We start from the raw sequence: 57,671 nt of genomic DNA on the forward strand, positions 1-57,671 counted from the left end.
TGGATCCTCCGTTTTCCTAAACATAACGGCGGACCACTTCAAAGGGGGAGGATCACTGGCAATGCAGCTGGCGCCCACGGCGACGACCGACCTCGCAATTTCAACCTTGAAAATGGCGATGTCCGACAAGGATGATTTCGCCAAAGCTGCCGGTTGCGAAACACCTTGGGACATGGCAGGTCGCATCCAGACGGTAAGGGTGGACAACGGACCGGCTTATACCGCCGGTGCATTTAGCACTGCCGCAATCGATGCCGGAATTGCCGTCGACTACACCGTCGCCGGTGCACCGTATCTGCGTGGATCCATCGAGCGCGTGTTCAGCACCATCCATACCAAACTGATCTCAGGATTTGACGGACGCACGTTCAGCAACGTTGTCGAGAAAGGTGACTACGACGCAGGTGCGCGCGCATCTCTTACGATCGAAGAACTCGCCCAGGCGCTCGTCCGCTGGGTGGTTGATGTCTACCACAACACGCCGCACGAAGGTTTGGGTGGACAAACGCCAAGAAATTGCTGGCTTTCTCTGCGGAAAAGGGTCGGGGTTCCGCTCGCTCCCAATGAAGATGCCTTGCGCGCATGCTTCGGGATTACCGTTGAACGCCGCCTTCGGAGTGAAGGGATCCAGCTTTACTCCAACAAGTACCAGTCCACCGAGCTTCAGAGCATCCGTCGGGAATATCGAACCGGACAACTGAGAGTACGCTTCGATCCGGACGATATCGGGCACATCTCCGTGGATACGCCTAAGGGTTGGCTCAAGGTTCCTTGCACGACGAAGGAGATGCACGGAACGTCCCTCGAAGCGCATGTCGCCAGTCGGCAACGCCTGTTGGCACAGTATGGAGAAGAGGCTGCCCAGTCAGAAGCGCTCGTCAAGAAGGCACTCGCGGATCTTCGCCGTCTCTCGGACGAGAGCCGCAAGAACCGGAGCATTGCCTCCCCAGTCTTCACGGCTGACAACCTCGCCAAACTTGACGCCCATTTTTCAGACGACCGTCTGAGGGTCGATGAAGACTTTGAGGGCGACATTCTTGGGCTCGATGAACCCAATGAAACTGCCCAGACCAAACACGATCCAGACAGCCCAATTACCCACATCCAAGACGCTCCGCCGTTCCTGGGCGACGACGATGACGATGACTACATTTTGGAGGACTAACATGACAACTTCGAATTACCATACCCCCGCCGCTGAAGCACAATCGCCTGGCCCGAATGCGCCTGGCCGACGGCAGAGATCGGCTGAGATCACGAAGCTTGAGGCAGAACTTCAGCACACCTATTTCCCTCAGAAAAGTGACGAAGACCTTCTCGACAGGCTGAACGACCTTCTCGACACCTTTGAAAATTACACCGACGCTGTCGAAACAATGGGATTGAGCCATGTGGGGAGATTGAAAGAAGGCCGCACGCTCGCCATCGTAGGCGCATCCGGTGTCGGCAAATCAAGATCCCTTGAACGCGCCTTTGAATCTCTCGGAATGAATGATCGCAAAAGCCCGTTTCGGATTATTTCGATCAAAGCGCCATCCCCGTGCACCCTGAAGCAACTGGGTACCTCTGTCCTTCAAGCGCTAGGCTATCCGGTCCAACGTGATCTGCGGGAAAATGTTGTTTGGCGCAAGGTGCGAGACCAGCTCAAGCTCCACGGCATTCGCTTCCTGCATCTTGATGAGTTGCAACACCTCACCCAGCTTGAGAACCCCAACGATTCCATCAAAGTCTGTGACACCTTGAAGGGGCTCATGCAAGACGAAGATTGGCCGGTTTGGTTGGTTTTGTCCGGAATGCCCAACCTGGCGGCCGTGATTGAAAGCAACTTTCAATTGCGCCGTCGCTGCACATTTGTCCGCCTTGATCTGATGACACCGTGCGCAAATGATCTCCAGACAGTCCAACGGATCATCAAAAACTATTGCAAGAAGGCGAAACTTGAACACCAGAATCTTCCGATGAACTAACTTTGCAGTCGCCTCATGCACGGCGCAGAGGGCAGAACCGGATATCTGATTGAAATCGTCCAGGACGCTCTTTGCAAGGCGTTGAAAGCTCGACGAAACATGCCCCTCATGGGCGACTTCGAGCTTACTTTTGAGGCCAGAACCGGCTGTCGCCCCGAACACAATGTTTTTGCCGAAGACGTCGAATGGCAGAATATTGACGTCCGAAACACTCTTTTCCCCGAAGACAAAGAAGAGGACGAAGTACCGCAGCCGAAAAAACGCCGTCTCAAGATCGTTCGGGGGGCCTGAGCATGGAACTGGACTCCGTCTACATTCCCTGTATCTATCCGGACGAAACCGTCACCAGCTACGTTTCACGCGTAGCAAGTAAGGCCGGCTACACTGCCCGGGACTTTTGTCTCGACATGGAGATGAATTTCCAGGCTCTTTGCGATGGCAAACCGGAAGCGCTCGCCCGTTTCTCTGAGCTTGTTGGCGTCGAAGGCGACCGGTTCCCGGCAGCAATCTTCAAACGCACCGGCGACTGTTGGTTCGAATTTAAGCAAGAACCGTTTTCCAGAAATTCGCTTCGTCGAGCGACAGTGAGGGTCTGTCCTCATTGCATTCAGGAAGACCTCGAGCGAGACGTTGACCATGAAAAGGTCAGGCCATACGGGCGTTGGTCTTGGAACATCGCCTCCATTCGGACCTGCTCGAAACACAAAACGCCCTTGGTCGTGGCTACGCACGAGGACCATCCGCAGAAGGTGCATGATTTTTCGCCGCTCCTCCAACCGTTCGTGGAGGACATCAACCGACACGTTCTAGCTGCACAGTTCCGTGAACCTTCAAGCCTCGAGATCTACCTGGAAAAACGGATCAGCGGAGATCAGCCCGAGAACTTGCTGTCATCCCTTCACCCTCACGCTTATGCCTCTGCCCGGGCCTGCGAAATCATCGGCGCGACAAAACTTTATGGCGCAAGAGTCGTCGCAGAGAGTTTGTCTGAAGACCAGTGGTACGCAGCAGGTCAGGTAGGCTTTGACATCGCCATTCAAGGGGTAGATGGAATTCGCGACTACCTCGATCATTTGCAACATAAGTTTGCAAGCAAAAACCAAAACTGGGGCCCAAGACAAATCTACGGCCGATTGTACGAATGGCTTGCTCACGAAACTGAAGACACGGCTTATGACGATCTCAGGAAGACAATCACCGGGCATGCATTTAAGACGTTGCCCATGGGACCAAACGACGAGATCTTCGGCCGGCGCCCGGCAAAACGTATTGTGCATTCCGTTCATTCCGCTCATCAGGAAACCGGTGCTCATCCAAAACGACTGAAAAAAATTCTCCATGCGGTCGGGCTCATCGACCAAAGCCAACTCGGACAGACCGACGAACGCATTCTTTTCAATGCTGACGACGCAAAGTTCTATCTCGACCGTGTCGAACAGAGCATGTCGATGAACCAGGTCAGGGACTACATTAACGCGCCGCGGCCCGTCGACAGGTTGCTATTCGAAGCAGGCATTCTGAAGCCATGGCTTACCGGCGGAACAGATATCTTCAAGCATCATGCTTTCGCGAAGTGCGACATGGATGAGTTCCTGTCGGATCTTACAACAGATACAAAACCAGTGACGAACGACGAGACTAACTTGGTTCCAATTCTCAAGGCGCAAAAACTGGCCAACTGCTCAACCTTGGAAGTGGTGCAACTGATCCTGGAACATCGCCTTCGTACGCTCCGTACTGATCCCAACGAAACGGGCTTTCTCTCCATTCTTGTCGATCCTGAGGAAGTGAAGTCGCTCGTCCGGGGCAAAGACCATGGTGGGTATTCTCTGCGGGAGGTTGAAAAGAAACTGAAAACCTCAACCAAAGTGGTCAAAGCACTCGTCCAACGAGGTTGCCTGGAAGCCGAAACGGCCATCAATCCGGTCAACCGGTGTCCGCAAACCATCGTGAAGCGCGAAATCCTGGACGCTTTCATGAACAAGTTTGAGACCGCAAGTTCGCTGTCACGACGATTGGGTATACACCTCCAGACGCTGATGAAGCATCTCCGGTGTTCGGGGGTCGAACCAGCGTTCGCCGTTGTGGACGTTCACGCGACAATCTACGATCGAGAAATCGCGTCAAAGAAAGCGCAGGAGCTTTCCAAACATGAGCAATAAGAAGAGACCTGACAAGCTCCAGAATGTCGACGTCAGTTCGACCCCAGCCCTTCGGAACAGGTCCTCTGCTGAGTCTTCCGGTGCCACGAACCTCTGGCTGGATGAATTCACTGAACGGATGACACATCCAGGGCCAGAAGAAGAAGAGTTCTTTGAGCGCCGCCGGCAGCTCAACTTGGGCGCAGGCATCGATGAGAACGGCAACTTAGTAACATCGAATTCAAAGCCCAAAGAATAAGCGGACCATACTGACGGAAACGCCCTACGGCAGCCGAAATTTGTATGCCTGGCAGGTTCGAACTTCAGTCGCCCTCAGCCTGATTTAGATACTCAGCGCTGCGGAAATTTCCGATCCTCATTCGCATCAACATCTGGTTGGAATGCGCCTCCCTTTCGGGAGGTATTTTTTTGCCTGACCTCAGCTTTCCAGGCGTTTCGACCGAAATTGAGCAACACTTTGCTTTCATTTGATTACTTCTTTGACAAAATTTCCGGATTGACTGAGCCAAATTGAGGAATAAACTTTTTTATTTTCAATGCCTTACATATTCCGTGCGCCATACTATGCTGGCAGGGACATGCGCCAAGGCCGGCAACCACCGGCCATAGCGCGGCTCCCGGCGCCCAGACAAGACCCGCCCATCGGAAACGATCGGGCGGGTTTTCGTTTTCAGATATGAACTGTAGAGTTTCGCCGAAAGCAGCTGCTTGAAGCCGATGTGACGAAGTTTGAATTGCCACTTGAGAGGCTCTGGCCGATGACGTGTCGCCACCAGTGCTCCTCAATTCAGCATTTGTGCGCCTGAAATGGCATGCCAAGACAGAATTATTCAGGTTCCCCAACGGGTAGAGGGCAAAAAATGGAAAAACGCAAATTAGGGAAAAACGGGCCGGAAATCGGGGCGATCGGTTACGGTGGAATGTCCTTTTCCGACATGTATGGTCCCACGAACGAGGCAGAGAGCCACGCAATTCTCGATACCTGCCGTGATCAGGGTGTCACGCACCTGGATACAGCCAATGTCTATGGCATGGGAAAATCGGAAAACGCTATCGGAACCTATCTGAAGGCCAATCCGGGTGCGCGTGAAGAGTTTGTGATCGCAACAAAGGCCACCATAACCCGCGACCCGGACGGCAATCGCTTTTATGACAATTCAGCAGAGCATCTTGAGTCCGAACTGGACAAGTCGTTGCAACGGCTCGGTCTGGACTGTGTGGACCTGTTTTACGCGCATCGCCGTGACCCACGCTTTACACCGGAAGAAACGGCGGCAAATCTTGGTCGTCTGGTTGAAAAGGGCAAGGCTCGCGCGATCGGGCTGTCCGAAATTGCGCCCTCGACCTTGCGCCGGGCGATGAACGCCTTTCCAGTCGCCGCCGTTCAGTCGGAATATTCACTCGCCACGCGATTTCCCGATCTTGGACTGGTTCAAACCTGCGCGGAACTTGGCGTCGCCATGGTTGCTTTCTCGCCAGTCGGTCGCTCGCTGCTGACGGACAACCCGATCTCGCGCGACCGGATAAGGGACCTGCCGTTCCTCGCCGGCAACCCGCGCTTCACCGAGCCGAACCTGTCTGAAAACCTGCGCATTTCAGAAGGCTTCCGAAAACTCGCGGCAGAGATGGGAACTTCGGCGGCGGGACTGGCGAATGCCTGGTTGCTGTCGCGCGGACCTCATGTGATCCCGATTCCCGGCACCCGGTCTGTAGAACACTTGCACGAATGCATCGCGGGGGCAGCGCTGAACCTCACGAAAACGGATCTGGACCGTATCGAGGCTGTGCTGCCCGTTGGCTGGGCCCACGGGGATCGTTATTCGGCAGAGCAATGGATCGGACCTGAACGATATTGTTGATGGAAATTCGACGACGAACAGTTGATCGCAAAATACCGCACACATGAATGACCGGCGCGAGATCGCAGCGTGCGATCGATCGCAGGTCGTTCAGATGTCAGCTCTGAATTTTCGGAAATCAAGTTTTCGGTGTCTCAAACACTTGTTATGCAGACAATCCAGTCCTGTTGTCCTGCAGAAAGTCGAGTTCGATGCGCCACCAGCCGAACCTGGCGATCAACACGAGGTCAGCTGGAGAGCATGCCTCGCTGCCAGCAGTACTGCCGTGTTCCGCCGGAACCTTTAGCGAAAAGCCGTTTGGCCTTTGTGATGGCCGTCCTTGAGCGCTACAACCAGTGTTGCCAGGACGATGCAGGCCGCAGCGGCATAAAACGCTGGCTTTGGCAGAATATCGAAAAACAGCACATCTGCGATCACAGCAAAAACGAGAGACAGGTATTCAAAGGCGGCCAACTTGGAGACTTCGCTATACTGGTAGCTCAGCGTCATCAGGATGTGCGCAATACCACCGGCAATTCCCGTGCATACCAACAAGCCAAGCTGATTCCAGTCGGGCAGCGTCCAGCCGAACGGCAGTGTGGCAAGGCCAGCAACTGTGCACGTGAGTGCAAAGTACAACGCAATGGCACCGGCATTTTCCGTCAGCGCCAGACTTCGGATTTGAACCTTTGCACCTGCGGTCAGAATTGCCATTGCCAACGCCAGACCGACACCAAGAAAATATGATGTGTCAACATTTGCCTCGGCGATCGTTGGAAGCACCAGAACGAGCACGCCGGCAAATCCGAAGAGGACGCCAAACCAGCGGGCGCCGTTGACGGTTTCGCCAAGCAGGATTGCCGCCAGAACAACAGCCAGAACCGGTGCCAGATAGCCGATGATGGAAGCATGAGACAACGGCAGGTACTTCAGGCTGGCAAAACTTGCAAACATGGCAAGGCAGCCCAGGACGCAACGGATCACATGACTTCCAGGCCGGTTCGTTTTGAGGCCGGAAGAAAAATCTCGTGTCCAAACCAGGAACAAAACCAGCGGAATCAGAGCAAAGGCGCTTCTGAAAAAGACTACTTGTCCAACAGGGACCGTGTCGGACAGCCATTTGATGAAAAGGACCATCAGCGTAAAGAATGCCGTTGCGCCGATCCGTAGACCGATTCCCTTGAGATCCATGATCGTTATTTGCCCGTCCCTACTGAATTTCCGCCCAGAAGGTCGCGCAACCGATCGCCCGCCAGATTGATGGCAAGAACGCACAAAAGAATGGCCGCGCCTGGGAAAATCATGAGATAAGGAGCCGTTTGCATATAGGCCTTGCCATCGAGCAGCATGGCACCCCATTCCGCATTCGGGGGCTGCACTCCGAACCCCAGAAAACTCAAGCCGGATATGGACAGAATGCTTCTGGACCAGGCGTTGGTCCATAGCACCAACAGGCTGGGTCCGATATTCGGTAGTATGTGACGCCACAGGATGAGCGTGGATGGCAAACCATTCAGGCGAGCCTGCACCACGAAATCACGATGCACCAGGTCAATGCTGAGGCTTCGAACAAGCCGCGCAAATTTCATCCAGCCGACCAGAATGAGGGCGAAGACCATATTGGCCGTGCTCGGACCCAAAACTCCTGCGATGGTCACCGCAGCGATCAATTCCGGAAAAGCAAAAAAGCTGTCCGTCATACGCATCAGCACAACGTCGGCCGCCCGTCCGAAATGGCCCGCCACAAGGCCGATCATTGTCCCCATGACGGCGCCAACAAACGTAATCAAAAATGCCAGCCCGAGGGACCAAATGCCTCCGTAAAGCAATCTTGTCGCAATATCGCGGCCAAGCTGGTCGGTGCCAAGCCAATGCGCCTCCGAGGGCGGAGAAAGTCGATTTAGAAAATCGGGCGAATTTGGAGCATAGGGCGATAACAGGAAGCCGGTGGTCGCGACTGCCAGCACGCAAAGAACCATCACCCCAAGCCGGAACAGGAACCGGTTCAGGTCCTTGCCGTGTTTGGTTTTTTGCAGATCGGTTTCTTCGGAAAACTCGGCCTGGATTTGGAATGTCATGACCGGGCCTCATATGATCGATCGTGTTTTGGTGGCTTGAGAAACGAAATCCTTGGATCCAGCGCATCCTGTAGCAGTTCAATCAGGGAATTGATGAAGACGTAGACAAGCGCAGAGAACATCACCAGAAAAAGGATCATGGGATAGTCCCGGGAGAGCACGGAGCCGGCCAAGAGCGAACCGATACCTCCACGTGCGAAAGTCAACTCGACGATGACGGTCCCTTCAAGAAGACTGGCAATGTCCAGACCAATCATGGTGAGCGCGGGAATGGCCGCATGACGAAGGATATGGCGCCAGAAAATTTCACTTTCGCTCACACCGCGCAATCTCAATGTTTCCACAAAAGGCGCCGACTTTGCTTCCAGAAAGAATGCACGCAAGAGCCTGGTCTGCGATGCGGTGATCCAGAACGCCAGTGTGATCGCAGGCAGCACCAGATGCTGGGGTGAACCCGTGCCATAGGCTGGAAGCCAGTTCAAATGAGCTGCGAACAAAAGGATCAGAAGCAGACCGAGCCAATAATTCGGCATGGCCGCACCAATTGACGCCAGGGCGACCGCGGCCCGGTCGAAATGGCTGCCCGGTCTCCAGACAGCAACTGAACTGAGTGCGAATGCGGCAAGCAGCCCAATAAGCAGCGCAGTCGTCGTGAGCGAGAGCGTCTCGGTGACATTGCCGACAAATATGTCCCAAACCGGCGTATTGGAGGCGAAGGAGTTGCCGAAGTCACCCTGGACGAAACGGAACAACCAACGGAAGAACTGAACGAAAAACGGCTCGTTCAACGAGAATTCCTCCCGAATTCCTTCCAGAATTTCTGGCGGAAAAGCCTGCACATCCGGGTAGCGGGCATGGGCAATTGCTTCGGCTTTGTCACCCGGTGCAAAGTAAGTCATTGCGAACGTAATGAGACTAACGCCGAACAGGACGCAGAAAAGGCTCAGAAGTCGGCGGAAGAGTGCAAAAAGGAAAGGTGCAACACGGAGGCTCGATGTCAACATGATCGAGCTTCCCCGGGTCCTTGTTTTGCTGGAACGACCTCTGGTAGTCCACCCAGCTCCCTGGCAGCCAGAATCAATTCTTCGCAATATCGGCTTTCCGGGGACCTGAAGAAATTTCCGGCGCTTTGGTTGGCCTCTATCTTGCCATTTCGCAAGACAAGCACATGATCGGCATAAGTCGCCGCAAATCCGAGATCATGGGTCACGATGATAAATGTTGTTCCATAACGCATTTGAATACGCCGCATCGTGGCCGCCACCTGCTTTTGAACGATTGCATCGAGTGCACTGAGCGGCTCGTCGAAAAAAATGAGGTCTGGCCGGGCAACCAGCGCACGGGCAAGACAGGCACGTTGCGCCTGCCCCATGGAGACTTCAGAAGGGCGACGGACTGCAAGCTCTGGAAGAAGTTCGACCTCGGAAAGTGCGTCTGAAACCGCATCATTCAGCTCTGTCGCAGAAAGATTCTTTGAAAAGACACTCTCTCCGATGGAAACTCCAAGCGGCAACTTCGGATTTAAAGCGGCAATCGGATCCTGCATGACCCACCGGCTACCTGGCAAACCGCGAACACCGCGCCATCGTCCTTCAAGTTCGGTCGGCTCGCTGGATTTGGGGTGAAATGCCAGGCTTCCAAATTCCGCCGGCAAAAGTCCGTTCAGAGCACGCAACAAGCTGCTTTTCCCCGAACCGCTCTCACCGGCGATGCAAAGAGTTTGTCCCTGTTGCACACAGAAGGAAATCGCGTCCAATATTGTCTCGCCGTGAATGCGGACACCAAGATTTTCAACACGCAACATGATATCAGGTCATTCCGCAGCCGCGGAAACGGTATCTCCATGACTCACGGCAACCTCCCAGTTGCGATGACTCACAAGCAATTTCCCATAAGCCGTGTTCGGCTCGTCCAGCAGTTTTGAAGTTTCGCCAAATTCCACGATTTGCCCGGCTGTCATAATCGCGGTTCGCGTCGCAAAGCGCGCTGCAAGAGCCAGGTCATGCGTTACGATCAGCAGTGCAATATCTTGCTCTTGAGCGTAAGTCATCACCGTGCGCAAGACCTGGGCTGCAATCAACGAGTCAAGCGCGGATGTGGGCTCATCAAGGATCAACAACCGCGGTTTACCAAGCAGTGCAATTCCCAACAACAGCCGTTGTTGCATGCCTCTGCTCCACTGGTGAGGAAAGCTGCTACCAAAGGAACGAAGGCCAAGGCTATCCATCAGGGCCTGTTGCGAAGCGTTGAACGCGGAACTTCCGGTGACGATTCGCGCAGCCTGGCGCCATTGCCAGTTCAGACGCTTGAGGGGATCAAATCCGTGGTCCGGATTTTGCGGGACAAAAGCAATACCTTCTGGCCTGGCGTGCTGCTTTTTCGATGTAAAACAACGTTCCGTGCCGCCGAACCACAAGGAACCGCGATAGGGGCTCGCCGGGCGCGTCAGACCCATCATGCATCTCAGGAGAGTTGATTTACCCGCTCCTGAACCACCAACAACCGCGACGCATTCACCCTGGTCGACTTCAAAACTCAGATTGTCGAGCACCACCTGCCGGTCGATACGCGCCGACAGGTTTTCTACTTTTAGCAGCGCTTTGTTGTCAGTCCGCAAGCGTCAGGTCCGGTGTTACAAGATAGGTTTCAGCCGGATGGATCCGGTAGCCGTCCACTTTGCCATTTCCGACAGAAACCTGAGTTTTGTGAAAAACCGGAATCAGCGGCAGATCCGTGTTTATGATTTCCTGGATGCGATCATAGTAATCCTTGCGCACTTCATCGTCGAAACTTTCACGGCCCTTCACCAGAAGGTCGTCAAGTTCAGGATTTGAGTAACCGGAAAAATTATACCCGACGCCCGATTCAACAAGTGTGCTCGGGAAATAGTTTGGGTCACCGAGTGGTGCCGTGCCCCAAGCCTGAAGGTGCATCTGGATTTCGCCAGCTTTCAACGCCTCGTTATTGGCATCATATTCGGCCATGGAAATCTCCGACCTGATACCGATCTGCTGCAACATCGCCTGGGTGATTTCCAGCGTGGGCCGCAGGGCCGCACGACCTTCGTATGAGCGAATCTTGAGTAAAACCTCGACACCTTCAAGCTCACGATTGCCATCGCCATTGGTATCCTTGATGCCGGCCTGATCCAAAACCGCTTTGGCTTGTTCGGGATCGTACTTCAGGGACAGACCGGAATTTACCCAGGATTCCATTGAGGTCGGGAAAATGCCATTGGCGACTTCTCCACCCACCCCATTCAAGGAAGCGGCAACAATGGTATCCCGATCCAGACCAAGGGATATCGCCGTGCGCAACGATTCATTGGCAAGCGGCCCATCGGCGGTCCGGACCTGAAAAAAGAAAAGCCTCGTGGTTGGATTGGAAAACAGTTGTCCTTCGCCCTTGTTTTTCAATTCCGCAAAATCCGGCTCGGGATAGTTGGTAACCAGATCGACGTCTCCGGCTTGCAATGCGAGAGCTGCAACGGATGAGTCTGAAAGTGCGTCCATGACGATGGCGTCAAGCTTTGGATCCCCACCCCAATAGTCTGCAAACTTTCGTGTCCGATAGGTCTTGTCGGTTTCGGCAGTGACAAAAACAAATGGACCGGTGCCAATAAGCGGCAGGTCGTCAGTGCCCTCTCTCATGACTGCGGCCGATGGTTCGGTCAACGACCATAGAAATGCGGAATTTGGGGTTTTTGTCTTGAACACCAGCGTGTGAGGGTCCTCAACTGTGATAGCGTCCAGTCCAAGCAATTTCGACAGGCGCGGATTGTGTGCCGGATGGCCCTCTTGATCCAGCTTTTCGAACGAGGCCCTCACATCCTCAGCCGTCATTATCGAGCCGTCGTGAAATTTGACATTAGGTCGAAGTGTCAGCTTCCACTCGGTCGGAGACACATTTGAAAAGCTCTCGGCAAGCCGAGGCTGCAATGCCATGTCATAACCAAGGCTGATCAACGTTTCGGAGACGCCGGCACGGTTGCTGAGCCACCCATTTTGCCTTGCTCGGGGATCAGGTACACTTGACTTGGGTCCGAATGGTACAGCAATACGCATTGTTTTATCAGCGGCTTGCGCACGGTTAACGGGAATGACAAACGCCATCGCCGCCAGAGCAACAAGGCTCAACGAAACGGTGAAGACAGATTTGATTTTCTTGTTTGGCAAGGCGGTCTCCAGAACACTTGAAAACATGAATAACTGGCACAGCAATGCCTAGACGTAATTTTATAACATTTCAAACACAATCTTCACCCGTCAACCAAATCCCTGGCCACCAACCGCCTCAAAATTCAAAAGAAAAGTCCGCCCCCCTGAGTAAATTCGTAAACCGACCGGTCGTTGGGTGACCATGCACGTTCTCAGGACAAATATTTGCCTGGTTTAGAGACCAATTTTCTCAATGCGAACCCTTGGAAGGTAAAGTGTCATATTTTTGAGCTGCGGCAAACCGGCTTGCAGGAACGTTTTTGATAATTAAAAATATATTATCTTACAGTAACTTAAGTTTACAAAATCGGAATTTTTCCGACGCCTCTCCACTTTTTGCATTCCAAGGAGTTGCAAAAATCTGAAAAGGAACAAATGATGTAACCAATTCAAATTGGTTCCATAAAAGATTCCGCCATGACTGAAGATCGTCCAACGCAGCGCAACTCCAGCCTGGCACTGGAACGTCTGCGTATTCTCGTCGATCAACTGGCATTGGACGGCGTGCGCCAGTTGCCGACGGAGCGGGACCTTTCCGAGCAAATTGGTGTCGGACGCCGGGCCGTTCGACGGGCGCTGGAAGTGCTTGAAACCGAAGGGTTCATCTGGCGACGGCAGGGTGCCGGCACGTTTATCGGCTCCAAACCGAGCGAAGGTGACCATCAACTCAGCAAACTGCCGGAAATGAGCAATATGCTCGAAGTCATGGAAGTGCGCCTTCGCCTGGAACCAGCCCTGGCGCAACTGGCCGCTATCCGCGCAACCTCGCAGGACATTGTCCAGATGCGTCACATCGCGGACAAGGTCGGTGAAGCGCACGACATGGACGGCCGAGAATTGTGGGACGGTGCCCTCCACCGGGCAATTGCAAAAGCCGCCGGCAACGCCCTGTTCCTGGCACTCTTCGACGTTGTCGACCGCATGCGGCAGAACGAAAGCTGGCGTCATGTGCGCGAAGCCTTGCGAACCCGCGAAACGGTCACGCAATACAAGGCACAGCATACCGATATTGTGGACGCCATCGAACGTCACGATCCGGTCTCTGCCGAACGCCTGATGCGTCAGCATCTCCTGACTCTCCAGGAACGGCTGCTTTTTCAGACATCGGAAACTGCCGACAATGGTTGAGAGCCTTGAAATGCAATCGGATGTCACCGCCGGATCGCGCCTGCTGACGGTCGAAAATCTTGCAATCCGCTTCAAGAACGCGACTGCAAACACGGTTGACGGCATTTCATTTGGTGTCGACCGCGGGGAGACACTGTGCATCGTTGGAGAGAGCGGATGCGGCAAATCCATCTCCGCGCTCGCACTGATGGGTCTCTTGCCGATGCCCCCGGCGGAGATCGCAAGCGGGCGCATCTCGTTCGATCAAAAGGACTTGCTGTCCTTGCCTGCAAAAACCCGCGCGGATTTGCGTGGTGATCGCATGGCGATGATTTTCCAGGAGCCCATGACGTCGCTGAACCCTTCCTTTCGTATCGGAGACCAGATCGCCGAAGGCGTGCTCCGTCACAGGGCGGTCAGTCCGGCAGATGCGCGCCGCCGAGCGCTGGAAATGCTGGAACGGGTGAAAATACCTGCCGCATCTGAAAGGCTCGACGACTATTCGCATCAGCTTTCAGGCGGAATGCGGCAGCGGGTGATGATCGCCATGGCACTTGCCAATGACCCTGACCTGCTGATCGCCGACGAACCGACAACCGCGCTCGACGTGACCATCCAGGCGCAGATTCTTGATCTTATGAGAACGCTTCAGCAGGAAACCGGAACCGCCCTGATCATGATCACGCATGACCTTGGCGTTGTTGCCGAAATCGCCGACCAGGTGGCGGTGATGTATGCCGGGAAAATTGTTGAGCAAGGACCGGTTCAGGCCATTTTTGATGACCCGCAGCATCCCTACACCATCGGCCTGATGAGCTCCCTTCCCTCCCTTGGCGAGCGGCAAAGCCGCCTGACAACAATCGCCGGGATGGTTCCGACAATAGACAGGATGCCCTCCGGTTGCCGCTTCGCACCCCGCTGCCCGTTCACGACAGTAACCTGTGAAGCGCAAGCTCCTGCACTGTCGGCAGTGTCGGACAGGCACCTGGCGGCCTGTCACCTCGCACCGCTCGAAAACCATTTGGCGGAAGCGTTATGAAGCACTTTGCTCAGGACACCATTTTGGAAGCGCGCGGGCTCGGACGCACGTTCACGCGAGGCGGCGGCCTGTTCCAGCAAAGAACATTTGTCAGAGCCGTCGATGGCGTAGACCTGGCTGTCAGACGCGGTGAAACGCTTGCAATCGTGGGTGAGAGCGGTTGCGGAAAATCCACGCTTGCCCGAACTCTTGTCCGTCTCCTTGAACCGACGAAAGGTCAGGTTCTATACGAAGGGAATGACATTGCGCATCTTCCAGCACGCGACATGCGCCGGCTGCGCAAGGATTTGCAATTTGTCTTTCAGGATCCGTTTTCGTCGCTCAATCCGAGAATGACGGTCGGTGCAATCGTTGAAGAACCGCTGACTGTCCACACGCAGGACAACAAGACCACACGGCGGCAGAAGGTTGCCGGCCTGCTGCAAAGGGTCGGCCTTCGTTCCAGCATGGCGGACCGATACCCGCACGAGTTTTCGGGCGGTCAGCGGCAGCGCATCGGCATCGCCCGCGCTCTGGCTAGCGATCCAAGTGTGATCGTTGCCGACGAGCCCGTCTCCGCACTCGATGTTTCCGTTCAGGCGCAGGTCATCAACCTGCTTGAGGACCTGAAGTCCGAATTCAACCTGACGCTGATCCTGATTGCTCATGACCTTGCCGTCATCCGTCACATGAGTGACCGGGTTGCGGTCATGTATCTCGGCGAAGTCGTCGAAATCGGCGACACGGAGACCGTCTATGGTGCTCCCCGGCATCCTTACACCCAGGCCCTGATGCGCGCGATTCCCGTGCCCGCCCCCGGCATGCGTTCGATGCATGCCGACCTTCCGGGAGATATCCCCTCGCCGTTGAACCCTCCGTCAGGATGCCGCTTCCACACGCGATGCAGACAAGCTGACGAACGGTGCGGAATTGACGGCCCCACGCTGGAAACCACCGACGGAACGCGACAGGTGGCCTGCCATCACTGGCGGAAGGTCACCGAAGACCAGACCCGACAAAAACAAGAGCCGCCCCGAAGTGTGGCCACTGCGAAACGATTTTCCCTTTACCGGGAGTGGAGCCGGAAAAAAATGTCAAATGGCCCATCCTCCTCCCCCGTTGTCACCACCACCCAGAGGAAAGACAAAAATGCGTAAATCTCTCCTAGCAGCACTGCTCCTCAGTGCCTCGACGGTAATCGCTCCTGCTATGGCAGCTGACCTTCGCATCGGCCTGCAGGAAGATCCCGACGTTCTTGATCCGGATCAGTCGCGGACATTTGTTGGCCGTATCGTTTATGCGTCCTTGTGCGACAAGTTGGTCGACATCACACCCGATCTCGAAATCGTTCCTCAACTGGCCACTGGCTGGTCATGGTCAGACGACGGCCTGACGCTGACGATGGATCTGCGCGAAGACGTCACGTTTCACGACGGCACGCCGTTTGATGCGGAAGCAGTCAAGGCCAATATCGACCGCTCCCAGAACCTGCCGGAAAGTCGGCGCAAGAGTGAAGTCAAAACCATCCAGTCCGTTGAAGTCACTGGTCCGCACCAGGTGCAGTTCAAGCTCAAAGGACCCGACGCGACCCTTCTGGCACAATTTGCCGACCGATCCGGCATGATGCTGTCGCCAACAGCCGCCGCCGCGGCCGGTGTGGATTTCGGTGCAAATCCCATATGCTCCGGTCCATTCAAATTCGCGGAAAGGATCGCGCAAGACAGGATCGTGCTCGAGAAGTTTGGCGACTATTGGAATGCGGACGCCATCAATTTCGACAAGGTCACCTTCCTGCCGATTCCGGACACGACCGTCCGCCTCGCAAATCTGCGCTCCGGCGATCTTGATATGCTCGAGCGTCTCGCGGCAACGGATGCGACTTCAGTGAAAGGTGATGATTCTCTGCAATACGAAGAGGCAGTCAGCCTCGGCTATCAGGGCATTACGGTAAATGTCGGCAATGGTGACCGCGCCAACAATCCCGTCGGTCAGGACGCAAGAATTCGGGAAGCATTCAGCCTCGCTCTTGACCGCGACGCAATCAACCAGGTCGTTTTTGAAGGTGCATTCGCACCTGGCAACCAGCCCTTCCCCCCGACAAGTCCGTGGTACGACAAGGACCATCCGGTTCCGTCCAGAGATGTCGAGAAGGCAAAGGCTCTCTTGAAAGAAGCCGGTCATGACAGCCTTGATGTTGAAGTGCAGGTCGCAAACAACCCGGTTCAAACACAGCTCATGCAGGTTGTTCAGGCGATGGCCGCGGAAGCCGGTTTCAATGTCAAACTGAAGTCGATGGAATTCGCCAGCCTTTTGTCGGACCAGTCTGCGGGCGATTACCAGGCAAGCCAGATCGGATGGTCGGGACGCGTAGACCCGGATGGCAACATCCATCAGTTCGTGACCTGCGAGGGCGGTATCAATGACAGCAAATATTGCAATCCGGAGATAGACGCCCTTCTGGACGCGGCCAGAACATCCACGGACCTGGAAATCCGCAAGGAGAAATATGACGCGGCGCGTGACATCCTGAATGCGGACATGCCGCTCATCTATCTCTACCACGTCACCTGGATCTGGGCGCTTTCGGACAAGCTGGAAGGCTTCACCCCCTATCCGGATGGCATGATCCGTCTGGAGAACGTGAAGTTCAAGTAAGACCAGAAAATCAAGGGACCCGGCATTTTCGCCGGGTCCCGGTCACCGGCGGAACTCCAAAATGCTGTCTTTCATCGCAAGACGACTGGCAATAGCCATTCCGACCATTGTCCTGGTCTCGGTGTTCGTCTTTTTCCTGCAGAAACTTCTTCCGGGAGATCCGGCACTGGTTCTGGCAGGAGAAGAGCGCGACCCGGAGACATTGGCGTTTATCCGGGAAAAGTATCATCTCAATGAGCCGATCCTGACGCAGTATTTTTATTGGATCAGCGCCATGTTGCAGGGAGACTTCGGAATTTCGCTGCGAACCAACCAACCTGTTCTGGAACTCATCGCAGACAAGTTGCCGGTGACAATCCAGTTGGCTGTAATGGCTATGTTCATCGCGATGATCATCGGCATACCCGCGGGCATTGTATCCGCAGTCAGGAAAGGTACCGCGGTCGACTATGCCGCGAACATCATTGCGCTTTCCGGCCTTTCGATACCGAACTTCTGGCTGGGCATCATGCTGATCATGCTTGTTTCCGTCAATCTCGGCTGGCTTCCGGCATCCGGTTATGAATCTCCTTTCGTCGATCCGGTCCGATCCCTTGAGACCATGATCATGCCGGCCTTTGTCCTCGGCACTGCGCTGGCTGCAACACTGATGCGCCACACGCGTTCGGCGATGCTCGGAATCCTGCGCGCGGACTATGTCCGCACGGCCAGGGCAAAAGGACTGCGGGAACGCGTCGTTGTCCTGAAACATGCCTTCCGTAACGCGCTGCTTCCCATCGTGACCCTGAGCGCCCTTTTGTTTGGCGAACTGCTCGCGGGTGCAGTCCTTACCGAGCAGATTTTCACCATTCCCGGCTTCGGAAAACTCATCGTCGACGCCGTCTTCACGCGGGATTACGCGGTGGTCCAGGGTGTCGTCATGTGCACTGCCGTCGGCTTCATCCTCATGAATCTTATCGCCGACGTCCTGTATTTCCTCCTGAATCCACGCATGAGGACCGCATTGTGAGCGTCGCTGGTGATATCCCTGCTGCCGGTTCCAAAGAGCAGCCACGGTCTGGAAACCGGGCCTGGAACAAACTCAAGGCCAACAAGAGTGCCTTTGTCGGCTTTCTGCTCGTCGTGTTTTTCATCTCGATTGCCGCTCTCGCTCCCCTGTTGCCGATTGCCGACCCTACAGCGACCAGCTGGGGTGCCATTCGCAATGCGCCCTCCGCAGCACACTGGCTTGGCACCGACGAACTCGGCCGCGACATACTCTCCAGGATGATCTGGGGCGCACAGGCGTCACTGCTTGCCGGTGTGGTTTCAGTTTTGATCGCCGTTTCGGTCGGTGTTCCGTTCGGATTGATATCAGGCTATTTCGGCGGCTGGATTGACCAGATCATATCGCGTGCGACAGATGCACTTCTGGCGACACCGTTCCTGATCCTGGCGATCGCGCTTGCCGCGTTCCTGGGTCCGAGCCTGACCAATGCGATGATTGCGATCGGTCTTTCGGCAATGCCGATTTTCATTCGACTGACCCGCGGCGAAGTTCTGGCAGTCAAGACAGAAGACTATGTCGAGGGCGCACATGCGATCGGTCTTCCGACCCCGATCATACTGGTGCGCTACATTCTGCCGAATGTGTTTGCGCCAATTCTCGTTCAGGCGACCCTGACAATCGCAACGGCAATTATTGCAGAAGCAAGTCTGTCGTTTCTCGGACTCGGCCAGCAACCTCCAGCACCCAGCTGGGGATCAATGCTGAATGTCGCCAAGAATTTCATGACCCAGGCTCCCTGGATGGCAATGTGGCCAGGCATTGCGATCTTTCTGGTGGTCCTCGGCTTCAACCTTCTGGGAGACGGGCTGCGCGACGCGCTCGATCCCCGAGAAACATAAAAACAATCAGGAAACGCTCAAACCCGGATTTCCATATGACAGCTTTTACCACCAGACCCGAGATCAAAGGCACCTTCGGTGTCGTCACGTCGACACACTGGATTGCCACCGCAGTGGGAATGCGCATGCTGGAACTCGGCGGCAATGCGTTCGATGCCGCTGTTGCCACAGGCCTGGTTCTTCAGGTTGTAGAGCCACATCTGAATGGGCCTGGCGGCGATCTGCCCATCCTGCTGCACAATGCAAGCCAGAATGAAACCAAGGTCCTATGCGCACAGGGGCCTGCCCCGGCCACGGCGACGATTGGCCACTACAGGTCAGAGAATCTGGATCTTATTCCGGGCAATGGCCTGCTTGCGACTGTCATTCCTGGTGCTTTTGACGGCTGGATGCTGCTCCTGAGAGACCATGGAACTCTGCCATTGAGAACTGTGCTGGAACCGGCAATTCATTACGCAAACCAAGGACATCCTCTGCTACCGAGGGTCAGCGCGACAATCACGGGACTGAAGGACTTCTTCGAAACCGAGTGGCCAACGTCGTATCAGACCTGGGTGCCCGGTGGCGCTGTGCCGAAAGCGGATTCGATTTTCAAGAACCCCGTTCTCGCGGAGACCTGGTCAAGGCTTCTGCAGGAAGCTGAAACCCAGTCCGTGCGCGAACGACAAATCGATGCGGCTCGCGATTGCTTCTATCGTGGCTTCATTGCCGAGGAGATCGGCAACTACCTGAAGACTGCAGAAGTCATGGACGGTTCCGGAGCCCGCCACAAGGCCGTACTTTCAACGGATGATCTTTCCGGATATTCAGCGACCTACGAAGATCCGGTCAGCGCCAGTTACAAAGGCTGGACGGTTTTGAAAACGGGGCCGTGGGGCCAGGGACCGGTGCTGCTTCAGTCTCTTTCCCTCTTGCGCGGTTTCGACCTTGAATCCCTCGACCCGTCCGGACCGGAATTCGTTCATCTTGTGACCGAAGCCATGAAACTTGCCTTTGCGGACCGGGAAGCCTACTACGGCGATCCCGATTTCTGTGATGTTCCGCTAAACGTTCTTTTGTCGGATGACTACAACGCAGCACGGCGATCCCTGATCTCCGAAATTGCATCTGCCGATTTGCTTCCAGGCACGATTCCAGGCTTCGAGACCCAGGTCCAGCGCACACTGGAAGTCATCAATGGAGCCGGGATTTCCGAATCCGGAGTTTACGAACCGACGATGGCTCATCTGTCCGAGAAGCGGGGCGACACCGTCCATATTGACGTGATTGACCGCTGGGGTAACATCGTGTCTGCAACACCGTCCGGTGGCTGGTTGCAGTCATCCCCGATCATTCCAGGTCTCGGTTTTGCACTGAACTCCCGCGCCCAGATGTACTGGCTTCAGGATGGACTGCCAGGATCCCTCGCTCCTGGCAAGCGTCCACGCACGACGCTCACACCAAGCATTGCGTTTCACGAGGATGGTACCGCACTTGCCTTCGGCACTCCGGGTGGCGATCAGCAGGATCAGTGGCAACTGGCCCTCTTCCTGCGGCTCGTGCATCACGAAGGGAACCTTCAGGCAGCCCTCGACATGCCTCTGTTTCACACCACCCACTTTCCAGCATCGTTCCATCCGCGTCAGCGACAACCGGGCCATATCATGGCGGAGGAGAGTTTTGGCGCAGACACGCTTGCAAGCCTCAGGAAACAGGGTCATTCGGTGGAAGTTGCCGATGCCTGGACGATCGGTCGGCTGACTGTGGCGGCACGTGACCCTGGTGGCCTCCTGCGCGCAGGCGCAACCCCGCGCCTGATGCAGGCCTACGCAGCCGGGCGATAAGAAAAAGGGACGCGATATGACATTTTCGATTGTCGCCCAAGACAACGGGACAGGACATTACGGGGTCGCTGTCGCCAGCCGGTTTTTTGCCGCAGGGGCCGTCGTTCCACACCTTGCTGGCCGTGTCGGGGCAATTGCCACACAGGCACTCGTCAGCCCGATCTACGGAACGGAAGGGTTGATCATGCTTCGTTCTGGAAAGTCGGCGCAAGAGGTCATCGATACCGTCGTTGGTCGCGACCAGGGAGCTCATTCCCGCCAGATCCATCTGATTGACTCCAAAGGCCGCACGGCAGCTTTTACGGGCGAAAAATGTGTCAGCTGGTGCGGCCACCTTGTCGAGAAAGGTGTCACCGTGGCAGGAAACATGCTCGCCGGACCACAAGTGGTTGAGGCTGCGATGGAAACCTATCAGGCAAACATTACCTTGCCGCTCGAACAAAGATTAATGACTGCCATGGAAGCAGCCGAGACTGCGGGGGGAGACAAACGCGGGCGGCAATCAGCAGCCCTGAAGATTGTTCATGATGATGACCATCCCTGGCTTGATATACGTGCTGACGATCATGGAGACCCGCTGGCCGAGCTACGTCGATTGCACGCCGTCGCGCAGGAACGCTACCTGCACTTCGCCGAGTTGATGCCGAGCCGCAATAACATTCACGGCCTGCTTGATCGCACTGAAATCGATCGCAAGATTGCCCGGCTTGAGGCAGAACGAAACACGAAGGGGATAGCCAGCGCCTCTTTTGCGACAGCTGCTCCAGTCTCCGGAGGCTGAGATCCAATCCGAAGGTGCGTGAGAGTCCTGAAGCGGAACACTTGAACGCAGACCTGCGCTACGACACTGTCCGCTCTTCGAGCTCCGAAACATTCGTTGCGACACCATCTGTAGCACCGCGGTTGCTTGCCATGTTCGGACACATGGTGAACGCATTCTTGGTGGGAAGAAAATTTGTGATAGCTTTCCCTGGAATATCAAATGCAGTTCCGTGTGCCAGCGTCGTGACCCGAAGAGGCAATCCGGCCAGTACTGAAGCGCCCTGATCAAAACCGAGCAGCTTGATCGCGACTTGCCCCTGATCATGATACATCGTGACGACCGGATCGTATTGTCCATCTCCGACCTTGAGCCACAGCGTGCCAGAACCAACCAGGAACGTCACGACGCCTCGGCTTTACAAAAGCGCCTTGAGTTGCGCGGCGACTTGCCCGGTCATTGAAAGATCATTGCCGCCGACAAAAATAAACCGGTAAGACCCGTCCTGCCATGCGGTCGTCGCCAGTCCGTGAAGCATTTCGGAACTGGTTTTGTCGCCTTCAGCTGGTTGCTTTGCAGTGGTGACACAAAGCGCAAAGGGAGTGCCGTTCCCATCCTGGTAGACAATTTGTATCAATGGAGCGTCATCAAGACCGAGAACCTGAACCCTCGCCAATCTGAGTGCTTCCGGGGCCTCCAACGACGATATTTCCAGCGGGCGTCCCAGGCGTTCACTGGCTGCATCGATTTGCCGTTTCAAAACGTCGGACGTGGCGGTCGTCAGCCGGACTGTATCGGCGACATAAAGTGACTGATATTGCGCGACGCGCCCTCGCCAATCTTCGGAAGCGGGCCTCCCGATCCACATGGCGCTGCCACCCATAACAGCTCCAAGTACCAGGACAGCCGCCAGTTTCAGCCATTGCCGGCTTTTGCCGGCTGATACATCTGAAACGAATGCTGATTTTTCAAGGTCCTTTAGAATGTGCCTGCCTGGCAGAGCGATCATCGCCTCGCGAACCGGTGATGCAACCGGGTCAAGCGCCATGACCCGACTTTCCAGGTCCCGGTCCACACGCATCGTCTGTTCGATTTCGGCAGCGCGTTTGCCATCGAGGTCGCCGTTCAGAAAGGCCAGAAGTTCCTGATCCGAATAAGTCACTTCTGCTCCTTTCTCATTTCACGCTTCGTCACCCCGGCAAATTCCTTGAGCGCTTTTCGCGATGCGTGCAGCCGGCTCATAACGGTGCCGATTGGGATGTCGAGAATGACCGCGGCCTCCGAATATGTGAATTGTTGGACGAAAACCAGCTCAACCACGCTTCGTTGCGCATCAGGCAACGTCATGACCCTGGAAATGATTTCCTTGGCATAAAGGTTGTGTTCTATCCCGGGGGCCAGATCCGGGATCTGATCGACATCAAGGGTTGCGAATGCCTTGTCCTGCCGACTTGCCCGGTTACGCAATTCATTCAGCCAGATCGAGCGGCAAATCTGCAGGCACCAGCCCTCAAAACTTCCTGACGAGCGAAATTGATCAGCTTTCTCGACTGCGCGCAGGCAGGTCGATTGCACCAGATCGTTGGTCATCTCAACATCACCCGTCAAGCTGAGCGCAAATCGCCATATGGAGGGCAAAGAACGCGGCAGCAAGTCCCTGACGGAGCGAGGTTTCATGTGATCTTCCAGCACGCCGGCGGCAGAAACGCCGCCGGAAATCGCATGGGATTACTCTACCGTGATTGTTATCACGTCAGAGTAGATGGGCGGATCATGTGGAACGTGATTGAGGTCCCCGAGTACCAGCTGCAGTGTATGGGTACCGGGAGCCAGTTCGAGCATCGTTTCGGTCTGGCCACCACCATAGTGGATGTGGTTCTCATCTGCCGGAAGATTGTAGATGAACTCATCCGCGCCGTCTTCTCCCTGACCGATCGGAGGGCGGTTCAGAAGTAGATGGTGATGGCCGGTATTGTCTTTTTCGGTCCCAGCCGGGGCAACTCCCATACCGTTCAGGCCGAAAACCACTTTCACCGGACCGCTGACTGAATCTCCGTCTTCAAGATTTACAAAATAGACTTTGGCTTCCGGGTTGGAAGGCGTTTCGCCCGCGTATGCCTGCGCCCCGATCATGCTCATCGCAGCGACAATTGGTGCAATAACAAATTTCATTTCATTCTCCCGCTTTAAACTCGATGCCCTGTAGACACCTGGAAATCGATATTATTCACTGGAACTCAAATTTATTTTCTGCCCGCCTCTTTCACGTTTCCAGTGGCACGATCACGTTATCGAACAAATCGGTTCATCAAGTTCAATATGATGCAACACCACGCGAACGGATAGACATGATCAGCGCGCGCTCGGGCCAGGTCTCGCGACCGCCACGGTTGCGGATCTCCCGGAGTTGTTTGCCCGCCGCGTCAAGCTCACCCAATTCGGCAAGCCCCATTCCAAGATAAGCGCGCGCCAGCACATTGTCCGGATCGGCCGAAAGCGCCAACGCATAGTAAGTCTCGGCTTGGGGCCAGTCTCCGGATTTGCGCGCAATGAACCCGCGATAAGTCAGAACACGGGAGCTCGACTGATCCGAGATCGCGTCCAAAGCGCGACCCGCTCCAGTCAGCCTGCCTGCATAGGCCAGTTCTCGTGCAGCAAGATAGCGATCCCTGTCGGTGAATATCCGGGCGTCGAGATCAATGCAGCGACCAGTGGCATCATCCCAGGCTTCGCCATCGGGACACTTCGTCGAGGTCGGTGTCGGTTCCGGAGGCGTTGATCCCTCATCTTCGGGATCCACTGCAAGAACCGAAACCGTCGTCAGCGCCAAAAACAGGGCTGCAAGTGCGAACCTCATCGCTCACGTCTCCCGTTTCCAATTTGTATCTGGGCCGATGCGACGACAAGGCAGTGACAGCGGCCCGAGACAACTCAGCCGGCGACATTCTCGACGATGACGGCGATGCCCTGCCCGCCGCCGATACACATGGTTGCCGCACCCAGTTGTTTTTCTGTTCTGACGAGTTCATGCACAAGCTTCGTCATCAGGATTGCTCCCGTTGCACCGATTGGATGACCAAGCGCAACAGCGCCACCATTGGGGTTCACTTTCGCATCCGACAGGCCAAGCAGATCATTGACCGCACAGGCCTGCGCGGCAAAGGCTTCGTTGCTCTCCACGACATCCAGGTCGTCGGCACCGATGCCGGCGCGTTTCATCGCGATCTGCATTGCCGGAACCGGACCAATCCCCATCACGGCCGGATCGACACCTGCCACCCCGTAGGACCTAATCCGTGCGAGCGGCCTGACACCAAGCTCTTCCGCTTTTTCTGCGCTCAGCATAATGATGGCGGCAGCGCCGTCATTGAGACCCGAGGCATTCCCCGCTGTAACCATGCCGTCTTTCTTGAAAACCGCCCGCAATCCGGACATATCGGCAACCGTGGCTTCATGGCGGACATGTTCATCGGTATCAAAAACCTTTTCCTTGCCCCGCCGTCCGACGCTCAACGGCACGATCTGATCCTTGAAGCGCCCTTCACGAATGGCTTCGCTGGCACGACGATGGCTCTCAACGGCGAATTCGTCCTGCCGTTGACGGGATATCTCGTATCGGTCAGCCACATTCTCCGCTGTAACCCCCATGTGCCCGATCCCGAACGGATCGTGCAGGGCGCCGGTCATCATGTCGACAACCTGTGCGTCGCCCATACGCTGTCCCCAACGGCCACCCGGCAGCTGGTAGCCTGCCCTGCTCATGTTTTCAGCGCCTCCCACCAAAGCCACTTCACCATCTTCCATCGAAATGGCCTGGACAGCCGAAACGACAGCCTGCAAGCCGCTGCCGCACAGTCGATTCATCGTAAGGGCTGGTGCATGATCAGGTACTCCGGCCTGACGCGAGGCTACTCTGGAAAGATACATGTCACGCGGTTCGGTATGGATCACATTGCCGAAAAAGGCCTGATCGACCTGATCCGCCTGAATGCCGGCCCGTTCGATGGCCGCCTTGGCAACTGTGGTTGCAAGTTCACAGGGCGGCGAATCCTTCAACGCCCCACCGAAACTACCGACAGCGGTACGCGCAGCACTTGCAATCACAATCTCTTTCATCGGTCTAATCCTTTGCGTCGCGGTCGGTTCAATTGAACTTGAGCCATTCCGGTTCGGGGAGTTTCTTCATTGTGCAGCATGCCGCGAACAGAACAACGAAACAATTCCGCCAAAAGGTCACTGACGGAACCTCTGGTCATGAGGTTTTGAGAATGACGGAACCCGACCTGTTCCCTGATGCAATGATCTCATGCGCCCTTGCGCAGTCTTCCAGCGGAAGAACGTGCGATATCTGGAAATCGAGCACCTTGCGGTCCAGTAGCTCCGTAAGGTTCCCGATAGCTGCCGCGCGCTCTGCCTCTGACAAAATATAGACAAGGACCAGATCGATGGTCACAGCCTTGAACATCAACGGATAGAACGGCAGCACGGGTGTCATGTCTTTCGCCGAACCGATTGCGGCAATGGTTCCTCTCTCGGCAATGATCTTTGTGTTCATCTCGATGTTTTTGCCGAATTCAACTTCAACGATACGGTCAATCGGGCGACCTTCGGTGACTTCCAGGATCTGGTCAGACAGGTTCTCGGCGGAATAATCGAAAACCGCGTCTGCACCGGCATCTCTTGCCGCCTGTATTCCCTTTTCGCCTCGCGCCGTTGAAAGTACCTGTGCTCCCGAAGCAACCGCAACCTGAATGGCAAGTCGCCCGACTGTCCCTGCTCCGCCACTCACAAGTACCTTCCGACCGGCAACCGTCCCGCCTCCGAGAACCGCGTGGCAGGCTGTTATCCCCGGAATACCGAGGACGGCACCTTCTTCGAAGGAAACATGGTCTGGCAGCGCCACAGCCTGATCTGCCGGAAGCGCGATGTAGTCGGCAGCCGTGCCAAAGGCCCGCTGCCATTGACCATTCCAGATCCAGACCCGTTCCCCGATCCGGCTTTCGGGAACGCCGACACCAACGGCCTCGATCACGCCCGAGCCATCGCTATGGGGCGTGATCTTCGGGAAAGGCGGCTTGGTTACACCCGGGCGGCCGCCTGCGCGAGCACGAACATCGGACGGGTTGGCCCCCGACGCATGCAAGCGGACGAGCACTTCGCCATCAGCAGCCTCGGGAACCGGAAGCGCCTCCAGCTGCAATACCTCGGCGGCATTGCCGAAACGGTCATATGTAATGGCTCGCATGTATTTGCTCCCGGTTTTTCCAGATTTGTCGGTCGATTCATGCAAACTGCCAAGTGCTGATTTGCGACAGCCTGTTCGATTGCGCAAAACTGGCAAATATGAAAACCCGCCGGAATGACCGACGGGTTGGAAGGAAACCTGTGATGAAGCCGGCCGACAAACCGGGTCGCCCGCCGGTTCAGCAGCTATGTCAGTGACAATCCGGACGGTCGCCAGGGATCAGGACCTTGTCGATCACATGGATCACGCCGTTGTCCGCCTGGATATCCGCGATGATGACGTTTGCGGTCGAGCCGGTTCCGTCGGCAATATCAACCGCCTTGCCTGATCGGGTGATGCACGTGCGTTCGTTTGTCAAAAGCGGCTTGAAATAGTTGGATCCAACCGGGATTTGGTTGGACGTCAACTTGCGATCATCAACGTGATAGAGAAGCACATTTGTGAGCTGGTCCTTGTTCTCCGGTTTCAGCAATGTTTCCACGGTGCCTTCAGGAAGCGCCGCGAAGGCATCATTTACCGGAGCAAACACAGTAAACGGACCTGGCCCCTGGAGAGCGTCCTGAAGCCCGGCTGCCTGAACGGCGGCAACAAGCGTGGTGAAACGCTCATCGCCCGCGGCGATTTCAACAATCGTATTCGCATTTGCTTGGCTGGCAAAAAGACACACTGCTCCAACAAGGGCCGAAAGGCTCTTTTTCATGACATCTACTCCAAGTGTCGATTGATTACAGAAGCGTTACGCCACAATGACGAAGTCAGATCTTACTTTTTTGGAAAAAATCGATATTTATTATTTCCCTTGTAAACATGGATGCAAGTCAACAGACAGCATCGGCTCATTCCAGCGCCTCATCCGGCTCCATTCGGCATCGTCCAGGGCTGTCCGCGATCAAGACCGTCTACGTATCCGCCATTCGTGATGTCGTGGAACCAATCGTCAAATCTTCAACAGGCTTTCCCTGTCGGGATAGGCTGTTTCGAAAGGGAGCGTAGTGACACCATTCAGAATGCGGTCCAACAGCGCATCAAGCAATTCAGTGCGCAGATCGAAATCCCGGTGAGGTCCGAACAGCTTCTTGAGTTCTACGCCTGGCTCACCGGACAAATTTGTTGCGGGCGCACCAAGTGCGAGCAAACGAGCCTGTTCACGGTTTTCGCACCGGTAAGTCCCGCCGGTCTCGAGTCCCGAATACCCCCCGTTTGCGCGCCTTTCAGCCATCGCGAGCACGCGCCCCCAAAGCAATGGCCAGTTGCCACCGTATCCTGGAAAAGGCCGATCTTCTCGCATCGCATCTTCACTCTGGAGATAGAGATCGACCTTTTCAATCCCGACATCTGAGCCACGCGCTTTGCGGCTGACCGGCAGATCACGCGGGTGATACAGTCGCTCAACGAAGCTTTTGCGGAAAAGCTCTTCAGGTAGCATGGGTGAAAACAGGCTGAGTGAGGAAAAGATCGGCTGCCGGCTCCAATAATCCGTCTGTCTGAACAATTCGGCCAGCAACAACGAACCGAACCCGTGCGCGGACATATGGTATGAAATCTCACCCTGGCGATACCGGGGCTCAAGCGCGCTGAACAGATCATTGAGGATTTGCAAGCCTTCGCCGAGCGTGTTCTTTTCGCTTTTATAGACGACAGACATCGAGCTACGCCGGATTTCCTCGACAATTCGAAGCGCGGCGCCAGACAACTGTCCCTCGATGTGACGATCTTTTTCAGGGCTCTCGCCCAGGCCGATGAGCTTGTTCGCGCGTCCCACTTCTGCTTCCACCATATCGTGTACCGCAACACACAAATCGTTTTCGACGGTGACAAAAAACGGATAAACCCCGTTCTTCTTGAACACGGGAACTGCATCACGGAGCGCCGACATCGTCGCGTTTTCGTGCCGCTGCAGCCCCATGAAATGAATCAGGATGTGTTTGTATTTGGAGCTTTCAGCGAGGATCCTGACTGTCTCTTTCAACGTTGCCATATCGATATGGTATGGACCGAAGCGATCAAGCTTTCCGCGTGAAGTCGACGCGATATGGCCGAGGACGTCGAAGCGGGTGGGCGGTGAGACAGGGTCAATGGATGCATGGTCGAATGCGCCCTGCCCCAGCTGCGCTCCGCGTGATACGGCGGCCTGAGCGCTGCCAATAGCAGAGTGACTGGCGATCGGAACTGCGAGCCTGAGAACCCACATGTCGACGACACTGGACGCCCAGTCTTCGTAATTCCAGAGTGCCACCCCGTCTTCGCCCCAATTGGCGCCCCACGAATTCTGCACGAGAAATCCGCGTTCCGTATATCCTACAAGGATAAAGGCATGCCGACCCAACTTCTCGGACTTCGTTTTGGGAAGACCGATGTCAGCGGTTTTGGTTGACCATCCTTCGTGGATGTCGGCGGAAGCAAGGACCAGTCCTGCCTCGCAAAGGGCTGCATGTACATCCGGCAGTCTTGGTCGGACGCGATAGTAGGCACCCAGCTGAACCTTGCGCGCACTTTCCAGGATTTCCCTGGTCATGTGCCATTCGCGCCCCGATAGTCCCTTGGCGACCGTGTCCGCGCATGCGCCATTGAAATAGAATGCTTTCAAAGCCCCGCGGATCGACGATCCTTCATAATTCTCACCAGGAAATCTGTCGTGAAATCGCGCAATGTTGTACAGCATGTTTGCTGAAGCCCAGGGTTTTCTGTCTCCCTTGCCCAGCTTCGTTTTCGCGGATTTGTCGAGCATACGATCGCGCACACGTAGGTGATCGATAATGCCTGCCAGTGCGTGTGCGGTACAACTTCCCGCGTCACCCTGATCGCGGATGCGGCCACTGCTCCACCAGAGCGAGTTACCCGAGCGCGGATCGACCTGGCGCGCCAATCCGGACAACGCGGGCTGGTATACGTAGTCTCGTACGTCTCCGACGTCCGCGCTGGTGGTCAGCAAACGTTCTCCGCGAAACAGGAGACTTGACTTTGCGGCGCTCAAGTTAGTTTCCCTCCGGAAAACCTGTCAGATCACGTCTTCGACGGAACCCAGCGGTTTGATGTGATCCGAGGTATCGGTGATGAGGCCGGTCGTCGTTTCCAGACGTTCCTTGTGCTCAACGCGCATTTCCTGGGTCACCGCGAATGTGTCGGCATCTCGCAAGGAACCGAAATCAAGTCCGGTTAACCGCTCAAGTTCTTCAATCGTGACCTGGTGTTCTTCGAACCCCTGTCCGAAGACGAGCTCCAGGTCTCCAGGTTTTACAAGATGTCCCTGGAACAACAAAAATGCCTGGGCCTGCAGAACGCGCCGGCTGGATCGGCCCCTTTGTGAACGACCTATCGATGCGACAACTTTCCAGAAACCCATGGGAACCTTGACGCCGCTCGGTTTTTGAACCGGGTCGCCATCGTCAAACAAACACCCGACGAAAACGGATATCTTCGCATCGACCTCATCCACCCGGTCAAGAATGTGTTCTTCCAAACGAAGCCAGATTTTCTGGTTAAGTTTCTTGTGTTGCGGAGCGATATTGGGAAAGAACATGGAGTCCCGGTTGGCCTCGTCGGCTTGGGATTTTGTTCCCCAACAGGGATCGAGCCTCCTTATGAGATGACCGCGGTCCAGGTCATTGTCGAAATAGAGATCTTCTCCCGCCTGTTTGCCTTCTGCAAGGCGAGGATCGAGCTTGAATGACTTGATGCGCCGCGGCCTGCGCAGTTCGTTTCCATCAATATTTGCAGCGGCATAGAACGCCAGTTGTCGCTCTCCATTCATGACGACTGAAAAATGCCTGTATTTCAGCTCGCTTTCACCTGCATCTGTACGCGCAAGTTTGCGCATTTGCATGCTGTTCAGCTCCGGCAGCGGTACACGCAATGAACCGCGTCCAAGAAAGTCCGGCTGATACCCCTCTCGGTCTCCAAAACGTCCGGCATCTTCCGAACTGGACCCACCGCCTTTGCCTGAACCGGAATTTCCGCCGGAACCATCCATCTCGGAACAGGTCGTGAAGTAGACTGATCTGCGGCGCAGTACATCGGCAACCGTACCGATTTTCACTGCGTAGTTCTGCGTGAGCGCACTGCCTGCGAAGTGAAGACCGGCAGCACAGCCGGTCTCGACATCAATGATGACCGAACCGGAGTTTCCGCCGAGTGTGGTTGCGTTGTGGGTGAACACCGAAGACGAATGGTCTTCATCCATGATCCGCCCGGGTGCAAATCGCTTCACATTGTAAATGTCGCCAAAATAGCGATCCATCGCGTCCACGGGATTGTCGCGAACCGCTTTCGCGGGATACCCGATCACGCCGATGGTTTCGGGTCTTTGTCCATCCAGTTGCAAGGATATCGGGTCGGCCATGCCGCTCAACGCAGAACTTTTCACGCGCATGATCGCGACATCGGGAAGACCAGTCGGTTCAATGTGCAATATCGATGAAACCAGCAATTCCAATTGCTCGTCGGACTGGTGTTCTTCCTTCAGGTCCATGTAGACCTTGATGCCCGGCGCCACGTCCCAACCACCCCGGATTCGGCGTGAAAAATACTCCGCAACATGCCTGTTGGTGACAAATGTGTCTTCATTCACCCGCCAGCCGGTGCCGATCCACTTGGCATTGGGATCATTCACCAGATCGACACGCCCGACATTGGCAATGGCGTTGTTGATCAGGTCACGTCTGGGTAGAAGTACCTTTTTCCAGTGATCGAGTTTCGGATCTTCAAAAGTGCCGTTCTGCACGAGCAACGACGGAAAGCCGGTGCGCATGACAATCGCTTCGGTATAGGTCGGGGCGCCAAGATCTGCTTTTCCCGTCCTGATACGATCGACCGCTTCTTCGAGCGAGGCCGAGCCGATTGTCTCCGGGCTGGCGCCTTCCAGCCCCTCGCTCGCCGTGAATGGCGTTTCCGCAACAATGTACTTCTCGTTGTCGAGAAGTTCCTCGACTGTCTGCAATTCTTCAAGCTGGGACTGGAACACCGATTTCATGACTGGAATCCAAATCTTGAGTTATAAAAAAATCAGAAAATGCAACACCTAAAAATACCCTGGGTTGAGCACTTGAAATTATACAATATTTTGAGTGCCATTTAAAGTTAGGCGCAAGCAAGAATACAACCAAGTCGCGGGTTTTTTACAACTCAACTCCAAAAAATTCATGTTTTTCAGTAAATTAAAAGATTTCTGTCAGCATCATTCCTTTGCATCCAGGATTCACAAAGAAGGACGACGGTCACTGTCCCTGAATATGCCGAGGCGATATACAAACGATCGATGCAGACGTGATGTGCACACCGAGGGGGAAATTCGGACACAGCTCCTTATATTTTGCTAGGTAACGACTTGAGCACCTCAGGTGAACACCAGGACAGAATTCATGACCGTCAATGCACCACTCTTCCAGTTCGACAATTCCTACGCACGTGACCTTCCGGGTTTCTATGTTGCGTGGGAGGGTGCAAAGGTTCCAGCACCCAAGCTGGTGCTCTTCAACAGGAAGCTTGCAGAAGAACTCGGGCTGGACGGTGCGGCGCTTGAAACGCCGGATGGCGCGGCGATTTTTGCGGGATTGAAGTGTCCGGATGGCGCATCTCCCCTGGCACAGGTTTACGCGGGACATCAGTTCGGAGGCTTTTCGCCGCAGCTGGGCGATGGCCGTGCACTCCTCGTCGGAGAAATCATCGACAGGGCTGGGAAGCGTCGCGACATCCAGTTGAAGGGATCGGGCCCGACACCCTTCAGCCGCGGCGGAGACGGTAAGGCAGTCATAGGGCCCGTCTTGCGGGAATACATCATGGGTGAAGCCATGCACGCCCTCGGCATCCCCACAACGCGTGCCCTTGCCGCTGTCACGACTGGTGAAACGATCTACCGGGAAGGTCCCAAGCCTGGCGCTGTCCTGACACGGATTGCAAGCAGTCATCTTCGCGTTGGCACGTTTCAGTTTTTCGCTGCACGTGGCGAAACCTCCAAGGTTCGACAGCTCGCTGACTACGCAATTGCGCGCCATGACCCTGACCTCGAAAACGAAGACGACCGTTACCTGAAACTTTTCTCCCGGGTGATGGAACGGCAGGCCAGGCTGATCGCACACTGGGTGCTGGTTGGCTTCATCCATGGCGTCATGAATACTGACAATACAACGATATCCGGGGAGACGATCGATTACGGTCCATGCGCATTCCTCGACACCTATGATCCTGCGGCGGTCTTCAGTTCAATCGATCATGGCGGTCGCTATGCTTTCGGCCGGCAACCGGTAATAGCTCAATGGAACCTGGCGCGCCTGGCTGAAGCCATTCTGACCCTGATCGATCCGGATGATATCGACAAGGCGGTGGAGCGCGTCAGCGAGGAACTCGGACGTTTCCCGGATCTGTACAAGACGGCATGGCTTGCCGGCATGCGCAGGAAAATCGGCCTTGAGACAGTCCAAAGTGACGACCTGCCGCTGACCGAGGACCTGCTGAGCCAGATGCAGGCACAAAAAGTGGATTACACGCAGTTGTTTCGAAACCTGGCAGATGCAGCGACCGGTGACGAGAAGGCACTTCGCAAGCAGTTTGAAGAGCAGGAAGGCATTAATGTTTGGCTGAAGCGCTGGAAGGACCGATTGCAAAGGGAAACGACAACGTCAGACAAGACACGCGACGCAATGAACAGGGTCAACCCGGTCTACATCGCCCGAAACCACAAGGTCGAAGAAGCCCTCGAGGCAGCCGAAACCGGAAACTATGAACCCGCACGGCAACTAATGGACGTACTTGCCACACCTTTCACCGAACAACCTGGCATGGATGCATATTCCGGCCCGGCACCTGTTGAATTCGGTCCATACAAAACATTTTGCGGAACCTGAGAAAAGATCACTCCAGCCTGATTTGGGCTTGCTACTTCGCCGCCAGCCTCTCAACCAGGAACATCATTTCCCGATCCATCTCGTCGCCCGGCAGGCCGACGAACCGTTCTTCAAGACTGATGGACACAAGCCCGTGGAGCGCTGAAAAACAGGTTCGGGTGCGTGCAGCCAGCAGGTCTTCAGTAAGGTCGGGATTGAGTTTCTTCAGCGGAACAGCCACAAAAGTCAGAAGATCGACCGTCCCCTGGATGTGGCTTTCAGGCACTGGGCGGCCATCGGGCAAATGATGCGTGAACAGCGTCACCCACAAGTTTCGATGCCGGCGAGCGAATTCCAGATAAGTGCGCGCCAGCGTTTTCAGCTGGTTTATCGGATCCTCGATACCCTCGATCGCATTTGACATGTCGGTTTTGATACGCTCCAGCGTGACGGTATCAACAGCCGCGATCAGGGCATCCTGATCTTCGTAGTGCTTGTATACCGATCCGACCGAATATCCTGCTTCGGCGGCAATCCTGCGGATTTGCACGGCTTCCATTCCACCCGCCTCGACGGCCCTTATCGCAGCTTCAAGGACCCTTCGCTGGGTTTCCTCGCTTTTGGCTCTTTGAATTCCCGGCATTAACCAATCCTCGTACTTAAAAGTGAACTCAGTTCATTTTTTTCTTGACCTAGCGCACTTGATGTGGCTTTGTCAAATAGTGAACATTGTTCATTTTTATGGAGGAAAGATGTTCGAACCACTCATATCTCAACTGAAGGCATTGTTTGAAACAAGTGCCCAGACCGGCAGACAGCAATCATCGATAACCTCGCTTGGCTGGAACGTGCGTGACGCTGCAACTTCCCTCAGGGCTGCACAGACTGCCTTGGCCAGAGCCAAGGCAGAACAGCACCAGGATCGCAACCGCCTCAGGCAGATTTCAGTATCCATCGAGGATCTGGAAAACCGGGCACGGAACGCACTTCTCAAGGGTGTCGAAACACTTGCACGCGAAGCTGCCGAAGCCATTGCGGTACTGGAAGATGAAAAGGCAGCCCTAGAGGCCGCCATCCTCAAATTCGACGAGGATCTCTTGACCCTGACGGACCAGTTGCACCGGGCTCAGGGCAGGCTGCGCGCGCTCAAGCGCGGCGAACGAACCGCAGAAGTCCGACAGCAGATCCAAAAGGCCCAGTCACTCGGCGCCGTTGCAGGCCAGTCCGCTCTTGTCAGGGCCGAGCACCAGCTGGACGACATTCTGCAAGAGCAGGAGCGCGACCAGTTGGCAGACCGGGCTTTCGCGGAGCTCTCGCCCGCAGAAAGACCCGAAGTGTTGATCGAGAAACTCGCCGATGCCGATTGCGGCGATCCGGTCCGCATCCGGGCAAACGATGTTCTTGGCCGGTTGAAAGCCGAACTCCCCCTCCTGATCGAAACTGACAAATGAGAAAGGACAATCCCATGCAGGACGCACTCGCAAAACACTCCCAGAACTGGATCATCTTCACCTGGGTCAGCTTTGGCATAGCCGCGGTCATGATGGCCCTCGGGATTTACAATCTGGAAGCCAGTTTTTCGGCCAAGGGCTTTTACACCATGGCCGCGATCATGCTGGTGCACACCTCGATCACGCTCACCAAGACGCTGCGCGACCGGGACGAGTCCGAGAAACTTCACCACCGCATTGAAGATGCCAAGACAGAAAAGCTGCTTTTGGACATCAACAGTCCCGAGCAATCCTGATTTCCAACTGTTTTCCGCGGGTGGTTGCCAGCAACCACCCGGATGGAGGTGACCTTGAGCAAGCCATTGATGACTTCAAAGCGGTTCGCACCGCTGTTCTGGACCCAGTTCCTGTCCGCTTTCAACGACAACTTCCTGAAAAACACACTGGTATTTCTGGTGCTGTTTCAGGTCACGTCAACCGGTGCTCAAACAGGTAACACGGGCGCGCTGATTGCTCTCACCGGTGCGATTTTTATTGCGCCATTCCTTTTCCTGTCGGCAATTGGCGGTGAGCTTGCAGACAAGTTCGACAAGTCTCGAATAGCCAGGCTCTCAAAGGGTATTGAAATCGCCGGGGCACTCCTGGCAGCAGCTGGAATGCTGCTTTCATCCCTCCCGTTGCTTTTCGCCGCACTTTTTCTGTTCGGTGCGATGTCGGCGATATTCAGTCCCGTCAAGTACGGTCTGTTGCCGGAACACCTCGCAAACTCGGATTTGCCACGGGCAAATGCCTGGGTTGAAACCGGAACCTTTCTGGCGATCCTGGGAGGAACAATTTCGGCCGGCATGATCTTCAGCTCCGGTGCTCCCGCTGCTGCCTTTGCTCCGGTCATGCTTGTGCTGGCCTTAGCCTGCTATGCGACAAGCCGCAGGATTCCATCCGCCCCTGCCGCCGCTCCGGACCTGAAGATCGACTGGAATATCGCGACGTCGACCTGGCGCATCCTTGCCAACCTCGCAACGGACAAACGCCTGTTCCGCGTAGCCCTGATGAATGCCTGGTTCTGGCTGATCGGTGCAACGGTACTCGCGTTGCTGCCGCTGATGGTCAAGGATGTCCTTGGCGGGAACGAAACAGCCGTTACCTTTTTCCTGACGGTCTTTGCCGTCTCCATCGGCATAGGTTCCGCGCTGGCCGCCTGGCTGTCCGCGGGGCGCGTGGTGCTGCTGCCGGCCGCTTTTGGAACGGTTTTGCTTGCTGTCTTCTGTTTCGACAGTGCCTGGACCCTTTCGACCCTCTCGGCAACCGGATCTCCGGCAAACCTGTCAGCATTCCTCAAGAGCGACGGTGTGTTTCGTCTGACGATCGATATGGCCGGGCTGGCAATCTCGGGCGCTCTGCTGGTCGTCCCGACCTTCACCGCCCTGCAGACCTGGGCCACGCCGGAGACACGAGCGCGCCGCATAGCAGGAACGAACGCCCTTGGGGCAGCCTTGATGACCCTTGGTGGTCTTGCACTCGCCGGAGCACAAAAATTCGGCGTGTCCATACCGGCAATCATGGCATGTCTTGGCCTTCTGAACGCGATGGCAGCCATTATCATGATGAAAGTTCTGCCGACAAATCCGCTGCGAGACGCGGTTTCGATCCTCTACCGCGCAATATTCAGGGTCGAGATCAAAGGCATTGAGAACCTTGAAAAAGCCGGTGAAGCCCCAATTCTGGCGTTGAACCACGTGTCCCTCCTGGACGCCGGCCTTGCGCTGACATTGGCTGACAAGACCCCGACCTTTGCAGTCGATTACGAAATCGCCCAGCGCTGGTGGGTTCGTCCGTTCCTGAAACTGGCAAATGCCCTTCCGATCAACCCGGCAAAACCCATGGCAACACGGTCGCTGATCAAGGTGGTGAAGTCCGGTGAACCGATGGTGATCTTTCCAGAGGGCAGGCTTACAGTCACCGGATCGCTGATGAAGGTTTATGACGGCGCTGCCATGGTAGCCGACAAGACCGGGGCCATGATCGTTCCGATCCGCATCGACGGCCTCGAAAAAACACCCTTTTCCTATCTGAACCCGAACCAGATCCGCAAACGACTGTTTCCGAAAGTGAGAGTTACCATCATGGAACCGAAACGCCTGGAGTTGCCGGAAGACCTGAAAGGCCGGAAGCGCCGCGCCGCGGCAGGAAGCGAACTCTACCAGATCATGTCCGACCTGATGTTCGAAACCAGCCGCGCCGACGACAAGACCATACTGGACGAGGTCTTCAAAACCGCAAAGGAACGCGGATATTCTGAACTCGCTCTTGAAGATCCCCTGTCCGGCAAGTTGAGCTATGGCAAATTGTTGACAGGCATTTCCGTCCTTGGTCGCAAGATCCTGGCTTTGGCAGCCAATAAGGAAACCCTCGGGGTCATGTTGCCGAATGCCAATGGATCCGCGGTCACCGTTCTGGCTACGATGTCCGCGGGCAAGGTACCGGCGATGATCAATTTCACCGCCGGCCTGGAAAACGTGCTGTCCGCCTGCCGAACGGCAAAGGTCAAAATTATACTCTCCTCGCGCACGTTCATTCGCCAGGCCAAGCTTGAGGCACTGGTCGAAGGCCTGGAGCCTCATGTCAGGTTCATCTGGCTTGACGAAGTACGCAAGGAAATCAGCCTTCTGGACAAATTGAGGGGCTTGAGCATGCGCAAACGTCCCCTCGTCAGCCGGACCGGCAACGATACCGCCATTATCCTGTTCACCTCCGGTTCGGAGGGAACGCCGAAAGGCGTCGTGCTGACACACAGGAACATTCTGGCCAATGCCAATCAGGCAGCTGCACGGATTGATTTCTCTCCGTCTGACAAGGTCTTCAATGTCCTGCCGATGTTTCACTCCTTCGGCCTGACGGCGGGAACAATTCTGCCCCTGATTTCAGGTGTACCGACCTTTCTCTATCCATCGCCTTTGCACTACCGGATCATTCCGGAGCTGATCTACAGTTCCAACGCAACGATCCTGTTTGGCACCGACACATTCCTGAATGGGTATGCCCGGGTCGCCCATGCCTACGATTTTCGGTCGCTTCGCTATTGTTTCGCCGGCGCTGAACCAGTCAAACCCTCGACACGACAGACCTACATGGAAAAGTTCGGTCTCCGCGTTCTGGAAGGCTATGGAGTCACGGAAACCGCACCGGTCATCGCGATCAACACCCCCATGTTCAACAAGCCGGGTACGGTCGGCAAACTGATGCCGGGTATGTCCGCACGCCTTGAACCCGTGCCGGGTGTGGAAACCGGTGGTCGGCTATTTGTGGCAGGGCCCAATATCATGGTCGGATATCTCAAGTCGGACAATCCGGGCGTCGTTGAACCGCTGGTCGATGGCTGGCACGATACGGGAGACATCGTTGAAATAGATGAAGATGGCTACATCACGATCAAGGGCCGTGCAAAGCGCTTTGCCAAGATTGGCGGCGAGATGGTTTCGCTGGCAGCCGTCGAGGCAATCGCTGGGCAGGTCTGGCCCGACCATCTGTCAGCGGTCGCAGCAGTCAAGGACCCACGCAAGGGGGAGAAGCTCATTTTGATCACCGAGTGCCCAACTGCAACGCGATCGGATTTTCTGCAAGCTGCAAAAAAACGCGGCGCGCAGGATCTGATGATCCCGGCAGAAGTCCAGGTGGTGCAGAATGTGCCCGTCCTCGGGTCAGGCAAAATCGACTTTTCAGGCGTCAACAAACTGGTATCTGAAAGACGTTCCGCCGAACAAGCCGCCTGATCTCGCCGTACTCCGCATCCCGCGCGAACCGCGGGATGCATCCCTGTAACGTCGTTTCCGTCGCGTACGGCCTTGAAGTCCGCGATCGTCCCTATGAAACCAGAACCGCGTCCTTCGCGCTCGCGATTGCGGAAATCAGCCGGTCGACATCTTCATCGGCCGTGGTCCAGTTCGATACACTTATCCGAAAGCCCTTTTTCCCCTGCCAAACGGCAGGGCCGAACCAGGCTTCACCAGAATTCTGAACGTGGGTGGCAATATCGGAGCACGCGTCTTCATTTCCTGGAAGCGTTGCGAACACCTGATTGAAATGAACGCTGTGCGGAACCTCAAAACCCAGTGTCTTAAGATCTTCAGAGATTCTGACCGCATGATCGTGAAACCGGGTCACCATTTCACACACACCGCTGCGTCCAAGGGACAAAAGCGCGGCCCAGGTTTCCGCGCCGCGCGCAGACCTGCTGAATTCGGGTGCCCGGTCGGACGGGCCTGGATGCGTCGCCGGCAGATATCCTGCTCCTATTGCCATAGAGGCCTCCATCTCATGTGGATGCCTGCAAAGCGCAATTCCCGCGTCATAAGGTGTGTTCAGCGTCTTGTGTGCGTCGACAACCCAACTGTCGGCAAGCTCGAGACCGTCATACGTATGCCGCAAAGGCTCCAGAAGCCGTGCCCAGAGACCGAATGCACCATCAACGTGAAGCCAGGCGCCAGCTTCCTGGCATCTTGTACCCAGACCCTTGAGCGGATCGACGGAACCCGTGCAAACATTCCCTGCCTGGGCGAGCACAATCGTTGTGTCATCAAGTTCCGGCAGGTCACATAGCTTCAGGCGGCCCTGGTCATCGACATCGACCCACTCGATCGTATCGGTGGCCATGCCTGCCATCCGAACCGATTTCAGGACGGTCGCATGGATCTCCGAGCTCGCAACAATCCTGAGAACAGGTGCGCCCAGAAGGCCCATGCCTCGATAGTGCCCCTGGCGGCTCAAGAGCGTATCCCGTGCCGTCACCAGAAGCGTTAGATTTGCCATCGTTGCTCCGGTGGTGAAGGCACCGGAAGTTTCAGCCGGCAACTGCAGGAGATCGGCGATCCAGGAAAGCGCAATGTTTTCCATCTCTAGAACCGACGGCCCCGTCAGTTGATCTGCCACCTGATCCCAGGCTGACAGCATGACGCGCGCGCCGGAAGCCGCCGGCAGGGTCCCGCCGATGACGTAACCGAAATATCGCCCGGCAGTCGACGCAACCGTCCCCTCACCGCCGATCGTTTCCATGAGGTCGAGGACCGCCATTTCGCCTAGTCCCGTTTCCGGCAAACCGGGGTCAAGGTCAGACAGTCTGGATGTATCCGCGTTGACCTGTCGCTTCCCGATTTGCCTGAGGTAAGACGCGCCTCGTTCGGCGCCGCTGGAAAAGGCTTCCGCAAGACGTTCAAGAGAGCTACTTTGCATGCTGGTTCATCCATCTATATCGAGGAGTTTCTATATAGATGAATATCAATATAGATGCGAAGTCAAGTTCCTCCCTGATGTCAGCTCTCGCAAGCCCGATCAGACTGCAGATCCTGCTTTGGCTTCTGGATCCACGCCCGCACTTTCCAGAGCAACGCGATGGCGATCTCGTCGAGGACGGTGTTTGCGTCGGGTTCATCACCGACAAGATCGGCTTGTCCCAGCCAACGGTCAGTTCACACATGAAAAAACTTGCCGATGCCGGGCTGGTCACCGGCAAGAAGTTCGGAAACTGGATGTTCTACAAACCCGACAGGGTGCGCCTTGCCGAACTTGGCAGTGCATTGATTGCGGTATCACGGGCAACACCGCGGAGCCGTTCGCAATTGTGACCGGGCGTCAGGCGAACCGGGACGGTGATTTCCCTTGCTCAGTCCTGGCCTCTGCGATTAGTCTCCGCGCAAGGAATCTGCACCACAGAGCCCGTCGAATTTCAACTGGAATTTCCATAAATGTCCGCTGCTAAATATGACGACCAGAACGTTTTCGCCAAAATCCTGCGTGGTGAATTGCCGAGCCACAAAATCTATGAAGACGACAAGACCTTGGTGATCATGGACATCATGCCGCGCGGAGACGGGCACATTCTAGTGATCCCAAAGGCACCTTCCCGCAACATTCTGGACATCGAGACGGATGATCTGAACGCCGTTATGGCGACTGTCCAGAAAATGGCGCATACCGTTATCAAGGCGTTCGGAGCCGACGGTACGACCATCCAGCAGTTTTCTGAACCAGCTGGTGGACAGGTCGTGTTTCACACCCACGTGCACGTCATTCCCAGGTTTGAAGGCATCTCGTTAAAGCCCCATACTGGTGAAATGGCAGACAACGACCTTCTGGCAGGCCATGCGGAAAAAATTCGCAAAGCGCTCGCCGCGCGGTAGTCCATACGTTGCATCCCGGACAAGGTGCGCAAGGCTCTTCACCTTTCAAAAATCCTGCGTCCTGGATCTGTTTGATTCTGAAGGGCGTTACGTTCCCACCTGGGAAGGCACCGGGATCCGGGGAAACCACCGCATCGCCTATGAATTCGTCGTCCGTCAACTGAGACAAATGGAGCTGACGCGGACGGACACCCCTCCGGTTTGGGCATATGAAGCTGAACCCAAGGAACTTGACCTTCTTGCCGAGGCCCTTTTGTCGGATCACGAATTGTCCAGGTCCGAATATGTCACCATCGAACTGATGGTCCCGGAGAAATTCATTTTGCGAACAGCCTACGGTGCCTGGTGCAAACTCTATTTTTCGTGCCTTGAAACCGGTGAGATATCGGACGACGGGTCCTCGTTGGCAGTCGACCCGGAACAAGAGAACCATGAAACAGTCCAGGCGATCCTGCCTCATATTCTGAGGTCATGGGTGGTTACCGCCAAACCTCTTCGGCTGCAGCATACGTGAAGTCAGTCTCCAGCCTCAGGTTATTCCCGCAGCTATGGCTGCTTCCTCCTGTTCCCTTGCCAGATTCTGGTCTTCCTGGAGAACCTTGACGACCGCCGGTCTTTCAAAGTACCGGGCCGTATATCTCTTGAATTCATCCAATTCAGGCACAATGCCGAACATGATGCCCCATCTGAGACCCATCGCCCAAAGAACATCGAGTGCCGTCAGCCTGTCACCAAGTACATAAGGGCCTTTTGCGATCTGCGCTCTCATATTCTCGATGACCGTGTCGAAACTTCCATAGGGTGACATTGGCCGTGGCGGTTCTTCCCGTTTCAACGCACGATCAACCAGCGCAGGCTCGAAGCACGACGCCATGTAGACGAACCACCGCAAATATGGTCCGCGGCGCGGATCATCGAGAGCCGGCGTGAGGCCCTTTTCGGGAAACAGGTCAGCGAGGTAAATGTAGATGGCAACCTGTTCGGTGATAACGGCCTCTCCAAACCTTACCGTCGGCACCTTGCCTGCCGGATTGACAGCCAGAAAGCCGGACTGCCGGTTCTCTCCAAGTTTGAAGTTCAACACGTTCAGCGTGTAGGGAGCACCCAGCTCTTCCAGCAGAACACGAACGCCGGTCGCTCGGGTTTGAGGAGCGTAAAAGAGTTCTACTTGATCCGCCATTGCAATCACCTGATTTCGGGAGTGTCTGCTGGTTACCAGACTACCCTATCAAGCAGCCACCAGCCACCGATCAAAAAGGCTTCTGCGGCCAGAACGCCGACAACGACTTTTTGGCGGGAGATTAAAAACGCAGAGAATCCGACACATGTCGCTGCAATACGCAGCCACATCGGCGTCTCGCTCAAAATGCCTTGCGGAAACAGGATCAACTTGGAGATGAGTCCGGCAACAAGCGCCGTTGCAACGCAGCGCACCCAGATCAACAGTTCACTGTCTTCCCGGAGTCTGCCGCTGGCGAAAACGCCGATCCAGCGCCAGACATCGGTTGCCAGCCAGCCCGCGACCAGTATCATGACATAGGGCCACCACCAGGTCTCGCGTATCAGGCCTTCCGTCATGAACGCCCTCCACGCAGCACTCTCATGCCGAGGTAAGTTGCCGTGCCGCCTACCAAACCTGTCCATAACAGGTCCAGGCCAGGCAGGTAGAGGAAAAAGACCGGTCCGAGCGCCAGCCCGACAACCATCGCGATCTTGTCGACGTTCAGTCGCGCCGCGCCCCACAGCGAGCACAGGAAGTAAACAGGTGTGAGCAGCACCAGTGCTCCTGCCACCACATCCGGCATTCGTTCCACTGCCATGTAGGCAATTCCTGTCATGCAGAACACGAACGACGTTACCGATGCACCGAAGCCGGTGAAATACGGCAAGCGCGCCTCACGTGGGAGGTCCGGCAGATTGCGCATGGCAAACACCCAGGCAGTCACCGCAACAAAATGCGAGGCGATGAGAAGATGCCAGGTTTTTGTCTTTCCCGGCACCTTCACCATCGGCATGAGCGCCATCGTCATCGGCATGAGACGCACCGACGCCAGCGCAACAGCTATGGAAGCGGGAATGAGGCCCATGCCCGAAGAGAGCGCGCCGGTAAGAACAACGATGGACGGCAATGCCCAGATGAGACCCGTCATCGCCAGGGTTTCAGGAAGTGTCAGCCCTGTTTCGCGCGCGAGCCCCGCATAGCCGACAAAAGCGGCCGTCAGGATCAATGCCGGTATCGAGATCGCCGCCCGTGCGCCCAGCAGAAACCATTGCCTGCCGGTTCTCGGCGGCTCGTCAGGCAAATTCGATTGCTCGGTTCCCTCAGGAACAGTCATTGGAAATGGACTCGAATATCAGAAAGTAAGGTAGCCTTATCTTTTTCAACGCAACGTGTCCAGACCCGGCCAGTCGCAAGCAAGAATTCCGCACCGCCAGTGGACGTTTAGCCATTTACAACAATGGCATCATGGACACACAACCCCTGCCCGCATTTTGCCAAAATCACCACACTAAATTGAAAGAACTGAGTGGTGTCCAGAGGGTTTCAAAGTGGCAAGAAATTTATTGTTTCAGGTCATGTATGTCGCGGCGTTTCTGGCAGCTGTGAGCGGTGCGAAGGCGAAGGAACCGGTGTTGGTTCCAAGTTGCGGAGGAACTTTCGATCTTTGTGGCTATATCGAACAGCAATCTGAAAAGCTAAGAATTCCCTACACGTATCAGGATGTCGGAGTGTTTCAAGACGGGCTTGCCGCCGTCAAGATTGACGGAAAATATGGATACATCGACCGCACCGGCAGAGTGGTGATTGCTCCGCGCTACGACCTTGCCGGCCGATTCGATGCCGGCCTTGCGGAAGTTTTCATCGGCAAACTGGCCGGGCTAATCGACCGTAACGGGAAATTTGTAGTCGAACCCCGGTTCGGGCGCGTCTACCGCTTCACAAGCGACACTCTTCTCGCCACCGATACGCCCCGGATGCCCAATGTCGACATGGCCCACGAGATTGACTGGGGACCGACCCTACATCAGGAATACACCGACGGCTTCGGCCTCTACCATATTGAAAAAGGATGGATTTCAGACAAACGATACTATGTCGAGAAATTTGACGAATCCTCCAGGGGCCCAATCTGGGCTTCTGAAAACGAGCTCAAAGACGCCAAATTCGGATTGCTGCGTACCGATGGGACATGGCAGATCACGCCGCGCTACCGTTCGGTTTCACAGCTATCGAACGGTCTTGCCGTCGTGCGGGGGTTCCCGGTCAGGGATGGCGAACCCGCCCTGTTTGGAGCCGTGGACGAAACCGGAGAACTGGTTTTCCCGCTGAAATTCGGTGGTATTGCAGGTTGGAATGGTCAATATGCATCGGTACGCAAGCCAGGAGAGGAAAACAGGTACGGCCTCGCTTCGCGTGACGGAAATCTTCTTGCCGGACGTTACTTCGACAGGGTTTCAATTCCTATGGACGGCCGGCTTCCGCGCGTCCTAGAGGGAAACCGGTGGCACAGCGTCACCCCGGACGGCGAACTCGTGACCGACGAGCGACACGGATTTGTTCACCAGACCTGCCCGGGCGGATTGAAATTGTTCGAACAACACGGATTTCTTGCCATTTCGCACCCGAAAATCCCGAAGCCTTTGGTGACCGGACAGGCAACAAGCTATCTCCGACCATCAAACCACCGGGTTTGCGAGAAACACTTGTCGCTCAGATTTGGCAAGGATCAGTACAAGGTCATTACCCAGGATGGCCAGGTTTTCCCACCCACGGGCTGGTTCGACAACGACGTCTACTTTGGTGAGGAGACAGCGTTGGTTTCGCTGAACGGCAAAAAGGGCGTCATCAACAAGGCGGGTGATTTCATAATTCTGCCAGTCTACGATTCCATCGCTGAGGAACGCGTTAAAAAGCCAGTCGCTGCCAAAGAAAACGACATTGGGCAGATCCCGCGGATATATCGGGTTAGGCAAGACAACCGCACATTCTGGATCGATGCCGGGAACAACGAAATCGACGTTTATGAAGAAGAGCCGACGCAGTCAGAGCGAGAGAAGATCCTCATTTGTGGGAAGGTGCTTCAAAGATTCGAGAAAAACGGACGCTGGGGCATGAAAGGACCGGAAGGCGAAACACTGATCGAACCGAGATATCTTGCCCTGACATGTTTCAAGCGCGGTTTTGCATGGGGTGTTCCTTTCGACCAGAACAGATGGTGCCCGATAACCCCGGACGGGAAAGAAACCGAGCGTTCTCTCTGCCGAAACTACATCAAGGTCACAGACGGCATGAAAACCCGTCCTGACAGTCTTTCAAGAGATTCCTTTCTCAACAGTCTTCTGTGGCTGCGCGCCCAACTCGACTACGCCCAGGGCAAACGGCTTATCCCCCCACGCACGCTGAGTACCTCGCTATACTGACGGCGGTCGGTCAGTATCAGACCGACCGCGTCAGTCCTCCATCGATACGGATATTCTGACCCGTTATGTAGGCCGCCTCATCGCTGGCCAGATAGGAAATCAAACCGGAGACTTCATCGGACCGGCCATAACGGCCCATCGGGATACGCTCGCGCCGGTCGTCCTTTTCCGGAAGACTGTCGATGAAACCGGGAAGGATGTTGTTCATCCGCACGTTCTGCGCCGCGAACTTGTCGGAAAAGAGTTTCGTGAAGCTGGCAAGTCCGGCACGGAACACACCGGAAGTCGGAAACATCGGGTCGGGCTCGAAAGTGGCAAAGGTGGAGATGTTGAGTATCGTCCCGCCTCCCTGCTCCGCCATGATCGGGGCAACGATCCGGCTCGGACGTATGACATTCATCAGGTAGTAGTCCATTCCCCGATGCCAGTCCTCGTCGGAAATTTCCAGGATGTCACCCTTGGGACCATGACCCGCAGAATTTACAAGAACATCAATTTGGCCAAAAGTTTCCAGGGATTTTTCAACAAACGACTTTAAGTTTCCCGGCTCAAGATTGGAGCCTGTGTATCCGAATCCGCCAAGCTCCTTGGCAAGCGCCTCGCCCTTTCCCGACGATGACAGGATTGCGACTTTCATGCCATCAGAGGCAAGGCGTCGCGCAGCGTCGGCACCCATTCCGGACCCGCCCGCTGTAATCAGGGCAACTTTTGTATCGGACATGTTCAACTCCTGTTCGGCTTTGTCCCAAGTTAGGAAATCCTGGAACAGTCGACCAACAAATTTGTCGAATGGAAGTGGTGAAAGAAGTGAAAGGACCGTTTGTGTCAAAACAAAAGACCCCGGATCACCTCCGGGGTCTTTCGTTGCAATCGCGTTGCCTTGTTCAGTCTGCCAAAGGCACTTTTGGCACGAGGCTCTTTTTCGACGAGCCGCCCTTGTTTCCGCCGGAGGACTTTGTCTGTTTGGCCGCCGATGTCTTTGAAACCGGCTTCCGGCGCCGTTTCGGTTTTGGCTTGGTTTCCGTCTTGGCTTTCGGTTTGGGCGGATTTGCCCGCTCTTCAATGCTTTCCAGCAGCAGGCCCTTGCCATCCTCGGAAACCGACACCTTGACCATGCCGCCCTTTTTCAATTTGCCGAAGAGAACTTCGTCGGCAAGCGGCCGTTTTATGTGTTCCTGGATAATCCGGCCGAGTGGGCGGGCCCCCATTCGGTCATCGTACCCTTTGGTCGCCAGCCATTTCACCGCATCGTCTGTCAGTTCGAACGTGACATTGCGGTCCGCAAGCTGCACTTCAAGCTGCATGACGAACTTCTCGACCACCTTGTAGACAACTTCCATCGGCAGGTTACCGAACGGAATGATCGCATCGAGACGGTTGCGGAATTCCGGCGTGAACAGTTTGTTGATCGCTTCCGTGTCGTCCCCTTCCCGCTTTACGCGGTTGAAGCCGACAGGCATCTTAGCCATGTCTGAAGCGCCCGCATTCGTGGTCATGATCAGGATCACATTGCGGAAATCGACCTGCTTTCCGTTGTGATCGGTCAGCTTGCCGTGATCCATCACCTGCAGCAGGATGTTGAAGAGGTCCGGATGGGCCTTTTCGATTTCGTCGAGCAACAGGACACAATGCGGATGCTGGTCGACCCCGTCGGTCAACAGGCCGCCCTGATCGAACCCGACATAGCCGGGAGGGGCTCCGATCAAACGTGAAACCGTGTGCCGTTCCATATATTCAGACATATCGAAACGGATCAGTTCCACGCCGAGCGACGACGCCAGTTGCCGCGCCACTTCCGTCTTGCCGACACCGGTCGGACCGGAGAACAGATAACTGCCGATCGGCTTGTCCGGCTCGCGCAATCCTGCGCGTGCGAGTTTGATTGCCGAGGCCAGCGTTTCGATCGCCGCGTCCTGACCATAGACAACCCTCTTGAGGTCCTTTCCAAGGTTTTCCAGAACCTCTGCATCGTCCTTTGAAACGGATTTCGGCGGAATGCGGGCCATCGTGGCAATGGTGTTCTCGATTTCCTTCACGCCGATTGTTTTCCGGCGTCGGGCTTCTGGAACGAGCATCTGCGACGCGCCGGTTTCGTCCAGGACATCGATCGCCTTGTCAGGCAGCTTCCTGTCTGAAATGTACTTTGCCGACAATTCCACTGCCGTCTTGATGGCATCGTTGGTGTACCGTACCTTGTGGAAGTCCTCGAAATAGGGCTTCAGCCCCTTTAGGATATCAATTGCATCGGGGATCGAAGGCTCGTTCACATCAATCTTCTGGAATCGGCGGACAAGCGCACGATCTTTTTCGAAGAACTGGCGGTATTCCTTATAGGTTGTGGAGCCGATACACCGGATCGCGCCAGAAGCAAGCGCAGGTTTGAGCAGGTTCGACGCGTCCATTGCGCCGCCCGACGTGGCACCGGCACCGATCACGGTATGGATCTCGTCGATGAACATCACCGCACCCGGATAGTCCTCGATTTCCTTGACCACCTGCTTCAGGCGTTCTTCAAAATCGCCCCGGTAGCGCGTACCGGCGAGAAGAGACCCCATGTCCAGCGAGAAGATGGTCGCGTCCATCAGGACGTCAGGCACATCCTCGTTGACGATACGGTGCGCCAACCCTTCAGCAATCGCGGTTTTACCAACGCCCGGATCACCGACAAAAAGCGGATTGTTCTTCGCCCGGCGGCAAAGAATCTGGATCGTACGTTGAATTTCGCTCTCACGGCCGATCAGGGGATCGATTTTTCCGTTGACGGCCTTTTCGTTGAGATTGACGCAATATGCCTCAAGCGCATCTGTCTTCTGGCTGGGCTTCTTTTCCCCTTCAGAGCCTGGAAGAATGTCCTCTTCCTCCGCACCTTCGACAGGACGGGCGTCGGACATTCCGGGACGTTTGGCGATGCCATGAGAGATGTAGTTGACCGCGTCGTAGCGGGTCATGTCCTGATCCTGCAGGAAATAGGCAGCGTGGCTTTCGCGCTCGGCAAAAATTGCGACCAGCACGTTGGCGCCGGTGACCTCTTCCCTGCCGGAAGACTGGACATGGATGACCGCCCGCTGAATGACGCGCTGGAAACCAGCCGTCGGCTTTGAGTCCTCATCACTATCTGTCACCAGATTGTCGAGTTCGGTCTCGATATATTCAAGCAGATTGCGTCGGATCGTATCCAGATCCACATTACAGGCCCGCATGACGGCAGCTGCGTCCTGATCGTCGAGCAACGCCAGCAGCAGATGCTCAAGCGTAGCGTATTCCTGTTGCCGTTCGTTGGCGAAAGCCAGCGCCTGGTGAAGGGCTTTTTCTAAACTGCGCGAGAAGGAAGGCACGTGCGTTGGTCCTCACTTTTTTTCCATGACGCATTGCAGAGGGTGCTGATGCTTGCGTGCGAAATCCATCACCTGGGTTACCTTGGTCTCTGCGACTTCATAGGAAAAAATCCCACATTCGCCGACACCATGATGATGAACATGAAGCATGATACGGGTCGCTTCTTCCCTGTTCTTCTGGAAAAAGCTCTCCACTACATGGATGACAAACTCCATGGGAGTGTAGTCATCATTCAACAACAGCACACGATAGAGGTTGGGCCGCTTGGTAACCGTTTTGGTTCGGGTAGCGACAACAGTTCCGGCGTCACCACCGTCATTGTCTTGATCTGAACCCGCCGACATTGCCTTACCTATCGCTTCTCTCATTCCGGAAAACACCGGTTTTCATTTCCCGGGCCGGAGCGCACATGCAAACCGGTCCGGCTTCTTCAATCCGCAGATTTCAACTCCGCGAATATCTTTTTCTACACCGGTAATCCTGCCGCGCAAGCCGCGCTCGCGCAATGGTCGATTTCATCAAGATTCGGGTGAACCTCCTGTTTCCGACAGAAGCGTCACCGTTAATCGGGAATGTAGGTGTCTGAAAAACGATTAAAAGGTGGGAACGATATGCAAATCCACGTGAACGCGATTTCGTTCCGGCCCAATCGGCAAAATGTGGGTATATCTCGACAAACAAAAGAAAACCCGGCTCGATCGAGCCGGGTTTGAAACGTAATCCGCCAGGTGGCGAAAAAGCAGGGAGGCTTACTTGCCCATTTTGCCAAGCACGCCTTCGTAAGGCTTGTAGGCATCTTTAGACATGTCGGTAACCATTTCACTGATCTTGGTCATTTCGCCGACAAAACCTTCGTACGAGGTTTTGACATAGTCAGCCTGCGCTTCAAACGCCTTGTCCAGGGACTTGGACGCAACAAGCTTTTCAACGGCTGCGGTGCCTTCCTCGAAGGACTTCTTCTGGTAATCTGCTACTTCAGCTGCGATCGCCTGAAAGCCCTTGCTCATCGAACCAAAGGATGCCATGGCGATATCCATGTTGTCCTTGCTCAGCTTTTGCATTTCTTCAAAATTGTTCATCATTTCACTGACCTCTTTCAGCGAACCGGCGCGCAAGGCCTGCATCAAAGGCCCTTGTTGGCAGTCGGCACGCGCATCACGTTACCTATGGGCATTCTCGTAATGCACTGCACAATAACTGTCAAGGCGATTTTGCACTGCAAAAACAACCATTACGAGAAATTAATCCGCACTATCTCAATCAGCGAATTTTACATCTGCTGTTGAGGTGACCTGCTGTCAGTGCACTTTCAATTGCGATCGGCGCTCAGGAAAAACATACAAGGAGTATTCGGAATACTATTTTTCGACAGGCTCAGAAGTCGAAAGTATATATCAGGATCTTAACAAAAATTTCAGATTTTTGTTTCTGATTTTTACAATTGTATTATCAAGCAAAAAATATAATACTTGTAAAAACGAATAGGCTTGAATTAACGATTGATTAACTCTAACAAAAAACTATTTTTCAAAGTGCTTTTTCGGCAATCCATTTACACATTTGTAACCGTGATTCCATCAAATGAACTGGACATCACGGAGCTGCGGCTTGAATCGCAGGGGGAAATGATCCAACCCGCCAGGCTTCAATCAGAAACGTGTGACCCGGATTGGGAAAGTAACTGTGTTTGGTATGCGTTTTCTTCGCAATGCAATAGCGATAACCCAAGTGGGAAAAATTCTGGTACTCGGCGTGTTGCTGATCTTGCTTCCAGTCACGGCGATGGCCAATTCCAAATATGCCGGGATTGTTGTTGACGCCAAAACCGGCAAGACACTGTACGCATCATCTGCCGATGCCTACCGGTATCCTGCGTCGCTCACGAAGATCATGACCCTGTACGTGGTTTTCGAAGAGCTCTCGGCCGGACGCCTTACGCTCAATTCCCGCCTGAAGGTGTCCAAGTATGCTGCGGGCCGGCCACCATCCAAATTGGGCCTGAAGCCGGGAAAATCCATCAAGGTCAAGGACGCAATCCTTGCGCTGGTGACCAAATCCGCAAATGATGTCGCAACAGTTGTTGCCGAGAACATTTCCGGGTCCGAGAAAAAGTTCGCCCAACGCATGACGAGCACGGCGCGGTCACTGGGCATGAAAAAGACGACCTTTAGGAACCCGCATGGTTTGCCGAATTCCGGCCAACGGACAACTGCTCGGGATATGGCGACCCTTGGACGAGCGATTCAAGAACACTACCCGCAGTATTACGGCTATTTCAAAACGCGGTCCTACAAGTACAACGGCCGCACTTACGGCAACCACAACAAGCTTCTTGGCCGTGTGAAGGGTGTTGACGGCATCAAGACCGGCTATATCAGGGCATCCGGATTCAATCTCGTCACTTCGGTCAACCGGAACGGCCGACAGATTGTTGCCGTTGTGATGGGCGGCAGGTCCGGTGCATCCAGAAACGCCCAGATGACCAAGCTGATCAGCCGCTACCTGTCCAAGGCAAGCCGTGGCAAGAAAACCGTTCCCATGATAGCCAAGCGCAGCGGCGCACCGATCTTTGTTGCCTCGGCCCTGGCTCAACCGCCATTGCCAAGGGTAAAGCCGGGTAGCACTCAAAAGCCTGCGTCAGGAGCCCCGATGGTTCTTGCCTTCAATGCGGCTGAAAAACCGATCGCTGCTCCGGTGCCAACACCTTCCGTTGCCTCCGTCACCACAGCTTCAGTTAAGACCGAGCCCGTAACTGTACCGGGTTTTGGAGACGCGGTTCCAATACCTCCCAAGATTGTCAAACAGCGTTTTGACGAGACATTCGCAGTCGCAACCGCGCTGCCTCCGATCCGCCGTGAAAGTCCTGATCTGGATCTGACGACGAATTCAGTCTCGAAAAAAGCACTGCTCGACGCTGCAAGGGCAGATGTGACCAGACGCACCACTTCCCAGCCAGATAGTGAAGGCCGACCGATCCCGGCGAAGACAATCACTGTGGAGACGGTCAAGATTGAAACGGTCCCGGCGCCCGAAGTTACTGCATCGAACGTGAAAGTGGCGGCAGCATCGGCGACCGCGCTGCCGGTTGTCGAAAGCCAGTCGAAGGATGACACCATCACTGTTGCGACCAGCGATACGCCGGATATCGAACCGGGCTGGCAGGTGCAGATTGCCGCTTCGGAGACCGAGAACCAGGCCGTTGCACTTCTGAAGAAAGCCAAGGCCAGAACGGGAGCGGCTCTTCGTGGACGTTCACCATACACAGAACCCGTTGAAGCCAACGGACAAACGCTCTACCGCGCGCGCTTTGTTGGCTTCAAAAACAAGACCGCAGCCCGCAAGGCCTGCAGTACACTGAAAAAGGCAAAATTCGCCTGCTTCGCCATCTATCAGTAACTGCGTAACGGATGTCGTCAATGTCTTCTGAGAAGCGTGTCTTTAGCCTCGTTGATTTTCGCCGCGAGGAAACCGGATCCTCCTTTGTCGGGATGAACCCGCATCATGAGCCTGCGATGCGCGGCTCGAATTTCCGCGTCCCCGGCATCGGGAGAAAGCCCCAGGATCTCGTAGGCCTCCTCATCTGTCATGGGGCCAGAGCTCGCCGGGCTTCCCTGCCCCTCTGTTCCATCAGACTGGAAGTGTTCACGCCATCCGGCAAGCCTGCGGTCGAGATAAGCTTCGACTAGCTTGCAACTTTGTTCGTCCTGGCCACATTCCTGCCAGAACGAAAGCAGGTCCTGGTCGCTTAGTTCGTCCAGCCTGCGGCCTTGAAAACCTCCTGCCAGAATCAGACCGGTCATTTCACCGGTATCGTGATCCAGTTCCATTTCGACCATTGCAGTTCGCACCCTGGATCTTTGACCTGATGCCTTGTTCGGCTTGTAGCTTCCTGTCAGGCGACCGAGACCGGCAACCCCAAGAAGAGACAGACCAAACCCTATCAGCGGTATTGCGAACATGAACCGCCCGGTCAGCATGAAGACGGCACCCAGGGCAAGAAGAAGAATTCCGCCGTACTTGCGAAGCTGGCGGGCGAGATCGCCGGGATTGGCCTGAACAAAACTGCGCGCACCCAAGATGACGGCAGTGAGCAGGATCAGTCCGATAAGAAAATAGAACATCAGTCAGATTTGATTTGCTGCAGAAGCAGACGGGCTCCCTGCCCGCCTTTGCGTTCAAGTGCCACAAGTGCGTTGTGTCCGCCACTTGCAAATACCGCAACCGCTTTCAAGAGCTCGGCAAGCTGCTGTGCAGACCCCGCATCAAAGGGACAATAGGCTCCTTTGGACAAGCGTGCCATCTCGCGAAACGCCTGTTCCGCAATGGCGTCTCGCCCTTCCTGAAACAAGAACACCGGTACGCCCATCAACCCGAGTTGTCCGGCTTTGTCGCAAAGAATATCCACATCTTCTTCCATACAATCGCCGACATAGACCACAGCGGCAATCTTGTCGTCCGCGGCTGACTGGAGAGCCGCGGAAAGCACTTTGCTGATCTGAGTACGTCCGCCCTGAACGGAGATCCGGCTCATGGCCTTTGCGAGATCATCACTGCGCTCGAACCAGCGCGACGCTCTGCATTCTCCAAAGCCGCGAAAATAGACCAGCTTGATCTTCAAACCACCGATATGGTCTGCTTCCTGAAACATTTCAGACTGAATGTGACAGGCCCTGTCCCAGGTCGGCTGTCGGCTCATGGTTGCGTCGAGCGCAAAAATCAGTCGGCCATCGCTCCCTGCTTTTGGCTCGATTTCCTTCGCTTTCTCAAGAAAGGCAGAGATATCGGACGCGGCCGAAGGCAAATCGCCTTTTTTCCGGACAGGTTTCCCCGTCGCGTCCAGATCTGTTTTCGCCATTCATATTCGTCCCTGCTGCGCTCGATACATTCAAATTGGGCCTGCCGGTCTGATTTGGCAAGCACAGCAGCTGTCTTCATCCCAAACTAGATGAGATTTCGATTCACCTGGTTTGATTGGCCAACAGATAGCTTCGCCTGCCACGCATCAGCAGGTATGTCTCGACCAATATCGCATTTGGCATCCAACACGCCCAACTGATGATCGGGTAGGCCACCTGAAATTCGGCGCCCAGTGCCATCGATGACCCCAGATAAACACGCAATGTTACCGCCGCAAAGGTCAAGGCAGCGGAACGGAGCATCCAGTCGCGATGCCTGGCAAACTGCCTTGTGAGCGCAAAATACAGCGCACCGAGTGTTGTCCAGAGCCAGACAACGGCCAACGAAGCAAATCCGGCACTCGCGAAAACACCGGCCGTTGAATGAAACGCCAGCTGAAAACCGGCAACACCGGAAATCACGACCGCCGCAACGTAGATCCGTCCAACCCAACGGTGAAGCGAGGGGTGTTTGCGGCGCAATCCGGACATGAACTGAAACGGCATCAGAAAGAGAGCAACCGGTGCGACAGCGATATGCGCAAAGAGCGCCAGACTGTTTCCCGCCAAATTGTGTGAAACGAAATCCATGGCGATTTCCACACCGAGTGGAACAAACCTGTAGGAAACAAGCGCCACAAGAACCGATGAAATGACGCTTGCCCAGAACGCAATACGGCCTGTTAGTTTCAAAACCTGTTCCATGCCTCTCCTCCAACTTGACAGTGTCAAGATAAGATCAAACTTGACACTGTCAAGACAATCGATGAAGACGGTCACATGGTGGATGAACAAACGACAAGGCGAAGAACGGATCGCGACCTGAAAACGGCACTGATTGACGCTGGTGTCGAGCTTCTGCGAATACGGGGGGCAGACGGCCTTTCGCTCCGAGAATGTGCTACGATGGCGGGAGTTTCACACGCCGCACCCGGCTATCATTTCAAGAACATAATGGGCCTTTCGACCGCGATCGCTGCGCGTGGCTTCCAGCTGTTTTGCGAGGCCATGACAAGACGGCTGGACGGGGCCGGTCCTTCCCCCCGGGATCGCCTGTCTGCTATTTGCCACGGTTACATCGACTATGCGTCGGATCATCCAGCTTTGTTTCTGTTCATCTTTTCCGGACAGAAGTTCAATGAGGACGACGAGTTTTTCTGCTCGCACTCCGAACGCGCATACGCCATCCTCCGGGAGGCTTGTGCACCTTTTGTCGCCTCCGGGACACCGAAAGAAGACATAGAGGTCCTGGTCTGGTCACTGGTCCACGGTTATTCCCAGCTTTCCATGACCCGCAAGAAGGAAAACCCCAAACTGGACCGGTCGTGGCCGGATTTTGACCAGCTCTTCAAGCATTTGGGTAAGGCGCTGACGCCGAACGACGAAACATGAACAGGCAGTTGGATGCCTTCATGCGATCATAGCAGACAGAGTTCCGTCAGATCCTGGCGCATGGCGTCCGACATGGCTTTGGTCTCCGCGGCCAGCCGCATGTCCGCGGGTGCGTCATCCGCTTTCAGATACCGCCATCCCTGAAACGGGCGCCTCGGCTGGTATCTCGTGAGGATCAACCTTGGTTCGAGCACGAGGTCGCATCTCTTGATACCGGCATCGTCCGTGAAGGGACGAATATCGATCAGATGCTGGCGAACCTGGATCTTGCCCTTGATCACCCAATAGAGCGAACCGCCTTCCAGCAAATCGTCCTTGCGGGTCGGTACCATGCGCGTGGTGTGTGTCGTTACTTCCTCCAGCCCTGCCAACCGGGCCTGCTCGATCCGAAAATCGATCGAGGCCTGAAGAGATTCCGCGCTGTCGGCGCCGACACAGAGTTTCACCAGATGCAACGTCATTCTTTTGACCTAGCAGGCCTGTCCGCGAGGTCAAGCTGGCATGAGTAAACGTCGGTGGATTGTGCACAGCTCCCCACATCAAAAACTTGCGTGCAACTCGCGAACAGGGTTCTCTTTTAAGATGGACGTGTTCGTAACCGGTGGCACCGGCCTGATCGGTGCAGCCGTTGTCAAAGAGTTGCTTTCCAAGGGGGCTCGTGTCATCGCTCTGGCGCGATCGGAGGCCGCCTCCGACAAGTTGCGCGCCTTCGGTGCCAGCGCTTTTCCCGGTGACCTGAAACACGCTGAAAGTTGGGTTGGCAGGGCAGCGTCCTGCGACGCAGTCATACACGCCGGTGCGACATTTGCAGCGGATATGGGCAGGATCGACCGACTTTCAATGCTGGCGCTCAAGCAGGCCACCAAGCACAGGAAACAACCCCTTAAGCTTATCTATACCGGAGGCATCTGGCTCTTTCCTTCCGTACAGGGCACACAGGCTATCACGGAAAAAACCCCGTTTGCCCCCGTCCCTGCCTTCCGGTTCATGGCGGAAACCATCCGGACGCTGTCTCATGGCACGGATCTGAACCTTGTGGTGATCCACCCGGCTCTCGTCTGCAGCAGGTTATCAGGACCGATCGCCGAAATGACGGAAGCACTGAAGGCAGGCAGACCATTCAGGACGCGCGCGGCCTCCGAGACGCTTTGGCCGCTTGTCGAGGCAAACGATCTGGCAGCGCTCTACGTTCTGGCACTCCGGCAGGCCCGTTTCAGAATGACATTGATGGCAAGCAGCATATCCGGCATTTCGGTTCGTCATCTGGCTGCCCACATTTCGGCCCGGCACGGTCTGCCCCTGGAAATCGAGACGGTTCAGGCCGACAAGGCCGTTCCTCCGGAAACGGACTGGAGCGCCGGCTACGCGTTGTCCCAAAAAATCGATGTCACCCAGACAACTCGGGCAACCGGCTGGCAACCGGAGCATTCCACGATCGAGGACATGGTCGTTTCTCTGTCGAGATAGCGGTGCAGCAATCTAAAGTGCTGCCGGGCGGGTTTTCGGGCCAACACTTTCTAAATATGTCACACACTATCGTGCGCCGGACACCAATCTGGAGCCGTGCATGGCAAGACATATCGCGACCATTCTGGCTTTCCTGTTTCTGGTGATCCCGACAAGTGCCCAGCCGGAATTGCCGGTGGGCCAATTCAGGATCATCAATACCGCTGCCTTCATGGAGCTCGATGGAACCCGAACGGCAATTGACACAGGCTTGCGTGGCGGCACGGTCGACATTGGTTTTCCGGCCGACGGATCGCTGATCCTGACCCTCGGCGGCACGAGAATAGAGCTCTTTCCTCTTGAGGCGGGTCTTGCCGGCCTCGCCTGGGATGCTGACGGCACAAGTCTGTTGCGTTGGAGCGATATTGAAGCAATGAACCCGTCCTGGTCTCCGCGGGATATCCCGTCCTGGGGTGCGGAACTGGCCTGGCCAGACCTCGGACTGGCACGTTTGGTGATGATGCCATTTGGAAATTCGGGGTATTCCGGGCTCCTGATCAGTTATCCCGGCAATCGCACGGTGGTTCGCCAAGTGGAGTTTCGTCAGGTATTCGGTCCACAGAACCGGCCGAACTCTTCACCGACAAACGCTGCAGGTGCTTCAAATCGTTATTGAAATGAAAAAGGCGCAGCCATCGGCTGCGCCTTCAATTGAAAACGTCCCGCTGGCCCTACTTGGCAACGGCGACGGCTTGTTGCGCGCTTTCCACATCGTTGAAAAGGAGGATCATCGTCAAGGCGACACCTACCGCAGCGACAGTCCAAAGAGTGACGCTCCAACAAGACTTCTGCACGTTTTCGTCCATAAAATCCCTACACTTGTTCTCAGACGCCAGTCCCCTGCAAATTGAAATATGGCGCCATTGGGGCGAGGAGGTAAACGATCCCTTACCATTTCGCAAGCGCAAAAAAGGAGCAGCT

Annotated in this window: 54 protein-coding genes; 25 read left to right on the forward strand and 29 right to left on the reverse strand. The window is 55.4% G+C overall.

Going from position 1 to position 57,671, the window contains the following annotated elements:
- The 5 genes from LA5095_RS13130 to LA5095_RS13160 form a co-directional block, all read left to right on the forward strand.
- The coding region (locus LA5095_RS13130) for a TnsB C-terminal domain-containing protein (RefSeq protein ID WP_208992683.1) at positions 1–1,165 on the forward strand (1,165 nt) is incomplete at its 5' end.
- A gap of 1 nt (position 1,166) precedes the next feature.
- The gene (locus LA5095_RS13135; RefSeq protein ID WP_055115727.1) at positions 1,167–1,967 is read left to right on the forward strand and encodes an ATP-binding protein; all 801 of its coding nucleotides are present in this window, start codon (positions 1,167–1,169) and stop codon (positions 1,965–1,967) included.
- A gap of 15 nt (positions 1,968–1,982) precedes the next feature.
- On the forward strand, positions 1,983–2,258 hold the full coding sequence (locus LA5095_RS13140) for a hypothetical protein (RefSeq protein ID WP_055115729.1): 276 nt from the start codon (positions 1,983–1,985) through the stop codon (positions 2,256–2,258).
- Between the two features lie 2 nt (positions 2,259–2,260).
- Positions 2,261–4,129 (forward strand): TniQ family protein, encoded by a 1,869-nt coding sequence (locus tag LA5095_RS13145; RefSeq protein WP_055115732.1) that lies wholly within the window; start codon positions 2,261–2,263, stop codon positions 4,127–4,129.
- 860 nt (positions 4,130–4,989) lie between these two features.
- Positions 4,990–5,988, forward strand: coding sequence for an aldo/keto reductase (locus tag LA5095_RS13160; RefSeq protein ID WP_055115738.1), 999 nt, complete (start codon positions 4,990–4,992; stop codon positions 5,986–5,988).
- Between the two features lie 282 nt (positions 5,989–6,270).
- On the opposite strand, the gene LA5095_RS13165 is transcribed toward LA5095_RS13160, so the two are convergent.
- Genes LA5095_RS13165 through LA5095_RS13190 form a run of 6 tightly spaced genes read right to left on the reverse strand, consistent with a single transcriptional unit; the run spans position 6,271 to position 12,220 of the window.
- Positions 6,271–7,158: a DMT family transporter gene (locus LA5095_RS13165; protein WP_055115741.1), complete on the reverse strand. Its 888-nt coding sequence runs from the start codon at positions 7,156–7,158 to the stop codon at positions 6,271–6,273.
- Positions 7,159–7,163: 5 nt separating this feature from the next.
- The gene (locus tag LA5095_RS13170) at positions 7,164–8,045 is read right to left on the reverse strand and encodes an ABC transporter permease (RefSeq protein ID WP_055115743.1); all 882 of its coding nucleotides are present in this window, start codon (positions 8,043–8,045) and stop codon (positions 7,164–7,166) included.
- The gene (locus LA5095_RS13175) at positions 8,042–9,049 is read right to left on the reverse strand and encodes an ABC transporter permease (protein ID WP_055115745.1); all 1,008 of its coding nucleotides are present in this window, start codon (positions 9,047–9,049) and stop codon (positions 8,042–8,044) included. Before LA5095_RS13175 ends, LA5095_RS13170 begins: the two co-directional genes overlap by 4 nt.
- A complete protein-coding gene (locus LA5095_RS13180) occupies positions 9,043–9,849 on the reverse strand; it encodes an ABC transporter ATP-binding protein (RefSeq protein ID WP_082442399.1) in 807 nt (268 codons plus the stop codon). Before LA5095_RS13180 ends, LA5095_RS13175 begins: the two co-directional genes overlap by 7 nt.
- A 9-nt stretch (positions 9,850–9,858) precedes the next feature.
- The gene (locus tag LA5095_RS13185; RefSeq protein ID WP_208992684.1) at positions 9,859–10,662 is read right to left on the reverse strand and encodes an ABC transporter ATP-binding protein; all 804 of its coding nucleotides are present in this window, start codon (positions 10,660–10,662) and stop codon (positions 9,859–9,861) included.
- Positions 10,652–12,220 (reverse strand): ABC transporter substrate-binding protein, encoded by a 1,569-nt coding sequence (locus LA5095_RS13190; RefSeq protein ID WP_055116788.1) that lies wholly within the window; start codon positions 12,218–12,220, stop codon positions 10,652–10,654. The genes LA5095_RS13185 and LA5095_RS13190 overlap by 11 nt, the downstream gene beginning before the upstream one ends.
- Before the next feature lie 459 nt (positions 12,221–12,679).
- Here LA5095_RS13190 and LA5095_RS13195 point away from each other — a divergent pair, with 459 nt between their 5' ends.
- The 8 genes from LA5095_RS13195 to LA5095_RS13230 all read left to right on the forward strand — a co-directional run bounded on the left by LA5095_RS13195 (position 12,680) and on the right by LA5095_RS13230 (position 21,533).
- Positions 12,680–13,390, forward strand: coding sequence for a FadR/GntR family transcriptional regulator (locus LA5095_RS13195; RefSeq protein ID WP_055115746.1), 711 nt, complete (start codon positions 12,680–12,682; stop codon positions 13,388–13,390).
- Entirely contained in the window at positions 13,383–14,408 is a 1,026-nt protein-coding gene (locus tag LA5095_RS13200; RefSeq protein ID WP_208992685.1) for an ABC transporter ATP-binding protein, read from the forward strand. Before LA5095_RS13195 ends, LA5095_RS13200 begins: the two co-directional genes overlap by 8 nt.
- Positions 14,405–15,544 carry an ABC transporter ATP-binding protein gene (locus LA5095_RS13205; RefSeq protein WP_055115748.1) on the forward strand — a complete coding sequence of 380 codons (1,140 nt, stop codon included), beginning with the start codon at positions 14,405–14,407 and terminating at the stop codon, positions 15,542–15,544. Before LA5095_RS13200 ends, LA5095_RS13205 begins: the two co-directional genes overlap by 4 nt.
- Positions 15,537–17,042: an ABC transporter substrate-binding protein gene (locus tag LA5095_RS13210; RefSeq protein ID WP_055115750.1), complete on the forward strand. Its 1,506-nt coding sequence runs from the start codon at positions 15,537–15,539 to the stop codon at positions 17,040–17,042. The genes LA5095_RS13205 and LA5095_RS13210 overlap by 8 nt, the downstream gene beginning before the upstream one ends.
- Positions 17,043–17,103: 61 nt before the next feature.
- Entirely contained in the window at positions 17,104–18,051 is a 948-nt protein-coding gene (locus LA5095_RS13215) for an ABC transporter permease (protein ID WP_055115752.1), read from the forward strand.
- Positions 18,052–18,065: 14 nt separating this feature from the next.
- Positions 18,066–18,929, forward strand: a complete 864-nt coding sequence (locus LA5095_RS13220) for an ABC transporter permease (protein WP_055116792.1) — start codon at positions 18,066–18,068, stop codon at positions 18,927–18,929.
- Between the two features lie 35 nt (positions 18,930–18,964).
- On the forward strand, positions 18,965–20,752 hold the full coding sequence (locus LA5095_RS13225) for a gamma-glutamyltransferase family protein (protein WP_055115754.1): 1,788 nt from the start codon (positions 18,965–18,967) through the stop codon (positions 20,750–20,752).
- A gap of 16 nt (positions 20,753–20,768) precedes the next feature.
- On the forward strand, positions 20,769–21,533 hold the full coding sequence (locus LA5095_RS13230) for a DUF1028 domain-containing protein (protein ID WP_055115756.1): 765 nt from the start codon (positions 20,769–20,771) through the stop codon (positions 21,531–21,533).
- 58 nt (positions 21,534–21,591) lie between these two features.
- On the opposite strand, the gene LA5095_RS13235 is transcribed toward LA5095_RS13230, so the two are convergent.
- From LA5095_RS13235 to LA5095_RS13280, 10 genes are all read right to left on the reverse strand, one after another.
- The gene (locus tag LA5095_RS13235) at positions 21,592–21,918 is read right to left on the reverse strand and encodes a 4-hydroxythreonine-4-phosphate dehydrogenase PdxA (RefSeq protein ID WP_055115758.1); all 327 of its coding nucleotides are present in this window, start codon (positions 21,916–21,918) and stop codon (positions 21,592–21,594) included.
- A gap of 12 nt (positions 21,919–21,930) precedes the next feature.
- Entirely contained in the window at positions 21,931–22,674 is a 744-nt protein-coding gene (locus LA5095_RS13240; protein WP_055115760.1) for a hypothetical protein, read from the reverse strand.
- Positions 22,671–23,189, reverse strand: coding sequence for an RNA polymerase sigma factor (locus LA5095_RS13245; RefSeq protein ID WP_055116795.1), 519 nt, complete (start codon positions 23,187–23,189; stop codon positions 22,671–22,673). Before LA5095_RS13245 ends, LA5095_RS13240 begins: the two co-directional genes overlap by 4 nt.
- Before the next feature lie 51 nt (positions 23,190–23,240).
- Positions 23,241–23,684, reverse strand: coding sequence for a DUF4399 domain-containing protein (locus tag LA5095_RS13250; protein ID WP_055115762.1), 444 nt, complete (start codon positions 23,682–23,684; stop codon positions 23,241–23,243).
- 142 nt (positions 23,685–23,826) lie between these two features.
- Entirely contained in the window at positions 23,827–24,369 is a 543-nt protein-coding gene (locus tag LA5095_RS13255) for a tetratricopeptide repeat protein (RefSeq protein WP_055115764.1), read from the reverse strand.
- 74 nt (positions 24,370–24,443) lie between these two features.
- Entirely contained in the window at positions 24,444–25,628 is a 1,185-nt protein-coding gene (gene bktB / locus LA5095_RS13260; protein WP_055115766.1) for a beta-ketothiolase BktB, read from the reverse strand.
- 136 nt (positions 25,629–25,764) lie between these two features.
- Positions 25,765–26,757 (reverse strand): NADPH:quinone reductase, encoded by a 993-nt coding sequence (locus LA5095_RS13265; protein ID WP_055116796.1) that lies wholly within the window; start codon positions 26,755–26,757, stop codon positions 25,765–25,767.
- A gap of 190 nt (positions 26,758–26,947) precedes the next feature.
- On the reverse strand, positions 26,948–27,457 hold the full coding sequence (locus LA5095_RS13270; RefSeq protein ID WP_055115768.1) for a fasciclin domain-containing protein: 510 nt from the start codon (positions 27,455–27,457) through the stop codon (positions 26,948–26,950).
- 237 nt (positions 27,458–27,694) lie between these two features.
- Positions 27,695–29,731 carry a C1 family peptidase gene (locus LA5095_RS13275; RefSeq protein WP_055115770.1) on the reverse strand — a complete coding sequence of 679 codons (2,037 nt, stop codon included), beginning with the start codon at positions 29,729–29,731 and terminating at the stop codon, positions 27,695–27,697.
- Between the two features lie 24 nt (positions 29,732–29,755).
- Positions 29,756–31,726: a DNA/RNA non-specific endonuclease gene (locus tag LA5095_RS13280; RefSeq protein WP_055115772.1), complete on the reverse strand. Its 1,971-nt coding sequence runs from the start codon at positions 31,724–31,726 to the stop codon at positions 29,756–29,758.
- A gap of 388 nt (positions 31,727–32,114) precedes the next feature.
- Here LA5095_RS13280 and LA5095_RS13285 point away from each other — a divergent pair, with 388 nt between their 5' ends.
- Positions 32,115–33,596: a protein adenylyltransferase SelO gene (locus tag LA5095_RS13285; protein WP_055116798.1), complete on the forward strand. Its 1,482-nt coding sequence runs from the start codon at positions 32,115–32,117 to the stop codon at positions 33,594–33,596.
- Between the two features lie 31 nt (positions 33,597–33,627).
- Here LA5095_RS13285 and LA5095_RS13290 read toward each other — a convergent pair whose 3' ends face one another.
- Positions 33,628–34,218 carry a TetR/AcrR family transcriptional regulator gene (locus LA5095_RS13290; protein ID WP_055115774.1) on the reverse strand — a complete coding sequence of 197 codons (591 nt, stop codon included), beginning with the start codon at positions 34,216–34,218 and terminating at the stop codon, positions 33,628–33,630.
- 109 nt (positions 34,219–34,327) lie between these two features.
- Between LA5095_RS13290 and LA5095_RS13295 the strand changes: the two genes are divergently transcribed.
- The 3 genes from LA5095_RS13295 (at position 34,328) to LA5095_RS13305 (ending at position 38,796) form a co-directional block, all read left to right on the forward strand.
- Positions 34,328–35,026: a PspA/IM30 family protein gene (locus LA5095_RS13295; protein ID WP_158510374.1), complete on the forward strand. Its 699-nt coding sequence runs from the start codon at positions 34,328–34,330 to the stop codon at positions 35,024–35,026.
- Between the two features lie 14 nt (positions 35,027–35,040).
- Positions 35,041–35,322: a YiaA/YiaB family inner membrane protein gene (locus tag LA5095_RS13300; RefSeq protein WP_055116801.1), complete on the forward strand. Its 282-nt coding sequence runs from the start codon at positions 35,041–35,043 to the stop codon at positions 35,320–35,322.
- A gap of 69 nt (positions 35,323–35,391) precedes the next feature.
- A complete protein-coding gene (locus tag LA5095_RS13305; protein ID WP_055116803.1) occupies positions 35,392–38,796 on the forward strand; it encodes an acyl-[ACP]--phospholipid O-acyltransferase in 3,405 nt (1,134 codons plus the stop codon).
- A gap of 91 nt (positions 38,797–38,887) precedes the next feature.
- Here the strand turns inward: LA5095_RS13305 and LA5095_RS13310 are convergent, their stop codons facing one another.
- Positions 38,888–40,252, reverse strand: a complete 1,365-nt coding sequence (locus tag LA5095_RS13310) for a pyridoxal phosphate-dependent decarboxylase family protein (protein WP_055115778.1) — start codon at positions 40,250–40,252, stop codon at positions 38,888–38,890.
- A gap of 38 nt (positions 40,253–40,290) precedes the next feature.
- Here LA5095_RS13310 and LA5095_RS13315 point away from each other — a divergent pair, with 38 nt between their 5' ends.
- From LA5095_RS13315 to LA5095_RS32370, 3 genes are all read left to right on the forward strand, one after another.
- Positions 40,291–40,644 carry an ArsR/SmtB family transcription factor gene (locus tag LA5095_RS13315; RefSeq protein ID WP_055115780.1) on the forward strand — a complete coding sequence of 118 codons (354 nt, stop codon included), beginning with the start codon at positions 40,291–40,293 and terminating at the stop codon, positions 40,642–40,644.
- 120 nt (positions 40,645–40,764) lie between these two features.
- The gene (locus LA5095_RS13320) at positions 40,765–41,199 is read left to right on the forward strand and encodes an HIT family protein (protein WP_055115782.1); all 435 of its coding nucleotides are present in this window, start codon (positions 40,765–40,767) and stop codon (positions 41,197–41,199) included.
- Between the two features lie 169 nt (positions 41,200–41,368).
- The gene (locus LA5095_RS32370) at positions 41,369–41,713 is read left to right on the forward strand and encodes a hypothetical protein (RefSeq protein ID WP_144435980.1); all 345 of its coding nucleotides are present in this window, start codon (positions 41,369–41,371) and stop codon (positions 41,711–41,713) included.
- A 15-nt stretch (positions 41,714–41,728) separates the two neighbouring features.
- On the opposite strand, the gene LA5095_RS13330 is transcribed toward LA5095_RS32370, so the two are convergent.
- The 3 genes from LA5095_RS13330 to LA5095_RS13340 are packed head-to-tail and all read right to left on the reverse strand — an operon-like array spanning position 41,729 to position 43,535.
- Positions 41,729–42,379 carry a glutathione S-transferase family protein gene (locus LA5095_RS13330; protein ID WP_055115786.1) on the reverse strand — a complete coding sequence of 217 codons (651 nt, stop codon included), beginning with the start codon at positions 42,377–42,379 and terminating at the stop codon, positions 41,729–41,731.
- A gap of 32 nt (positions 42,380–42,411) precedes the next feature.
- Positions 42,412–42,777, reverse strand: coding sequence for an AzlD domain-containing protein (locus LA5095_RS13335; protein ID WP_055115788.1), 366 nt, complete (start codon positions 42,775–42,777; stop codon positions 42,412–42,414).
- Positions 42,774–43,535, reverse strand: a complete 762-nt coding sequence (locus LA5095_RS13340; protein WP_055115790.1) for an AzlC family ABC transporter permease — start codon at positions 43,533–43,535, stop codon at positions 42,774–42,776. Before LA5095_RS13340 ends, LA5095_RS13335 begins: the two co-directional genes overlap by 4 nt.
- 214 nt (positions 43,536–43,749) lie before the next feature.
- On the opposite strand from LA5095_RS13340, the gene LA5095_RS13345 reads away from it, so the two are divergent.
- On the forward strand, positions 43,750–45,621 hold the full coding sequence (locus LA5095_RS13345; RefSeq protein WP_144435981.1) for a WG repeat-containing protein: 1,872 nt from the start codon (positions 43,750–43,752) through the stop codon (positions 45,619–45,621).
- 16 nt (positions 45,622–45,637) lie between these two features.
- On the opposite strand, the gene LA5095_RS13350 is transcribed toward LA5095_RS13345, so the two are convergent.
- The 4 genes from LA5095_RS13350 to LA5095_RS13365 all read right to left on the reverse strand — a co-directional run bounded on the left by LA5095_RS13350 (position 45,638) and on the right by LA5095_RS13365 (position 50,039).
- Positions 45,638–46,342 (reverse strand): SDR family oxidoreductase, encoded by a 705-nt coding sequence (locus LA5095_RS13350; RefSeq protein WP_055116805.1) that lies wholly within the window; start codon positions 46,340–46,342, stop codon positions 45,638–45,640.
- A gap of 163 nt (positions 46,343–46,505) precedes the next feature.
- The gene (gene clpA / locus LA5095_RS13355) at positions 46,506–48,956 is read right to left on the reverse strand and encodes an ATP-dependent Clp protease ATP-binding subunit ClpA (protein ID WP_055115794.1); all 2,451 of its coding nucleotides are present in this window, start codon (positions 48,954–48,956) and stop codon (positions 46,506–46,508) included.
- 12 nt (positions 48,957–48,968) lie between these two features.
- Positions 48,969–49,301, reverse strand: coding sequence for an ATP-dependent Clp protease adapter ClpS (clpS, locus tag LA5095_RS13360; RefSeq protein ID WP_029061852.1), 333 nt, complete (start codon positions 49,299–49,301; stop codon positions 48,969–48,971).
- Between the two features lie 405 nt (positions 49,302–49,706).
- On the reverse strand, positions 49,707–50,039 hold the full coding sequence (locus LA5095_RS13365) for a phasin family protein (RefSeq protein ID WP_055116807.1): 333 nt from the start codon (positions 50,037–50,039) through the stop codon (positions 49,707–49,709).
- Positions 50,040–50,685: 646 nt separating this feature from the next.
- Here LA5095_RS13365 and LA5095_RS13370 point away from each other — a divergent pair.
- Positions 50,686–52,353, forward strand: a complete 1,668-nt coding sequence (locus LA5095_RS13370; protein ID WP_408008568.1) for a serine hydrolase — start codon at positions 50,686–50,688, stop codon at positions 52,351–52,353.
- A gap of 17 nt (positions 52,354–52,370) precedes the next feature.
- Here LA5095_RS13370 and LA5095_RS13375 read toward each other — a convergent pair whose 3' ends face one another.
- The 3 genes from LA5095_RS13375 to LA5095_RS13385 form a co-directional block, all read right to left on the reverse strand.
- Entirely contained in the window at positions 52,371–53,078 is a 708-nt protein-coding gene (locus tag LA5095_RS13375; RefSeq protein WP_055115798.1) for a DnaJ domain-containing protein, read from the reverse strand.
- Positions 53,078–53,812 (reverse strand): vWA domain-containing protein, encoded by a 735-nt coding sequence (locus LA5095_RS13380; RefSeq protein WP_055115800.1) that lies wholly within the window; start codon positions 53,810–53,812, stop codon positions 53,078–53,080. The genes LA5095_RS13375 and LA5095_RS13380 overlap by 1 nt, the downstream gene beginning before the upstream one ends.
- A gap of 103 nt (positions 53,813–53,915) precedes the next feature.
- The gene (locus LA5095_RS13385) at positions 53,916–54,557 is read right to left on the reverse strand and encodes a DUF2306 domain-containing protein (protein WP_208992689.1); all 642 of its coding nucleotides are present in this window, start codon (positions 54,555–54,557) and stop codon (positions 53,916–53,918) included.
- A 75-nt stretch (positions 54,558–54,632) separates the two neighbouring features.
- Here LA5095_RS13385 and LA5095_RS13390 point away from each other — a divergent pair, with 75 nt between their 5' ends.
- Complete coding sequence (locus tag LA5095_RS13390) at positions 54,633–55,244, forward strand: TetR/AcrR family transcriptional regulator (RefSeq protein ID WP_055115801.1); 612 nt, start codon at positions 54,633–54,635, stop codon at positions 55,242–55,244.
- A gap of 26 nt (positions 55,245–55,270) precedes the next feature.
- On the opposite strand, the gene LA5095_RS13395 is transcribed toward LA5095_RS13390, so the two are convergent.
- Complete coding sequence (locus LA5095_RS13395; protein WP_055115803.1) at positions 55,271–55,705, reverse strand: DUF1489 family protein; 435 nt, start codon at positions 55,703–55,705, stop codon at positions 55,271–55,273.
- A 121-nt stretch (positions 55,706–55,826) separates the two neighbouring features.
- Here LA5095_RS13395 and LA5095_RS13400 point away from each other — a divergent pair, with 121 nt between their 5' ends.
- Positions 55,827–56,711, forward strand: coding sequence for an NAD-dependent epimerase/dehydratase family protein (locus tag LA5095_RS13400; protein ID WP_055115805.1), 885 nt, complete (start codon positions 55,827–55,829; stop codon positions 56,709–56,711).
- A 100-nt stretch (positions 56,712–56,811) separates the two neighbouring features.
- On the forward strand, positions 56,812–57,366 hold the full coding sequence (locus LA5095_RS13405; RefSeq protein WP_055115807.1) for a hypothetical protein: 555 nt from the start codon (positions 56,812–56,814) through the stop codon (positions 57,364–57,366).
- Positions 57,367–57,671 lie beyond the last annotated feature (305 nt).

This window comes from Roseibium album, from assembly GCF_001404515.1.
GTDB lineage: Bacteria > Pseudomonadota > Alphaproteobacteria > Rhizobiales > Stappiaceae > Roseibium > Roseibium album.

Coding starts and splice junctions, on each gene's coding strand:
- LA5095_RS13135 (WP_055115727.1), top strand. CDS start 1,167: ATGACAACTTCGAATTACCATACCCCCGCCGCTGAAGCACAATCGCCT.
- LA5095_RS13140 (WP_055115729.1), top strand. CDS start 1,983: ATGCACGGCGCAGAGGGCAGAACCGGATATCTGATTGAAATCGTCCAG.
- LA5095_RS13145 (WP_055115732.1), top strand. CDS start 2,261: ATGGAACTGGACTCCGTCTACATTCCCTGTATCTATCCGGACGAAACC.
- LA5095_RS13160 (WP_055115738.1), top strand. CDS start 4,990: ATGGAAAAACGCAAATTAGGGAAAAACGGGCCGGAAATCGGGGCGATC.
- LA5095_RS13165 (WP_055115741.1), bottom strand. CDS start 7,158: ATGGATCTCAAGGGAATCGGTCTACGGATCGGCGCAACGGCATTCTTT.
- LA5095_RS13170 (WP_055115743.1), bottom strand. CDS start 8,045: ATGACATTCCAAATCCAGGCCGAGTTTTCCGAAGAAACCGATCTGCAA.
- LA5095_RS13175 (WP_055115745.1), bottom strand. CDS start 9,049: ATGTTGACATCGAGCCTCCGTGTTGCACCTTTCCTTTTTGCACTCTTC.
- LA5095_RS13180 (WP_082442399.1), bottom strand. CDS start 9,849: ATGTTGCGTGTTGAAAATCTTGGTGTCCGCATTCACGGCGAGACAATA.
- LA5095_RS13195 (WP_055115746.1), top strand. CDS start 12,680: ATGACTGAAGATCGTCCAACGCAGCGCAACTCCAGCCTGGCACTGGAA.
- LA5095_RS13200 (WP_208992685.1), top strand. CDS start 13,383: ATGGTTGAGAGCCTTGAAATGCAATCGGATGTCACCGCCGGATCGCGC.
- LA5095_RS13205 (WP_055115748.1), top strand. CDS start 14,405: ATGAAGCACTTTGCTCAGGACACCATTTTGGAAGCGCGCGGGCTCGGA.
- LA5095_RS13210 (WP_055115750.1), top strand. CDS start 15,537: ATGCGTAAATCTCTCCTAGCAGCACTGCTCCTCAGTGCCTCGACGGTA.
- LA5095_RS13215 (WP_055115752.1), top strand. CDS start 17,104: ATGCTGTCTTTCATCGCAAGACGACTGGCAATAGCCATTCCGACCATT.
- LA5095_RS13225 (WP_055115754.1), top strand. CDS start 18,965: ATGACAGCTTTTACCACCAGACCCGAGATCAAAGGCACCTTCGGTGTC.
- LA5095_RS13230 (WP_055115756.1), top strand. CDS start 20,769: ATGACATTTTCGATTGTCGCCCAAGACAACGGGACAGGACATTACGGG.
- LA5095_RS13245 (WP_055116795.1), bottom strand. CDS start 23,189: ATGAAACCTCGCTCCGTCAGGGACTTGCTGCCGCGTTCTTTGCCCTCC.
- LA5095_RS13250 (WP_055115762.1), bottom strand. CDS start 23,684: ATGAAATTTGTTATTGCACCAATTGTCGCTGCGATGAGCATGATCGGG.
- LA5095_RS13255 (WP_055115764.1), bottom strand. CDS start 24,369: ATGAGGTTCGCACTTGCAGCCCTGTTTTTGGCGCTGACGACGGTTTCG.
- bktB (WP_055115766.1), bottom strand. CDS start 25,628: ATGAAAGAGATTGTGATTGCAAGTGCTGCGCGTACCGCTGTCGGTAGT.
- LA5095_RS13265 (WP_055116796.1), bottom strand. CDS start 26,757: ATGCGAGCCATTACATATGACCGTTTCGGCAATGCCGCCGAGGTATTG.
- LA5095_RS13270 (WP_055115768.1), bottom strand. CDS start 27,457: ATGAAAAAGAGCCTTTCGGCCCTTGTTGGAGCAGTGTGTCTTTTTGCC.
- LA5095_RS13280 (WP_055115772.1), bottom strand. CDS start 31,726: ATGAAATCGGTGTTCCAGTCCCAGCTTGAAGAATTGCAGACAGTCGAG.
- LA5095_RS13285 (WP_055116798.1), top strand. CDS start 32,115: ATGACCGTCAATGCACCACTCTTCCAGTTCGACAATTCCTACGCACGT.
- LA5095_RS13290 (WP_055115774.1), bottom strand. CDS start 34,218: ATGCCGGGAATTCAAAGAGCCAAAAGCGAGGAAACCCAGCGAAGGGTC.
- LA5095_RS13295 (WP_158510374.1), top strand. CDS start 34,328: ATGTTCGAACCACTCATATCTCAACTGAAGGCATTGTTTGAAACAAGT.
- LA5095_RS13300 (WP_055116801.1), top strand. CDS start 35,041: ATGCAGGACGCACTCGCAAAACACTCCCAGAACTGGATCATCTTCACC.
- LA5095_RS13305 (WP_055116803.1), top strand. CDS start 35,392: ATGACTTCAAAGCGGTTCGCACCGCTGTTCTGGACCCAGTTCCTGTCC.
- LA5095_RS13310 (WP_055115778.1), bottom strand. CDS start 40,252: ATGCAAAGTAGCTCTCTTGAACGTCTTGCGGAAGCCTTTTCCAGCGGC.
- LA5095_RS13315 (WP_055115780.1), top strand. CDS start 40,291: ATGAATATCAATATAGATGCGAAGTCAAGTTCCTCCCTGATGTCAGCT.
- LA5095_RS13320 (WP_055115782.1), top strand. CDS start 40,765: ATGTCCGCTGCTAAATATGACGACCAGAACGTTTTCGCCAAAATCCTG.
- LA5095_RS32370 (WP_144435980.1), top strand. CDS start 41,369: ATGGAGCTGACGCGGACGGACACCCCTCCGGTTTGGGCATATGAAGCT.
- LA5095_RS13330 (WP_055115786.1), bottom strand. CDS start 42,379: ATGGCGGATCAAGTAGAACTCTTTTACGCTCCTCAAACCCGAGCGACC.
- LA5095_RS13335 (WP_055115788.1), bottom strand. CDS start 42,777: ATGACGGAAGGCCTGATACGCGAGACCTGGTGGTGGCCCTATGTCATG.
- LA5095_RS13340 (WP_055115790.1), bottom strand. CDS start 43,535: ATGACTGTTCCTGAGGGAACCGAGCAATCGAATTTGCCTGACGAGCCG.
- LA5095_RS13350 (WP_055116805.1), bottom strand. CDS start 46,342: ATGTCCGATACAAAAGTTGCCCTGATTACAGCGGGCGGGTCCGGAATG.
- clpS (WP_029061852.1), bottom strand. CDS start 49,301: ATGTCGGCGGGTTCAGATCAAGACAATGACGGTGGTGACGCCGGAACT.
- LA5095_RS13365 (WP_055116807.1), bottom strand. CDS start 50,039: ATGATGAACAATTTTGAAGAAATGCAAAAGCTGAGCAAGGACAACATG.
- LA5095_RS13375 (WP_055115798.1), bottom strand. CDS start 53,078: ATGTTCTATTTTCTTATCGGACTGATCCTGCTCACTGCCGTCATCTTG.
- LA5095_RS13380 (WP_055115800.1), bottom strand. CDS start 53,812: ATGGCGAAAACAGATCTGGACGCGACGGGGAAACCTGTCCGGAAAAAA.
- LA5095_RS13385 (WP_208992689.1), bottom strand. CDS start 54,557: ATGGAACAGGTTTTGAAACTAACAGGCCGTATTGCGTTCTGGGCAAGC.
- LA5095_RS13390 (WP_055115801.1), top strand. CDS start 54,633: ATGGTGGATGAACAAACGACAAGGCGAAGAACGGATCGCGACCTGAAA.
- LA5095_RS13395 (WP_055115803.1), bottom strand. CDS start 55,705: ATGACGTTGCATCTGGTGAAACTCTGTGTCGGCGCCGACAGCGCGGAA.
- LA5095_RS13400 (WP_055115805.1), top strand. CDS start 55,827: ATGGACGTGTTCGTAACCGGTGGCACCGGCCTGATCGGTGCAGCCGTT.
- LA5095_RS13405 (WP_055115807.1), top strand. CDS start 56,812: ATGGCAAGACATATCGCGACCATTCTGGCTTTCCTGTTTCTGGTGATC.